Source organism: Novosphingobium album (ex Liu et al. 2023) (genome assembly GCF_029076845.1).
Classification (GTDB): Bacteria; Pseudomonadota; Alphaproteobacteria; order Sphingomonadales; family Sphingomonadaceae; genus Novosphingobium.
Genome location: NZ_JARESE010000070.1, coordinates 1 through 55,106, shown reverse-complemented (window position 1 = coordinate 55,106; position 55,106 = coordinate 1). Strand labels below are relative to the sequence as shown.

56 protein-coding genes (1 of these 56 running past the window's edge) are annotated in these 55,106 nt (G+C 68.7%); 28 read left to right on the top strand and 28 right to left on the bottom strand.

The features are described 5' to 3' along the window. Positions 1 to 187, bottom strand: partial view of a hypothetical protein gene (locus PYV00_RS20010; protein ID WP_275230086.1) — the 5' portion only. The gene continues 275 nt to the left of window position 1, outside the view; the window shows 187 of its 462 coding nt (coding positions 1-187); it begins with the start codon at positions 185 to 187; its stop codon lies beyond the left edge, outside the window. Positions 188 to 325: 138 nt separating this feature from the next. Between PYV00_RS20010 and PYV00_RS20005 the strand changes: the two genes are divergently transcribed. The 3 genes from PYV00_RS20005 to PYV00_RS19995 are packed head-to-tail and all read left to right on the top strand — an operon-like array spanning position 326 to position 2,653. Next, positions 326 to 1,345, top strand: coding sequence for an NAD(P)H-dependent flavin oxidoreductase (locus tag PYV00_RS20005; RefSeq protein WP_275230085.1), 1,020 nt, complete (start codon positions 326 to 328; stop codon positions 1,343 to 1,345). Between the two features lie 11 nt (positions 1,346 to 1,356). Then, complete coding sequence (purU, locus tag PYV00_RS20000) at positions 1,357 to 2,211, top strand: formyltetrahydrofolate deformylase (protein ID WP_275230084.1); 855 nt, start codon at positions 1,357 to 1,359, stop codon at positions 2,209 to 2,211. A gap of 43 nt (positions 2,212 to 2,254) precedes the next feature. Then, the gene (locus PYV00_RS19995; protein WP_275230083.1) at positions 2,255 to 2,653 is read left to right on the top strand and encodes a VOC family protein; all 399 of its coding nucleotides are present in this window, start codon (positions 2,255 to 2,257) and stop codon (positions 2,651 to 2,653) included. On the opposite strand, the gene PYV00_RS19990 is transcribed toward PYV00_RS19995, so the two are convergent. Next, positions 2,634 to 3,152: a beta-lactamase hydrolase domain-containing protein gene (locus PYV00_RS19990; protein WP_275230082.1), complete on the bottom strand. Its 519-nt coding sequence runs from the start codon at positions 3,150 to 3,152 to the stop codon at positions 2,634 to 2,636. The two genes, PYV00_RS19995 and PYV00_RS19990, sit on opposite strands and share 20 nt — an antisense overlap. A gap of 96 nt (positions 3,153 to 3,248) precedes the next feature. On the opposite strand from PYV00_RS19990, the gene PYV00_RS19985 reads away from it, so the two are divergent. The 4 genes from PYV00_RS19985 (at position 3,249) to PYV00_RS19970 (ending at position 7,516) form a co-directional block, all read left to right on the top strand. Further along, positions 3,249 to 4,118, top strand: a complete 870-nt coding sequence (locus PYV00_RS19985; RefSeq protein ID WP_275230081.1) for a dienelactone hydrolase family protein — start codon at positions 3,249 to 3,251, stop codon at positions 4,116 to 4,118. Between the two features lie 163 nt (positions 4,119 to 4,281). Then, on the top strand, positions 4,282 to 5,262 hold the full coding sequence (locus tag PYV00_RS19980) for an SPFH domain-containing protein (protein WP_275230080.1): 981 nt from the start codon (positions 4,282 to 4,284) through the stop codon (positions 5,260 to 5,262). Beyond that, a complete protein-coding gene (locus PYV00_RS19975; RefSeq protein ID WP_275230079.1) occupies positions 5,262 to 5,708 on the top strand; it encodes an NfeD family protein in 447 nt (148 codons plus the stop codon). Before PYV00_RS19980 ends, PYV00_RS19975 begins: the two co-directional genes overlap by 1 nt. 50 nt (positions 5,709 to 5,758) lie before the next feature. Then, positions 5,759 to 7,516 (top strand): tetratricopeptide repeat protein, encoded by a 1,758-nt coding sequence (locus PYV00_RS19970; protein WP_275230078.1) that lies wholly within the window; start codon positions 5,759 to 5,761, stop codon positions 7,514 to 7,516. Positions 7,517 to 7,540: 24 nt separating this feature from the next. Here the strand turns inward: PYV00_RS19970 and PYV00_RS19965 are convergent, their stop codons facing one another. Beyond that, on the bottom strand, positions 7,541 to 8,539 hold the full coding sequence (locus PYV00_RS19965) for a CorA family divalent cation transporter (RefSeq protein ID WP_275230077.1): 999 nt from the start codon (positions 8,537 to 8,539) through the stop codon (positions 7,541 to 7,543). A 180-nt stretch (positions 8,540 to 8,719) separates the two neighbouring features. Here PYV00_RS19965 and msrB point away from each other — a divergent pair, with 180 nt between their 5' ends. After that, positions 8,720 to 9,121, top strand: a complete 402-nt coding sequence (gene msrB, locus PYV00_RS19960; protein ID WP_275230076.1) for a peptide-methionine (R)-S-oxide reductase MsrB — start codon at positions 8,720 to 8,722, stop codon at positions 9,119 to 9,121. Positions 9,122 to 9,300: 179 nt separating this feature from the next. Then, entirely contained in the window at positions 9,301 to 11,538 is a 2,238-nt protein-coding gene (locus PYV00_RS19955; protein ID WP_275230075.1) for a transglycosylase domain-containing protein, read from the top strand. Between the two features lie 150 nt (positions 11,539 to 11,688). Here PYV00_RS19955 and PYV00_RS19950 read toward each other — a convergent pair whose 3' ends face one another. Next, the gene (locus PYV00_RS19950; RefSeq protein ID WP_275230171.1) at positions 11,689 to 13,197 is read right to left on the bottom strand and encodes a YifB family Mg chelatase-like AAA ATPase; all 1,509 of its coding nucleotides are present in this window, start codon (positions 13,195 to 13,197) and stop codon (positions 11,689 to 11,691) included. 155 nt (positions 13,198 to 13,352) lie between these two features. Here PYV00_RS19950 and PYV00_RS19945 point away from each other — a divergent pair, with 155 nt between their 5' ends. The 8 genes from PYV00_RS19945 (at position 13,353) to PYV00_RS19910 (ending at position 19,852) form a co-directional block, all read left to right on the top strand. After that, positions 13,353 to 14,072 carry an alpha/beta hydrolase gene (locus tag PYV00_RS19945; RefSeq protein WP_275230074.1) on the top strand — a complete coding sequence of 240 codons (720 nt, stop codon included), beginning with the start codon at positions 13,353 to 13,355 and terminating at the stop codon, positions 14,070 to 14,072. 163 nt (positions 14,073 to 14,235) lie between these two features. Next, the gene (gene rpmH, locus PYV00_RS19940; protein WP_007012267.1) at positions 14,236 to 14,370 is read left to right on the top strand and encodes a 50S ribosomal protein L34; all 135 of its coding nucleotides are present in this window, start codon (positions 14,236 to 14,238) and stop codon (positions 14,368 to 14,370) included. A gap of 165 nt (positions 14,371 to 14,535) precedes the next feature. Next, positions 14,536 to 14,907, top strand: coding sequence for a ribonuclease P protein component (gene rnpA / locus PYV00_RS19935; protein WP_275230073.1), 372 nt, complete (start codon positions 14,536 to 14,538; stop codon positions 14,905 to 14,907). 1 nt (position 14,908) lies between these two features. Continuing rightward, entirely contained in the window at positions 14,909 to 15,121 is a 213-nt protein-coding gene (gene yidD, locus PYV00_RS19930; protein ID WP_275230072.1) for a membrane protein insertion efficiency factor YidD, read from the top strand. 46 nt (positions 15,122 to 15,167) lie between these two features. Beyond that, on the top strand, positions 15,168 to 16,946 hold the full coding sequence (yidC, locus tag PYV00_RS19925; protein WP_275230071.1) for a membrane protein insertase YidC: 1,779 nt from the start codon (positions 15,168 to 15,170) through the stop codon (positions 16,944 to 16,946). Further along, complete coding sequence (gene yihA, locus PYV00_RS19920) at positions 16,943 to 17,584, top strand: ribosome biogenesis GTP-binding protein YihA/YsxC (protein ID WP_275230070.1); 642 nt, start codon at positions 16,943 to 16,945, stop codon at positions 17,582 to 17,584. The genes yidC and yihA overlap by 4 nt, the downstream gene beginning before the upstream one ends. Positions 17,585 to 17,704: 120 nt before the next feature. Beyond that, positions 17,705 to 18,835, top strand: a complete 1,131-nt coding sequence (locus PYV00_RS19915; RefSeq protein WP_275230069.1) for a DUF47 family protein — start codon at positions 17,705 to 17,707, stop codon at positions 18,833 to 18,835. Positions 18,836 to 18,850: 15 nt separating this feature from the next. Continuing rightward, entirely contained in the window at positions 18,851 to 19,852 is a 1,002-nt protein-coding gene (locus PYV00_RS19910) for an inorganic phosphate transporter (RefSeq protein ID WP_275230068.1), read from the top strand. Positions 19,853 to 19,908: 56 nt separating this feature from the next. On the opposite strand, the gene PYV00_RS19905 is transcribed toward PYV00_RS19910, so the two are convergent. Next, a complete protein-coding gene (locus PYV00_RS19905; protein WP_275230067.1) occupies positions 19,909 to 20,325 on the bottom strand; it encodes a DUF2141 domain-containing protein in 417 nt (138 codons plus the stop codon). Positions 20,326 to 20,446: 121 nt separating this feature from the next. On the opposite strand from PYV00_RS19905, the gene PYV00_RS19900 reads away from it, so the two are divergent. Then, a complete protein-coding gene (locus tag PYV00_RS19900; protein WP_275230066.1) occupies positions 20,447 to 21,115 on the top strand; it encodes a glutathione S-transferase family protein in 669 nt (222 codons plus the stop codon). After that, a complete protein-coding gene (locus tag PYV00_RS19895) occupies positions 21,115 to 21,960 on the top strand; it encodes a S1/P1 nuclease (protein WP_275230065.1) in 846 nt (281 codons plus the stop codon). Before PYV00_RS19900 ends, PYV00_RS19895 begins: the two co-directional genes overlap by 1 nt. Positions 21,961 to 21,986: 26 nt before the next feature. On the opposite strand, the gene PYV00_RS19890 is transcribed toward PYV00_RS19895, so the two are convergent. Further along, positions 21,987 to 22,466, bottom strand: coding sequence for a cupin domain-containing protein (locus tag PYV00_RS19890; protein ID WP_275230064.1), 480 nt, complete (start codon positions 22,464 to 22,466; stop codon positions 21,987 to 21,989). 55 nt (positions 22,467 to 22,521) lie between these two features. Between PYV00_RS19890 and dapE the strand changes: the two genes are divergently transcribed. After that, on the top strand, positions 22,522 to 23,664 hold the full coding sequence (gene dapE / locus PYV00_RS19885) for a succinyl-diaminopimelate desuccinylase (RefSeq protein WP_275230063.1): 1,143 nt from the start codon (positions 22,522 to 22,524) through the stop codon (positions 23,662 to 23,664). 105 nt (positions 23,665 to 23,769) lie between these two features. Beyond that, a complete protein-coding gene (locus tag PYV00_RS19880) occupies positions 23,770 to 25,095 on the top strand; it encodes a dicarboxylate/amino acid:cation symporter (protein WP_275230062.1) in 1,326 nt (441 codons plus the stop codon). Positions 25,096 to 25,125: 30 nt separating this feature from the next. Here the strand turns inward: PYV00_RS19880 and PYV00_RS19875 are convergent, their stop codons facing one another. Genes PYV00_RS19875 through dapB form a run of 3 tightly spaced genes read right to left on the bottom strand, consistent with a single transcriptional unit; the run spans position 25,126 to position 26,944 of the window. Beyond that, entirely contained in the window at positions 25,126 to 25,518 is a 393-nt protein-coding gene (locus PYV00_RS19875) for a hypothetical protein (RefSeq protein WP_275230061.1), read from the bottom strand. A gap of 14 nt (positions 25,519 to 25,532) precedes the next feature. Then, positions 25,533 to 26,219, bottom strand: coding sequence for an endonuclease III (nth, locus tag PYV00_RS19870; RefSeq protein ID WP_275230060.1), 687 nt, complete (start codon positions 26,217 to 26,219; stop codon positions 25,533 to 25,535). Next, the gene (dapB, locus tag PYV00_RS19865) at positions 26,216 to 26,944 is read right to left on the bottom strand and encodes a 4-hydroxy-tetrahydrodipicolinate reductase (protein ID WP_275230059.1); all 729 of its coding nucleotides are present in this window, start codon (positions 26,942 to 26,944) and stop codon (positions 26,216 to 26,218) included. Before dapB ends, nth begins: the two co-directional genes overlap by 4 nt. A gap of 35 nt (positions 26,945 to 26,979) precedes the next feature. Here dapB and PYV00_RS19860 point away from each other — a divergent pair, with 35 nt between their 5' ends. After that, on the top strand, positions 26,980 to 27,681 hold the full coding sequence (locus tag PYV00_RS19860; protein WP_275230058.1) for an NAD-dependent deacylase: 702 nt from the start codon (positions 26,980 to 26,982) through the stop codon (positions 27,679 to 27,681). Positions 27,682 to 27,865: 184 nt separating this feature from the next. Here the strand turns inward: PYV00_RS19860 and PYV00_RS19855 are convergent, their stop codons facing one another. The 6 genes from PYV00_RS19855 to mutM form a co-directional block, all read right to left on the bottom strand. Next, a complete protein-coding gene (locus tag PYV00_RS19855) occupies positions 27,866 to 28,639 on the bottom strand; it encodes a HesA/MoeB/ThiF family protein (protein WP_275230057.1) in 774 nt (257 codons plus the stop codon). Positions 28,640 to 28,652: 13 nt separating this feature from the next. Then, a complete protein-coding gene (locus PYV00_RS19850; protein ID WP_275230056.1) occupies positions 28,653 to 29,072 on the bottom strand; it encodes a DUF983 domain-containing protein in 420 nt (139 codons plus the stop codon). 90 nt (positions 29,073 to 29,162) lie between these two features. Beyond that, entirely contained in the window at positions 29,163 to 30,011 is an 849-nt protein-coding gene (locus tag PYV00_RS19845; protein ID WP_275230055.1) for a GGDEF domain-containing protein, read from the bottom strand. Between the two features lie 258 nt (positions 30,012 to 30,269). Then, positions 30,270 to 31,700 (bottom strand): chromosomal replication initiator protein DnaA, encoded by a 1,431-nt coding sequence (gene dnaA / locus PYV00_RS19840; RefSeq protein WP_275230054.1) that lies wholly within the window; start codon positions 31,698 to 31,700, stop codon positions 30,270 to 30,272. Between the two features lie 511 nt (positions 31,701 to 32,211). Beyond that, complete coding sequence (rpsT, locus tag PYV00_RS19835; protein WP_275230053.1) at positions 32,212 to 32,472, bottom strand: 30S ribosomal protein S20; 261 nt, start codon at positions 32,470 to 32,472, stop codon at positions 32,212 to 32,214. 147 nt (positions 32,473 to 32,619) lie between these two features. Further along, a complete protein-coding gene (mutM, locus tag PYV00_RS19830) occupies positions 32,620 to 33,432 on the bottom strand; it encodes a bifunctional DNA-formamidopyrimidine glycosylase/DNA-(apurinic or apyrimidinic site) lyase (protein ID WP_275230052.1) in 813 nt (270 codons plus the stop codon). Positions 33,433 to 33,531: 99 nt separating this feature from the next. Here mutM and PYV00_RS19825 point away from each other — a divergent pair, with 99 nt between their 5' ends. From PYV00_RS19825 to dut, 6 genes are read left to right on the top strand one after another with little or no spacing between them, the layout of a single operon-like run. Next, positions 33,532 to 34,476, top strand: coding sequence for a DMT family transporter (locus PYV00_RS19825; RefSeq protein WP_275230051.1), 945 nt, complete (start codon positions 33,532 to 33,534; stop codon positions 34,474 to 34,476). Next, positions 34,473 to 35,204: a class I SAM-dependent methyltransferase gene (locus PYV00_RS19820; protein WP_275230050.1), complete on the top strand. Its 732-nt coding sequence runs from the start codon at positions 34,473 to 34,475 to the stop codon at positions 35,202 to 35,204. Before PYV00_RS19825 ends, PYV00_RS19820 begins: the two co-directional genes overlap by 4 nt. A 55-nt stretch (positions 35,205 to 35,259) precedes the next feature. Then, positions 35,260 to 36,813 (top strand): 2-polyprenylphenol 6-hydroxylase, encoded by a 1,554-nt coding sequence (gene ubiB, locus PYV00_RS19815; protein WP_275230049.1) that lies wholly within the window; start codon positions 35,260 to 35,262, stop codon positions 36,811 to 36,813. Next, the gene (locus PYV00_RS19810) at positions 36,780 to 37,973 is read left to right on the top strand and encodes a hypothetical protein (RefSeq protein WP_275230048.1); all 1,194 of its coding nucleotides are present in this window, start codon (positions 36,780 to 36,782) and stop codon (positions 37,971 to 37,973) included. Before ubiB ends, PYV00_RS19810 begins: the two co-directional genes overlap by 34 nt. A 38-nt stretch (positions 37,974 to 38,011) precedes the next feature. Beyond that, a complete protein-coding gene (locus PYV00_RS19805) occupies positions 38,012 to 39,571 on the top strand; it encodes a bifunctional phosphopantothenoylcysteine decarboxylase/phosphopantothenate synthase (RefSeq protein ID WP_275230047.1) in 1,560 nt (519 codons plus the stop codon). Beyond that, positions 39,555 to 40,025 carry a dUTP diphosphatase gene (gene dut, locus PYV00_RS19800; RefSeq protein ID WP_275230046.1) on the top strand — a complete coding sequence of 157 codons (471 nt, stop codon included), beginning with the start codon at positions 39,555 to 39,557 and terminating at the stop codon, positions 40,023 to 40,025. The genes PYV00_RS19805 and dut overlap by 17 nt, the downstream gene beginning before the upstream one ends. 5 nt (positions 40,026 to 40,030) lie before the next feature. On the opposite strand, the gene PYV00_RS19795 is transcribed toward dut, so the two are convergent. From PYV00_RS19795 to PYV00_RS19735, 13 genes are all read right to left on the bottom strand, one after another. After that, positions 40,031 to 40,519 carry a HEAT repeat domain-containing protein gene (locus tag PYV00_RS19795; RefSeq protein ID WP_275230045.1) on the bottom strand — a complete coding sequence of 163 codons (489 nt, stop codon included), beginning with the start codon at positions 40,517 to 40,519 and terminating at the stop codon, positions 40,031 to 40,033. A 60-nt stretch (positions 40,520 to 40,579) separates the two neighbouring features. After that, on the bottom strand, positions 40,580 to 42,889 hold the full coding sequence (locus tag PYV00_RS19790) for a TonB-dependent receptor domain-containing protein (RefSeq protein ID WP_275230044.1): 2,310 nt from the start codon (positions 42,887 to 42,889) through the stop codon (positions 40,580 to 40,582). After that, entirely contained in the window at positions 42,852 to 43,814 is a 963-nt protein-coding gene (locus PYV00_RS19785) for a FecR family protein (protein WP_275230043.1), read from the bottom strand. Before PYV00_RS19785 ends, PYV00_RS19790 begins: the two co-directional genes overlap by 38 nt. Continuing rightward, positions 43,811 to 44,428: an RNA polymerase sigma factor gene (locus PYV00_RS19780; protein WP_275230042.1), complete on the bottom strand. Its 618-nt coding sequence runs from the start codon at positions 44,426 to 44,428 to the stop codon at positions 43,811 to 43,813. The genes PYV00_RS19785 and PYV00_RS19780 overlap by 4 nt, the downstream gene beginning before the upstream one ends. Positions 44,429 to 44,450: 22 nt before the next feature. Further along, positions 44,451 to 45,065, bottom strand: a complete 615-nt coding sequence (locus tag PYV00_RS19775) for a class I SAM-dependent methyltransferase (protein WP_275230041.1) — start codon at positions 45,063 to 45,065, stop codon at positions 44,451 to 44,453. Positions 45,066 to 45,078: 13 nt separating this feature from the next. Then, positions 45,079 to 45,723 (bottom strand): tetratricopeptide repeat protein, encoded by a 645-nt coding sequence (locus tag PYV00_RS19770; protein ID WP_275230040.1) that lies wholly within the window; start codon positions 45,721 to 45,723, stop codon positions 45,079 to 45,081. 21 nt (positions 45,724 to 45,744) lie between these two features. Next, a complete protein-coding gene (locus PYV00_RS19765) occupies positions 45,745 to 46,515 on the bottom strand; it encodes an SDR family NAD(P)-dependent oxidoreductase (protein ID WP_275230039.1) in 771 nt (256 codons plus the stop codon). Continuing rightward, a complete protein-coding gene (locus tag PYV00_RS19760; protein WP_275230038.1) occupies positions 46,502 to 48,565 on the bottom strand; it encodes an AMP-binding protein in 2,064 nt (687 codons plus the stop codon). The genes PYV00_RS19765 and PYV00_RS19760 overlap by 14 nt, the downstream gene beginning before the upstream one ends. Beyond that, a complete protein-coding gene (locus PYV00_RS19755; protein WP_275230037.1) occupies positions 48,562 to 49,110 on the bottom strand; it encodes a thermostable hemolysin in 549 nt (182 codons plus the stop codon). The genes PYV00_RS19760 and PYV00_RS19755 overlap by 4 nt, the downstream gene beginning before the upstream one ends. A gap of 141 nt (positions 49,111 to 49,251) precedes the next feature. After that, on the bottom strand, positions 49,252 to 51,135 hold the full coding sequence (locus PYV00_RS19750; protein WP_275230036.1) for an AMP-binding protein: 1,884 nt from the start codon (positions 51,133 to 51,135) through the stop codon (positions 49,252 to 49,254). Positions 51,136 to 51,145: 10 nt separating this feature from the next. After that, complete coding sequence (locus tag PYV00_RS19745; protein WP_275230035.1) at positions 51,146 to 51,661, bottom strand: GNAT family N-acetyltransferase; 516 nt, start codon at positions 51,659 to 51,661, stop codon at positions 51,146 to 51,148. Between the two features lie 95 nt (positions 51,662 to 51,756). Further along, complete coding sequence (locus PYV00_RS19740; RefSeq protein ID WP_275230034.1) at positions 51,757 to 53,424, bottom strand: MFS transporter; 1,668 nt, start codon at positions 53,422 to 53,424, stop codon at positions 51,757 to 51,759. Positions 53,425 to 53,449: 25 nt separating this feature from the next. Further along, positions 53,450 to 54,859: a DcaP family trimeric outer membrane transporter gene (locus PYV00_RS19735; protein ID WP_275230033.1), complete on the bottom strand. Its 1,410-nt coding sequence runs from the start codon at positions 54,857 to 54,859 to the stop codon at positions 53,450 to 53,452. Between the last annotated feature and the right edge of the window lie 247 nt (positions 54,860 to 55,106).

Sequence of the window (55,106 nt, the reverse complement as noted above, 5' to 3'; positions counted from 1 at the left end):
GGGTCTCGTCCGCGTGGGCCGGCAACGCGCGCGGCGCGGGCGATCCCACGCGTGCCGGATCGCCGGGGTCGGTCGGCAGGAAGGCCCCGAAGCCCAGCCCGGCCACCGTCGCGAACGTGCCGGCGGCAAATCCCATCAGCAGGGCGGGCCCTTGCGTGGCGGCCTTGCCCGGTTGGCTCTCGCTCATCACCCACGGCTCCCGCAGCCGATGGTCGCCGCTATCGGGCGGCGACACCCCCGTTTCGCGCCCCAGCCAATCCCTTGCCCGCGACGTGCGCCCATCCTAAGGCGCACAGGCCGGTTTGGGCAAGGGTATGGAGCATTGATGGCCGAATTCAGGAAAACCTCCGCGCTGATGGCGCGCGGAACCGAGTTTCTCGGCAGCGAGTACGCGATCCTGTGCGGCGCGATGTCCTGGGTTTCGGAACGCAACCTGGTCTCGGCGATCAGCAATGCCGGCGGCTTCGGCGTGATCGCCTGCGGCGCGATGACGCCCGAACTGCTTGATGCCGAGATCGCCGGGACGCAGGCGCTGACCGGCAAGCCCTTCGGCGTGAACCTGATCACCATGCACCCGCAACTGTTCGATCTGATTGCGGTTTGCGCCCGGCACCAGGTCAGCCACGTCGTGCTGGCCGGCGGCATTCCGCCCAAGGGCAGCGTCGAGGCGATCAAGGCTTCGGGCGCCAGGGTGATCTGCTTCGCGCCCACGCTGGCGCTGGGCAAGAAGCTGCTGCGCTCGGGTGCGGACGCGCTGGTGATCGAGGGGATGGAGGCGGGGGGGCACATCGGCCCGGTCTCCACTTCGGTGCTGGCGCAGGAAATCCTGCCCGAACTGGCGGCGGACCATCTCGTGTTCGTGGCCGGCGGCATCGGCCGGGGCGAGGCGATCGCCGGCTATCTGGAAATGGGCGCGGCCGGCGTGCAGCTGGGCACGCGGTTTGCCTGCGCCGCCGAATCGATTGCCCATGCCGATTTCAAGAAGGCCTTCTTCCGCGCCTCGGCGCGCGATGCCGTCGCTTCGGTGCAAGTCGATCCGCGCCTGCCGGTGATCCCGGTGCGCGCGCTGAAGAACAAGGGCACCGAGGAGTTCACCGCCAAGCAGATCGAGGTGGCCAAGCTGCTCGATGCGGGCGAGGTGGACATGGGCGAGGCGCAGCTTCGGATCGAGCATTTCTGGGCAGGCGCGTTGCGCCGCGCGGTGATCGAGGGCGATGTCGAGAGCGGCTCGGTCATGGCCGGCCAGTCGGTCGGCATGGTGACGCGCGAGGAGCCTGTGGCCGATATCATCGCCGCGCTGATGGCCGAGGCCGAGGCCGCGCTCTCACAGCGCGTCGCGGCCTGAGGGGACGCGTCATGGCCGAACCGCTGATCCTGGCCTTTTCCTGCGCCGATCGTCCCGGCATCGTCGCGCGCGTCACCGGCTATCTCGCGCAGGCGGGCTGCAACATCATCGAGGCGCAGCAGTTCAACGACCTGGCCGAGAACAAGTTCTTCATGCGCGTCGCCTTCGATCCGCGCGTCACCGACCGCGAGGAAATCCGCGAGGGCTTCGGCCCGATCGCGCACGAATACGGCATGGCCTGGTCGATGCTGCGGCGCGACCGGCCGCGCCGGGTGCTGGTGCTGGTATCGAAGTTCGACCATTGCCTGGCGGACCTGCTTTATCGCCAGCGCATCGGCGAGATGGCGATGGACGTGGTCGGCGTGGTATCCAACCATCCGCGCGACGCGGTCAACACCCTGCTGATCGGCGACATCCCGTTCCACCACTTGCCGGTGACGAAGGAGACCAAGGCCGCGCAGGAAGCCCAGGTCCGCGCCATCGTGGAGGAATCCCGGGCCGAGCTGGTCGTGCTGGCGCGCTACATGCAGATCCTCTCGGATGAGATGGCGTCGTTCCTTTCGGGCCGCTGCATCAATATCCACCACTCGTTCCTGCCCGGCTTCAAGGGGGCCAAGCCGTATCACCAGGCGCACGCGCGCGGGGTGAAGATGATCGGCGCGACGGCGCACTACGTCACCGCCGATCTCGACGAGGGGCCGATCATCCATCAGGATGTCGAAGCGATCACGCACGCCGATTCGCCCGAGGAACTGGTCCGCAAGGGCCGCGACATCGAACGGCGCGTGCTGGCCGAGGCGGTGCGGCTGCACCTGGAGGACCGCGTCCTGCTCAACGGGACGAGGACGGTCGTGTTCAGGAGCTGAGCGGCGCCCGAAAAAGGGCGCAAAGCCCACGGGAGACAAGCGGATGAAGGTCGAAGGGCTCAACCACGTCAATATCGTCGCCGGGGATCTCGATCGGACGGTCGCATTCTACGAGACGGTCCTGGGCATGAAGGCCGAGACGATCCCCAACATGCCGGCCGGCTTCGACGGGCGGTGGATCTGTGACGAAGGCGGCCTGCCGATCATCCACGTGCAGAAGCACAACCCGCTACGCCACGGCGCGCTGGGCGCGCGCGATGGCACCACCGGCGCGATCGACCATGTCGCGCTCGCCTGTTCGGACTTTGCCGGGATGGTGCGCCGCTGCGCGGAACTGGGCGTGCCGCACCGGGTCAACGATCGCCAGTTCGGCACGCTGCGCCAGGTCTTCGTCACCGATCCCGACAACGTGGTGCTGGAACTCAACTTCGCGGGCGATTGAGCGCGGGCGCGGCCGCCGCGATGAACGCGGCCCAGGCCGGCGCGTCCTTGTGCGTGCTCGTTCCGGGCGACCAATGCCGTTCCATCAGCGCGCGCGCCTCGTCCTCGGCCATGCCGCGAGCCTCGCGGTGATAGCGGTAGAGAAAGGCCGAGACGCGCCAGTTCATGATGCAGTGGACATGGACCACGGCATCGCCGGCCGCTTCCATCGCCGCGCGAAAGGCGGCGAAATGCGCTTCGTCCGGCGCATCGAACGGCACCGGGATCTGCGTATAGGCAATGCCCGCGCGCGCCATCAGCGCCGCCTCGCCCACCAGGGCGCCGGGCGAATCGTCCAGCGCCAGGTTGATCGCGCGCTCCACCCCGATCGCGGCGAGCCGGGCGACGTCGCTTTCCTTCAGCCGGCCCGAGGTGGTCAGCCGCGCGTCGATCCGTTGCCAGCAGGCGATGTCTTCCGGGTCGGGGTCTTCCAGGTCGGGGTCTTCCGGGTCGGGGCCCATGCGCGAAATTCCTTCGAGCGTGCGAACCAAACGCTGGCCGCGCGGTTTTCCCTTCGCTAACCCCGTAAGCGGACAAGGCAAGACCGGAGGACGCCGATGTGTGACGACTTCACCGAGAGTGCCGAGGCGGCGGCGCTGGCGCGCATGGGTCTGAGCCGGCGCGAATTCGCCGCGCTGGGCGCCAGCGCGGCGCTGGCCGGCTGCGCGCGCATGGGATCGGGCGATGCCGGCGAACTGCGCGAACGCACGGTGGAGATCACCACCGCCGATGGCGTGGCCGATGCCTTCTTCGTCCACCCGGCGAAAGGCGCGCATCCGGGCATCATCATGTGGCCGGATATCGCGGGCCTGCGCGAAGCCTTCAAGGTGATGGCGCGCAAGCTCGCGGCCGAGGGGCACGCGGTGCTGGTGGTCAACCAGTACTATCGCGGCGGACCGGCGCCGGTGATGCAGAGCTTTTCCGAATACCGCACGCCCGAAGGTCAGGCGAAGATCGCCCCGCTGCGCGAAGCCCTGACGCCCGAGGCGATCACGCGCGATGCCAGGGCCTTCGTCGCTTTCCTCGATGGCGACCGGGCGGTGGACGCGAAACGCAGGATCGGCAGCAACGGCTATTGCATGGGCGGGCCGTTCACCGTGCGCACGGCCGCGGCGGTGCCCGGCCGGGTCGGCGCGGCGGCCTCGCTCCACGGGGCCGGGCTCGTCACTCCGGCGCCCGACAGCCCGCACCGCATGCTGGCCGCCACCGGGGCATCCTATCTGTTCGCCATCGCCCGCAACGATGACGCGCGCGATCCCGCATCGAAGGACGAATTGCGCAAGGCCGCCGATGGCGCCGGCCGCCCCGCCGAGATCGAGGTCTATCCCGCCGACCATGGCTGGTGCGTGCCGGATTCGCCTTCGTGGGATCCCGTCGCGGCGGACAAGGCGTGGCAGCGCATGGTGGCCCTGTTCGAAAAGCTCTGAGCGTGTGGCGCAATGCATGCAAACGCGCCTTTCCAGACCGCTTTGCCGTCACTGCTTGGTCACGGATCGCCGCATTGCCTGAAATCCTTGGGCGCCTGAGCGGATTCGCTTGCCCCCCGCCCCCCGGACGCTAGAATTTCCGGCACGTTGGAGGAGTGGATTGATGGGCGGATTTCTGATTGCGCTGGTCGCCGTCGTCGTCGTGTTCCTGATGATGGGCGTGCGCGTCGTCCGGCAGGGCTATGTCTACACGATCGAGCGGCTGGGCAAGTATTCGCTGGCGGCAACGCCGGGCCTGCACCTCATCATCCCGTTCGTCGACCGGGTCGGCCAGAAGGTCAACATGATGGAGCAGGTACTCGACATTCCGGGGCAGGAGATCATCACCAAGGACAATGCCATGGTCGGCGTGGACGCGGTGGTGTTCTTCCAGGTGCTGGACGCGGGCAAGGCGGCCTATGAGGTTTCCAGCCTGTTCAACGCGATCATGGCGCTGACCACCACCAACCTGCGCACGGTGATGGGCTCGATGGACTTGGACGAGACATTGTCGAAGCGTGACGAGATCAACGCCAAGCTGCTCTCGGTGATCGACCATGCGACTTCGCCCTGGGGGGTGAAGATCACCCGCATCGAGATCAAGGACATCCGCCCGCCGCTCGACATCTCGAACGCGATGGCCCGGCAGATGAAGGCCGAGCGCGAGAAGCGCGCCCAGATCCTGGAAGCCGAAGGTATGCGCGCGTCCGAGATCCTGCGCGCCGAGGGTGAGAAGCAGGGCCAGATCCTCCAGGCCGAGGGCCGGCGCGAAGCCGCCTTCCGCGATGCCGAGGCGCGCGAGCGCGAGGCCGAGGCGGAGGCGCGCGCCACCCAGATGGTCAGCCAGGCGATCGCCGAATCGGGCAGCCAGGCGATCAACTACTTCATCGCGCAGAAATATACCGAGGCGGTGGCCGCCTTCGCCACTTCGCCCAATGCCAAGACCATCCTGTTCCCGGTCGAGGCGACGCAACTGATCGGCACGCTGGGCGGCATCGGCGAGCTTGCCAAGGAAGCGCTGGGCGGACCGTCCAGCCCGCCCCCGGCCCCGCCGCGCCGCGCGCCGCAGCCCGGCGTGCCGCCGACGGCACCCGGAGGCCAGTGATGGACAGCCTGTTCGATCTGCAGCCGCATTACGCATGGCTGGCGATCGGGCTGGTGCTGGCGGTCGCCGAAATGGCGATTCCCGGCGTCTTCCTGATCTGGATGGCCGGTGCGGCGCTGATAACCGGGCTCCTTTCGTGGTTCGTGCCGATCCCGTTGCCGTTGCAGATCGTGATGTTCGCCGTGCTTTCGATCATCGCCGTGTTCACCGGCCGGCGCTTCCTGCGCGATCACCCGGTCGTTTCCGCCGATCCCAAGATGAACCAGCGGGGCGAGCGCGTGGTGGGCGAGATGGTCGTCGTCACGCAGGCGATCGAAGGGGGATCGGGCCGCGTGCGGCTGGGCGACAGCGAATGGCTGGCCAAAGGCGCCGATGCCGTGCCCGGTACGCGGCTGCGCGTCGCGGGGCACGATGGCGTGGTGCTGATGGTGGAGCCGGTCGCCTGAGACCGGCGGCGGCCTTGCGGCAAAGCGCGGCGGGCAAGCCGCATCGTGCCGTGACACCCGCTCCTGCACGAACGCTGCTGCGCCGCTCCTCCCGGGCCCGCGGCCTGGTCGCGGCCTTGTGCCTGTGGCTGATCGCACCGGCGGCCCTGGCGGCGGACTTGCCCGCCCGGCAGGCGGGCGGGCCCGAGATCGTGGTCGAGGGATCGACCGAGAAGAAAAGCGCCTGGAAACGGGCGGAAACCGAGCATGTCGTGGTCTTCAGCGATGGCGGCGAAGCCGAGCTGCGGCGTGTCGCCATCGATCTTGAAGCGCTCTATCGCCTCATGTCGCGGCTCTATCGGCAGGGCCAGACCGCCGACGATACCGCCAAGCTGCAAGTGACGCTGTTCGATTCGACGGAATTCTTCACCCAGATGGGTCTTCGCAACCTGCGGTCGGCCGAAGGGCCTTACGCGACCTCGTTCGTGGGCCAGCGCTATTATGACCCGCGCGAGGGCGGCGATGTGCTGGCCGCCTCGCGCAGCGACCAGATCGTCAATCTCAATACGGTGATCGCCCGCTCGCGCGATTGTGAAGACCAGCTGGCGATGGGGGCGCTCACCTGCTTTCCCTATCCCAATCATCCCCCGATCGTCAGGACCTGGCAAGGCGTGCTCTATTCCGCCTTCGCGCAGCATTTCATCCTGACCTATGTGCCGGCGGCCTATCCGCGCTGGTATCTCGATGGCATCGGCGCGCTGTTCTCCACCTTTGCGGTGCGATCCGACGGATCGGCCGATTATGCGCGTCCGCCGATCGGCTACAAGGAGGCGTTCCGCTCCTACGGCGATCTCAGGGTGGGCGATGTCCTGACCGGGCGGTATCTGGAGAATCCGCCCCCGCAGATGCGCTGGACGCCTTATCATGCGTGGTTGCTGGCGCATTACTTCCTCTACGCCGACCTGAAGCCCGAGCGGCGCGATCAGTTCGCGCGCTATATGGCGGCGGTCCGCCAGGGCACGCCGCTGGCGGAGGCGGCCGCCGTCTTTGGCGACATGCGCAAGCTGCAGCGCGAAATCGCCTCCTATGCCGCGAGGCCGCTGGCCTATGCCCGCACCAAGCGGCCGCAAGGGCCCGGCGACGAGCCGGAGATCACCCCGCTTTCGTTCAGCGACGCGGCGATGATCGCCGCCCGGATCGAGATCGGCACGCGGCTTGCCCCCGCCGCTGCCTCGGCGAGCCCGGCCGGAACCATGCCGGCGGGCGAGACACGCGATCGCGCGCAGTGGCTGGCCCAGGTGCGCGAAAAGGCGGCGCAGTTCCCGCGCGATGGCGCCGCGGTCCTGTTCGCGGCCGAGGCCGAATGCCGCGCCGGCAATCCGCGCGAATGCCTTGCCCTTGCCGAAAGCGTGCTGGCCGGATCGCCGGACAACGTGGAGGCGCTGGCCTGGAAAGGCATGGCCCTGACCGATGCGGCCATCGCTGGCCCGGCGGCGAACCGTCCGCAGGCGCTGGCCGCCGCGCGCCAGACGATCGAGCGGGCCATCGCGCTTGACGGCGATGCGCCGCTGCCCCTGATCGCCTATTTCCAGAGCTTCGCCAAAGCCGGCGAGCCCGTGCCGGAACAGGCGATGCTGGGCATGGCGAAAGTGGCGCGCCAGGTTCCGGCCGCGCCCGCGCCCCGGCTCTATCTGGGCGCGGAGCTGGTCCGGCAGGGCCGGGGCGATCTGGCGCGCCAGGTGCTTGGTCCGGTGCTGCACGGCGGCTATGATTCGCCGGAGAAGGACGCCGCGCGGGCTCTGTTCGCGCCCGCCCGCCCGAGAGGCTGATGCAGCCGCGCAAGCGCGTCGAACCTACCGGAAGAAGCCCTGGCTCTTCAGGAACAGGTATGTCGCCCCCGCCGCGCCGATGGCGATCAGCGTCGCCCCCAGCGTGCCGAAATGGCCGGTAAGGGGCAAGCCGCCCGTGTTCATGCCGAAGATGCCCGTCACCAGCGTGGAAGGCAGCATCAGCGCGGTCATCACCGAAAGCAGGAACAGGTTCTGGTTGATCTTCTGGTTCTGCTGGTGATCCAGCTCGTCGCGCAGCAGGCGCAACTGGTTGGTCACGCTCAGCGTGTCGCCATCGACGCCTTGCACGCGCTGGGCCAGCTTTTCGGCGGTGGGCAGCATCTCGTGCGGCAGGTCATGGTCCAACTCCAGCCGGTGGAGCACGCCGTGGGTGCCTTCCAGCATCCGGTGAAGTTGGGCCAGCCGGCGGCGGATTTCCAGCAGGCGGCGGCCGCTGGGCACATGCCGCTCGTCGATCAGCGCGTCTTCGGCCGCCTGCACTTCGGCGGAAAGGCTGGCGATGACGCGGCCGATGTTCTCAAGGATCGCGCTGACGATCAGGTCCAGCGCGCGGGCCGGGCCGTCCACCGTGTCGATGGCGTCCAGCCGCCGCCGGGTGATATCGGCCGAGCCGATCGGGTGCACCCGCGCCGAAACGATCAGCGTCGGCGTCAGCGCCACGCGCAGCGCGCCCACCCGGCCGGTATCGCGCACGTCGAAATCACGCTCGAAATCGTGGAGCACGCAGGCCACCGTCTTGCGTTCGACCAGCGCGCGCTGGTGCGAATCCTGCGACAGCAGCACTTCGCGCGCGCCCTGCGGCAACTCGGGCGTGGTTTCGATCCACAGCCGGGTGCCGTGATCGGCAAGGTTGAGATGCAGCCAGCGCAGGAAGCCGCGATGCGGGCTGTTGCAGTTTTCCACGTCGCGCCGTTCGCCGGGCGCGAAGTCTATGCCCCAGATCAGGCCCGGGCCGGTCGCCGGCACGCTTGCGCCGCCGCCGGCCATCCTCTCGTCAGTCATGCCCATGCGCGTGGCTCTCGCGATGCCCCAGGCGGGCATCCTAGCAGAACCGGATCGGCCTTGCACCGCCTTGCGCGCAGCGGCCGCGCAGGCCGGCAAGGCGCTGCCCGCTTGCCTGCCGCGCGGCGCGTGCCCATATTCGCCATCGCCCCCATTCCGCCGCCGCGAGGAGACCCACGGATGACCGAAAAGCTTGACCTGACCGATGCCGAATGGCGCGATAAGCTCAACCCCGAACAGTACCACATCCTGCGCGAAGCCGGGACCGAGCGGGCCTTCACCGGCAAGTACGAGAAGAACAAGCAGGCCGGCATGTACTTTTGCGCCGGCTGCGGCACGCCGCTGTTCTCGTCAGACACCAAGTACAATTCGGGCTCGGGCTGGCCGAGCTATACCGCCCCGGTCGAGCCGGGCGCGGTGGACGAGCATCGCGACGCCACCCATGGCATGGTCCGCACCGAAGTGCGCTGCGCCACCTGCGAAGGGCACCTGGGCCATGTCTTCCCCGATGGCCCTGGCCCCACGGGCCTGCGCTATTGCATCAATTCGGCCGCGCTCGATTTCGCGCCGAAGGAGGATTGAGCAAGCCGGCCGCGAGATTCCGGCCGTTGCCGGGGCGTGGCTCCGGCCCTTTCCGCCAGCGATCGGAAAAGGCTCGGGGAAATCGTCCCGGCTTCGTTAAGCGCGGGTTACAATTCGCCAATGCAGGGCGTAGATAGCAACCGGATCGAGTTGTCCGTCACAGGGGTGCGTACCTAGGAATGCCATCCAATTCCGGCCGGCGCCGCGCAGGGGCGGACCGTTCCCCCGAACCGCGCAGGAAGCCGTTCTGGCGCCGCGCGCTCCGCGCCATTTTCGTGTGGGGCTTCGCGCTGGCGCTGCTGGGCGCGATCTTCCTGGGCAGCGCGGTCTACATGACGGCGCGCGAGTTGCCCACTTTCGCCGATCTCAAGAGCAGCCAGAACGGGCAGATGATCGTCGTGCGCGCGCGCGACGGGACGGAACTGGTCTCGCTCGGGCCCAGCTATGGGCGCTGGATGCCTTATGGCCAGATCCCGCAAGTGATGAAGGACGCGATGGTCTCGGTGGAGGACCGGCGCTTTCGCCAGCACTTCGGCGTGGACCCGATCGGCATGGTGCGATCGGTCATGGTGCGGGTCGAGACCGGACGGTGGAAGCAGGGCGGATCGACCATCACCCAGCAGCTTGCCCGCACCATCTTCCTCAACAACAACCGCACGTTCGGCCGCAAGGTGCGCGAAGGCGTGCTGGCGCTGGCGCTCGAAAGCAAGTTCAGCAAGGACCAGATCCTGGAGCTTTATCTGAACAAGGTCTATTTCGGCGGCGGCGCCTATGGCATCGACGCGGCCAGCCGCAAGTTCTTCGGCCATCCCGCCGCCGGGCTGTCCACGCCCGAGGCGGCGATCATCGCCGGGCTGGTCAAGGCGCCGTCGAACTATTCGCCCACCGCCGACGTCAAGGCCGCGATCGCGCGGGGCGAGGTGGTGCTGGGGGTCATGGCCGAAAATGGCGTGATCGACCCGTCCGAGGCGGCCGCGATCGACTTGTCGACCGTGAAGATCGCCAAGGAAGGCAACCAGAACTCGGTACGCTACTTCACCGACTGGGCACTGCCGCAGCTTGACCTGCTGCTGCCCGAAACCAGCGAGCCGCTGGAAGTGTGGACCACGCTGGACGTGGGGATGCAGCAGACGGCGACATCGGCGGTGAAGGCCAACGTGCCCGGCGGGGCGCAAGGCGCGCTCGTCAGCATGGATCGCGACGGGGCGGTGCTGGCGATGGTGGGCGGCACCGATTACGTCAATTCCAACTACAACCGCGCGACCAACGCGGTGCGCCAGCCCGGTTCGGCCTGGAAGCTGTTCGTCTATCTTGCCGCGCTGGAAGCCGGCTACAAGCCCGACGACAAGGTGCATGACGAGCCGGTGACGATCGAGGGCTGGAGCCCGCACAATTCGGGCGGCACTTTCGCCGGCGAGATCGACGTGCGATCGGCCTTCGCCTATTCGAAGAACACCGTCGCGGCGAGCCTGGGCAACGAAGTGGGCTTCGGCACGGTGGCTGCCATGGCCCGCCGCTTCGGCATCACCACGCCGATCACCACAGTACCCTCGATGGTGCTGGGCACTTCCGATGTCCGGCTGATCGACATGACGCGCGCTTTCGCGGCGGTTTCGGCGGGCGGCACCTCGATCGAGCCTTACGGCATCGTCAAGGTGGAGACGACCGGCGGCAAGCTGCTCTACCAGCACCGCAGTACGCGCGGGCAAGTGCTGGTGCCCCCGCATGTCGCGGCCGGGATCACCGACCTGCTGCAATCGGCGGTGGCCATCGGCACCGGCCGCGCGGCGCAGATCGGCCGTCCGGTCGCGGGCAAGACGGGCACCACCACTTCGAACAAGGACGGCTGGTTCCTGGGCTTTTCCAGCGGCATCACCACCGGCGTGTGGATGGGGCGCGACGATGCCAAGGCCGTGCCCGGCCTGCAGGGCGGACGCGCGCCGGCGCAGGCCTTCGCCGCGTTCATGCGTTATGCGGTCAAGAACCGGCCGGTGGAGAAGTTCGATACCGAACTCAAGCTGCCCGAATGGCAGCTCGAACCCGACGACGAATACATGATGGGCAATCCCGACGACTATTACTACGTCGATGAGAACGGCAACATGATCGAGCCGGGCACCGCCGATGGCGCCGCGCGCACCGGCCCCGCATCGGGCCCGCCGCGCTATGAGGACGGCAGCGAGGGGCCGGGCACCGCCGGCGCGCCGCCGCCCGCCGCCAGCGAGGATTTCCTCGACCGCGCGACCGGCCGGGGCAACCAGCCCGATCCCGGCCTGCGCGCCGCGCCGCGCCCAGGGACGGCCGGCCCCGCATCCGGCCAGCGCCCTCCGACCGTGACTCGCCCGCCGACCGTCACGCGCGGGCAGGCCGCGCCGGTGGCGAGCCGGCCTTCGGCCGCCGCGGGCGCGCCGAACTAGGACCGATCGACATTCAGCCCTGACGGCCTGCAAATGGCGATTTTCCGTGCTTCCGGTGCTCACGTACTGTTAGTACGCTGCGCTCCGGGTCACGAAAAACCCCCATTTTCGGCACGCCATCTTTTGAATGGCGATCGGTCCTAGAGCCGCTCAGGCGCGGGGCGGCTGGCGGCGATAGCTCAGGGCCTCGGCGACGTGGATGCGGCCGACGGTCTCCACGCCGGCCAGATCGGCGATGGTGCGCGCCACGCGCAGCATCCGGGTATAGCCGCGCGCCGATAGCCGCAGGGCCTCGGCCGCCTGCATCAGCAGCTTGCGGCCGGCGTCGTCGGGCGTGGCGTGGGCCTGGAGCAAGTCGCCATCGAGTTCGGCATTGGTGCGCAGGCGGGTTCCGGCCAGCCGCGCGGTCTGGATCGCGCGCGCCGCGCGCACCCGCGCGGCGACTTCGGCCGAGCCTTCGGTCGGCGGGGGCAAGGCCAGGTCGGCGGCGCTGACCGGATCGACCTCGACATGCAGGTCGATCCGGTCGAGCAGCGGGCCGGAGACCTTGCTCTGGTAATCGGCGGCGCAGCGGGGCGCGCGGCTGCAAGCCAGCGCCGGATCGCCCAGATGGCCGCAGCGGCACGGGTTCATCGCCGCGACGAGCTGGACGCGGGCCGGATACGTGACATGGGCATTGGCCCGCGCCACCGTGACTTCGCCGGTTTCCAGCGGCTGGCGCAGCGAATCGAGCACCGCGCGCTGGAATTCGGGCAGCTCGTCAAGGAATAGCACGCCCAGGTGCGCCAGCGAGACCTCGCCCGGCCGCACTTTCAGGCCCCCGCCCGTGAGCGCCGCCATCGAGGCCGAATGGTGCGGCGCGCGGTAAGGCCGCGCGCGGCTGATCCGGCCATCGACCAGCGTGCCGGCGACCGAGGCGACCATCGACACTTCCAGCGCCTCGGCCGGCGTCAGTTCGGGCAGCACGCCAGGCAGGCAACTGGCCAGCAGCGACTTGCCCGCGCCGGGCGGGCCGATCATCAGCAGGTTGTGCGCGCCCGCCGCCGCGATCTCCAGCGCGCGCCGGGCGGTTTCCTGCCCTTTCACTTGCTTGAGGTCCGGCCCGCGCTCGGGCGGATCGGCCCGGCCCGGCTCGGGCACGGGCAGCACTTGCGTGCCTTTCAGGTGATTGAGCAGGCTGACCAGGTTGGGCGCGGCCAGCACCGGCACGCCATCGGCCCAGCGCGCTTCCGATCCTTGCGCGGCCGGGCAGATCAGCCCCTTGTCGCAAGCGCTGGCGTGAAGCGCGGCCAGCAGCACGCCGGGCGAGGGGATCACCCGCCCGTCCAGCGCCAGCTCGCCCACCGCGACGAAATCGGCGAGCTGCTCGGCATCGCAGACGCCCATCGCGGCCAGCAGCGCCAGCGCGATCGGCAAGTCGTAGTGCGACCCTTCCTTGGGCAGATCGGCGGGCGAAAGGTTGATCGTGATGCGCTTGGGCGGCAGCGCCAGCCCCATCGCGGTGAGCGCGGCGCTCACGCGCTGGCGGCTTTCGCCCACCGCCTTGTCGGGCAGGCCGACCAGCGCGAAGGCGGGCAGGCCCGGCGCGATCTGGCACTGCACCTCGACGCTGCGCGCCTCAAGCCCAAGATAGGCCACTGTCGATACCAGCGCGACCACGTTCGCCCCTTCCATGCTGCCGGGGCTCGCGCCGCGCCCCATTCTGCCAGCGATCCATGGTCGATAGCCGGGCGCCTTCGCGGAATCTATCCAAAATGGAGGGTTAACCCTTTCCCTAATCCCTCCGGTAAACCCGCCCGCGCATTGTCTGGGCCATGCGCTCGCCCGTCGTCTTCCTCGCGATGATCGCTGCTCTTGCCGCAAGCCCCCTGGCGGCGCGGGAAGCGGTGCGGGAAGTCGCCGTCATGACCGCCGATCCTGACGGCCCGGGCAGTGAGCGCTTCCTCGGGGACAGAGCCCCTGTCCCCGAGGCCCCCATTCCGCAGGGCGCCCTCATTCCACAAGGGATTGCCCGATACGGCCCGTTCCGCGTGCTCGATGCCGGCCATGCCGCGCTGGTCGACGTCACCGACAGCGCCTCGCCCGCCCGGTTCGCGGCGATGCTGCGCGATTTTCCCGGCATCGGCGAAATCGCCATGATCGATTGCCCCGGCACCGAGGACGATCTGGCGAACCTGACGATCGGCCGGATGATTCGCGCCAGGGGCCTGGCCACGCGCGTGCCGGCGGGCGGATCGGTGCGATCGGGCGCGGTGGAGCTGTTCCTCGCCGGCGCGCGCCGTTATGCCGAGCCGGGCGCCGAATTCGCCGTCCATGCCTGGATGGACGATACCGGCCACGAGGCGAGCGACTATGCCGAAAGCGATCCGGCCAATGCCAAGTACCTCGCCTATTACCGCCAGATGGGCATGAGCCCGATCGAGGCGCGCGCCTTTTACGCCATGACCAATTCGGCGCCGTTCGCATCGGCCCGCTGGTTCGGCGCGGGCGTGATGGCGATGTGGGTGCGGCTGGACGATCGGCCGGCGGGGTAAGGCGCCGTTCCGAAGCTCCCGCGAGGGGTGGGCGCGCCATCCGCGCCTTGACTCGGCGCCCCGCCTCCAGTAACGGCCCGGTCCTGATGAGCGGTCGCTCCTTTGCGGGCGGCCCTTTTTGTTCGCGCCGCGTGGCGCATGTGATGAATTTCGAGGACTTGCCATGAAGCGCACATTCCAGCCCAGCCGCCTTGTCCGCGCCCGCCGTCACGGCTTTCGCGCCCGCATGGCGACGGTCGGTGGCCGCAAGGTGCTGCGCGCCCGTCGCGCGCGCGGCCGCAAGAAGCTGTCTGCCTGATTCGGCGTCTGATCGGGGCTGACCGGCAGGTCGGCCCTCACGCCCCGGCACCGGCCCGCTTCCCCACCCGGACACCCTTTGGTCTATCCCGACCGGGTGGCTGGATGGGGAAGCGGGCCGGTGGCGCTTCCGGCGATCCGACCTATCCTGTATCGAGCCGTCACCATGTCGCCGAATATCAGGACACTCACGCGCCGGGCCGATTTTCTGGCCGCCAACCGGGGCTTGCGTATCGCGCGTCCCGGTTTCGTGTTGCTGGCCAACGCGAATGGCGGGCAGGGGCAGCGTTTCGGCATCACCGTGACCAAGAAGATCGGCAATGCCGTGGTGCGCAACCGCATGAAGCGCCGCTTCCGCGCGCTGATCCGCGAGATCCTGCCGCTCCACGGCCTGGCCGATACCGATCATGTCCTGATCGGCCGCGAGAACGGGATCGAGCGCGATTTCGCCGCGCTGCGCGCCGAACTGGTCGCCGCGCTGACGCGCGCGCGCGATGGCAAGGGCGATCCGCCGCGCCGGCCGCGGGCAAGGCGCTGAGATGGTGAAGCGGCTCTTGATCCTGGTCGCGCGGGGCTGGCAGCTCGGCCCTTCGCGCGTGCTGCCGCCCAGTTGCCGCTACATGCCCTCATGCTCGCAGTACGCGATCGAGGCGCTGGAAAAGCACGGTGCGATTAAGGGTGGCTGGCTCGCGCTCAAGCGTATATTGCGCTGCCATCCTTGGGGGGGACATGGCTATGACCCCGTGCCTTGATGCGGCCCCTGCGCTGCTAGTGACGATACTGCATTAGGAAACCTTCGTGGACAACCAGCGCAACATCCTCCTCGCGGTCTTGCTGACCGCGCTCGTGCTTTTCGGCTGGGACTACGGGGTCGGCTACTTCTACCCCCAGAGCAAGCAGGCGCGGCCCGTCGCCGAGCAGCAGCAGCGCGAGATCGCCGCCAGCGCCGGCAAGCCGACGCGCGAGGGCGGCCTGCGCGACGCGGCCGACATCGCGCTGGAACGGCAGGACCTCAAGACGGCGCTGGCCTCTCCGGGCCGCGTGCCGATCGCCGCGCCGGGCCTGTCGGGCTCGATCAACTTGCGCGGCGCGCTGCTCGACGATCTGGTGCTCAATCGCCACCGCGAGACGGTGGAGAAGGATTCCGGGCCCGTGCGGATCTATTCGCCGGCCGGCACGCCCGCGCAGGAATTCGCGCAGTTCGGCTGGGTTGGCGAGGGCGCCGACGCGCCCGATGCCAATACGCTGTGGACCGCGCCCGCCGGCGCGAAGCTGACCCCGCGCACGCCGGTGACGCTGACCTGGCAGAACGGCAAGGGGCAGACTTTCGCGCTGACGTTCGCGATCGACGAGGACTATCTGATCACCGTCAGGCAGGCGGTCGCCAATCGCGGCGGCGGCGCGGTGGCGGTGCAGCCTTTCGGCCTGATCAACCGCACCAGCCAGACCGCCAGCGTCGATACCTGGAACGTCCACGCCGGCCCGATCGGCGCGTTCGACGGTTCGGTCTCGTTCGGCCCCAACTATAGCGACCTCGTCGATGACGGCGTGCTGGCCGAACCGGGCAAGGCCGACTGGGTGGGCTTTACCGATGTCTACTGGATGAGCGCGCTGGCCCCGGTGGGCGCCAAGGCGCAAGGCACGTTCCGCTCGCTGGGCAACAGCCTGTTCCGCGCCGACCTCGTCTATGACAAGGCGATCGTCCAGCCGGGCCAGCAACTGGCCCGCACCACCAAGCTGTTCGCCGGCGCCAAGGAGCACGAAGTGCTCGATCGCTACGAGGACGGCGGCATCGCCAAGTTCGGCCTCTCGATCGACTGGGGCTGGTTCCGCTGGTTCGAAAAGCCGATCTTCTGGGTGCTGATCTCGCTGTTCAAGCTGGTCGGCAACTTCGGCGTGGCGATCATCCTGCTGACCGTGATCGTGCGCGGCATCATGTTCCCGGTGGCCCAGCGCGGCTTTGCCAGCATGGCGGCGATGCGCGCGGTGCAGCCCAAGATGAAGGCCATCCAGGAGCGCTACAAGGACGACAAGCAGAAGCAGCAGCAGGAGATCATGAAGCTCTACAAGGACGAGGGCGTCAATCCGCTCTCGGGCTGCCTGCCGATGGTGCTTCAGATACCGGTGTTCTTCGCGCTCTACAAGACGCTGATCCTGGCGATCGAGATGCGCCACCAGCCTTTCGTGCTGTGGATCAAGGACTTGTCCGCACCCGATCCGCTGCACCTGCTGAACCTGTTCGGCCTGCTGCCGTTCACCCCGCCCAGCTTCCTGGCGATCGGCGTGCTGGCGCTCCTGCTGGGCATCACCATGTTCCTGCAGTTCCGCCTGAACCCGGCGCAGATGGACCCGGTGCAGCAGCAGATGTTCATGATCATGCCATGGTTCATGATGTTCATCATGGCGCCTTTCGCCGCGGGCCTGCTGATCTACTGGATCACCTCCAACATCCTGACCATCGCGCAGCAGAAATACCTCTATTCGCGCCATCCCCAGCTCAAGGCGCAGGCCGACAAGGACGAGGCGGACAAGCGGCGCGCGGCCGAGCGGGACAAATCCGCCAAGGGCAAGGCGTGAGCGAGGATACCGCCGACATCGCGGAGCGCGCGCGCAAGCTGTTTTCCGGCCCGGTCGAATTCCTCAAGAGCGCGCCGACGCTCCAGTTCCTGCCGGACGCGCAAGTGCCCGAGATCGCGTTCTGCGGGCGTTCGAACGTCGGCAAGTCGTCGCTGCTCAACGCGCTGGTCGGCCGCAAGGCGATCGCGCGCACCTCGGTCACGCCAGGGCGCACGCAGGAGCTGAACTTCTTCGACGTGGGCGATCCGCTGCTGTTCCGCCTGGTCGACATGCCGGGCTATGGCTTTGCCAAGGCGCCGCCCGCCGTGGTGGAGAAATGGCGCCGGCTGATCCGCGATTTCCTGCGCGGCCGGGTGGTGCTCAAGCGCACGCTGCTGCTGGTCGACAGCCGCCACGGGATCAAGCCGGTCGATGCCGAGATGATGAAGATGCTCGATGAGGCGGCGGTCGGCTACCGCGTGGTGCTGACCAAGGCGGACAAGATCAAGGCGAGCGAGCTGGAGCAGGTCATCGCCGAAACCTTGGCCGAAGCGCGCAAGCATTCGGCCGCCTTCCCCGAAGTGCATGTGACCTCGTCGGAAAAGGGCATGGGCATCGCCGAACTGCGCGCGGCGGTGCTGGCCGACGCCGAGACCTGAAGCGCCGCCAGCGGCTGCTGGCAAGGGAATGCGCGGAAATCCAAATTGTGACAATTGCATGACGAACGGGCATGAACTAGGGGCGCGGTCGGTCACCCGCAGGACCAGAAAGTCAGAGAGTTGCGCCAGATCGCCGTCCTCCCCTATCGGACCGAAACCGCGGCCGTGGATGCGCCGATCCAGATCCTGCTGATCACTTCGCGCGGCACCGGCCGCTGGGTGATTCCCAAAGGCAAGCCGATGAACGGGCTGCCGCCGCACGCGGCCGCCGCGCGCGAGGCCGAAGAGGAAGCGGGCGTACTCGGCGCGGCCTGCCCCACGCCGCTCGGCTCGTTCCGCTATCGCAAGCGCCGGTCATCGGGCGCCTCGGTCTGGACCGACGTGGACGTGTTCCCCTTCGCCGTCACCGAGGAACTGGAAGCCTGGGAGGAGGAGCACCAGCGCGAGCGTCGCTGGTTCACGCTGGCCGAGGCGGCACGATCGGTGGACGAGGAAGACCTGCGCGCGCTCATCCGCACATTCGGCGCGCGCGAGTTCCGCGCTGCCGCCCAATCGACCCGCATCATCAAGGCGGTCGCTCACAAGACGGGAATCAATGCCATGTTCGCCTGGTTTCAGAAGCTGCTGCCGCAGCAGGCCCACTTCTTCGACCTGTTCGAGCAGCAGGCGGCCACGCTGGTCGCCGGAGCCGATGCCCTGGCGCGGCTGCTCCAGGGTGGCCCGGCGCGCTCGCAGCACGTCAAGGAGATCGAGGAGCGCGAGCATGATGCCGACGACATCACCCGCGAAGTGCTGCAAAGCGTGCGGCGCACGTTCCTGACCCCGTTCGACCGGGCGGCGATCACCAGCCTGATTACCACGATGGACGATGCCATCGACGAGATGCAGCAGGCGGCGGGCGCCGTGGACCTCTACGATATCACCGAGTTCGAGCCCGAGATGCGCGACATGGCCGCGATCATCGTCGATGCCGCGCGGCTGACGGCCGAAGCGGTGCCGCTGCTGCGCAAGATCGCCGACAACGGCGCGCGCCTGCACGAGTTGACCGAGCGTCTGGTGCGCATGGAAGGCCATGCGGATGAGATCCACGCCGCCGGCCTCAAACGGCTCTATCGCGAGACGGCGCGCAAGGAGCGCGAGCCGCTGCACTTCATCGTGCGGCAGGAGATGTTCAAGCGCCTGGAGCGCGTGGTCGATCGGTTCGAGGATCTCGCCAACGAGATCGACGGTCTGGTCATCGATCACGCCTGATCCGGCTGCCGCCCGATGGACCACACCATTTCGCTGCCGCTGCTCGTCGGCCTTGTCGCGCTGGCGCTGGCGTTCGATTTCCTCAACGGCCTGCACGATGCCGCCAACGCGATCGCCACGGTGGTCGCCACCCGGCTGCTGTCGCCGGTCTTCGCCGTCATGTTCGCCGCGCTGGGCAATTTCGTGGCTTACTGGTTCGTCGGCCTCCACGTCGCCGAGACGGTGGGCAAGGGCATCATCGACAAGGACGCGGTGACGCCGGCGGTCGTGTTCGGGGCGCTGGTCGGCGCGATGTTCTGGAATGTCGTCACCTGGCTCAAGGGCATCCCCTCGTCATCCAGCCACGCGCTGATCGGCGGCCTGCTCGGCGCCGGCATGGCGGCCGCGGGCCCCGGCGTGATCGAGGCGGACGGGACGGTGAAGACCGTGGTTGCCATCTTCGCCTCGCCGCTGATCGGTTTCGTCATCGCCATGCTGCTGATGCTGGCGACGAGCTGGCTGTTCCAGGGCGCCACCACGCGCCGGACCAACGGCCTGTTCCGGTCCCTGCACCTGCTGTCCTCGGCGGCCTATTCGATCAGCCACGGCGGCAACGACGCGCAGAAGACGATGGGGATCATCGCGGTGCTGCTTTATTCCACCGGGCACTTGCAAGGCGAATTCCATGTGCCCGAATGGGTGGTGATCGCGTGCTATGTGTCGATCGCCCTGGGCACGATGTCGGGCGGCTGGAAGATCATCCGCACGATGGGCAACAAGCTGACCAAGCTCAACCATCACTCTGGCTTCTGCGCTTCGAGTGCGGGCTCGGTGGTGGTCTTCGGGGCGAGCGCGCTGGGCATCCCGGTCTCCACGACCCATGCGATCACGGGCGCGGTGGTCGGCACCGGCGCGGCACGGCGGGCAAGCGCGGTGCGCTGGAGCGTTGCCAGCCGCGTGATCGTCGCCTGGTTCATCACCATCCCGGCGAGCGGCGTGGTGGGCGCGCTGTTCTATCTGCTCACCCGTTTGTTCTGAGGGTCTGTCTGGAAATGCGCGAAAGAGCGCATTTCCAGACAGACCCTCAGCGGGCCTCAGGGAATCTTGCGCACGGTCACGACGATGCGTTGCGGCGCGGCACCATGGACGAAGGCGGCGTCGGCGAATTTGGGGCGGGCGAACTTCACGCGCACGTCGTTGGAAAAGCCGACCAGTTCCAGCGGCATCCCGACGAAGTTGCGATCGGCCTTGCCGTTGCCGTTGGCGTCCCAATAGGCCTGCGCCGCATAGCGGCCCGGCGGCACGCCGGGAACCGTCACCACGGTCGTGCCGGCGCTGGCCATGGCTTCGGCCGACCAGGGGCAATCCTCGCGCGTGAACTGCTTTTCCGGGCAGATATCGACATGGACGCGGCCTTTGGCGGCGGCGATGCCGGCGACCGCGACACTGACCGGCGCGCCCGGCGGCGTCGCGGCGATCAGCAGGGGCAGGGCCAGGACAAGTGCGCGCATCGCGACGATATGATCTGTCCTGGATCGTAAGTCGAGCGCGCATTTGCGCGCGCCTCGCCGGTCGACAGGGCAACCGCGAGCCATTAGGGCTTGAGGCGAGGCAGCGACGGACCAGGGCTCTATGAAGCTGATTATCGGCAACAAGAACTATTCGAGCTGGTCCTTGCGCGCCTGGCTCGCGGCGAAGCAATCGGGCCTGGCTTTCGAGGAGCTGACCGTGCCGATCTATGGCGAGGACTGGGAGCAGCGCAAGCGCAGCTCCGATGAACTCGCGCCGTCATCGGGCAAGGTGCCGATCCTGTGGGATGGCGATGCCGTGGTGTGGGACAGTCTGGCGATCATCGAATACCTGGCCGACAAGGTGGGGCGCGACCGTTTCTGGCCCAAGGCGGACGAGGCGCGCGCGATGGCGCGGTCGATGGTCGCCGAAATGCATTCCAGCTATCTGCCGCTGCGCCGCACGTGCCCGATGAACATCCGCGCCCGCGTGGAAGGCGTGGCGATCGATGGCGAGGTGCGCGCCGACGTGGTGCGCATTCTCCAGCTCTGGGCCGAGGCGCGGGCGCGCTTCGGCAAGGGAGGGCCGTTCCTGTTCGGCACCTTCTGCGCGGCGGACGTGATCTATGCGCCGGTGGTCTCGCGCTTCCTCACTTATGGCATCGCCGTGCCCGGCTTCGCGCAAGTCTATATGCAGGCGGTGTGGGAGCACGAATGGATGCAGGCGTGGATCGCCGCCGCTAGTGCCGAGGACTGGGTGATCGAGCAGTTCGAAACGCCGGTGATCGGCTGATGCGCCGGCTGCTGATCCTGCTCGCCGCGCTGGCGGGCCTTTGCGGCCAGCCGGCTTTCGCCTGGGGCGAATATGGCCACCGCACCGTGGCCGCGATCGCCATGGCCAATATCTCGCCGGCCACGCGCGCGCGCATTCGCACGCTGCTGCGCGCCGAACCGCAGCTTGGCACGCCGGACTGCCCGGTCCGCAGCCTGGAGGATGCCGCGGTCTGGCCCGATTGCCTGCGCGGCGAATCGTGGCGCTGGGCCTATACGTTCCCCTGGCATTACCAAAACGAGCCGGTCTGCGCCGATTTCGACATCAAGCGCAATTGCGCCAACGGCAATTGCGTGACCCCGCAGATCGAGCGCAATCGTCGCATCCTGGCCACACCCGGCCTGCCGGTGGGTGAGCGGCTGATGGCGCTGGCCTTCCTCGCGCATTTCGTGGGCGATGTGCACCAGCCGCTCCATGTCGGCGAGAACGAGGATCTGGGCGGCAACAAGGTGGGGGCAAGCTATGGCATCGCGCCGGGGCGCAATCTCCATGCGATCTGGGACGGCGCGCTGGCCGAACGCGCGATCTCCTCGGCCGAGCCGCCGCTGGCGCGGCGCTATTCGCCGGCCGAGCGCGCCGAGCTTGCCACCGGCACGATCGAGGACTGGGCGCGCGAAAGCTGGCAGATGTCGCGCGATTTCCTCTATCCCACGGCGTTCGGCGGCAAGGTGCCGTGCGGCGACAGGAACCCGGCCGCGATCGTCTGGACCGATGAGGCGATCACGGCGGCGCTGCCGCTGATCGACCGGCGGATGGAGCAGGCGGGCCTGCGCCTGGCCCGGATGCTCGACGAAACGCTGGGCTGATCGCCGGTCGGCGCCAGATCCTGACGCTAGCGCAGCCGCCGCGTGGGATAGGGCGTGCCGTCCCTGCGGAAATAGCCCTCGCCGGTGAAGGTCATGTCGATATCCGCATAGCCGCCGGTGCCATTGCGATTGCCGGCGCTGATCGCGACGAATACGCAATCGGCATCGCTTTCGTTCACCAGATGGTGCCCGCGGCGCACGCCCTTGGGCCAGGCGCAGACATCGCCCGCGCGCAGCACCGTGCGCCCGTCGTGATCCTCGCCCGCATCCTCGATCAGCACCGCCTCGCCCGCGAGCATGATCAGCAGCTCGTCCTCGTCGTTATGCCAGTGCCGCTGCGAGGACCACGCGCCGGGCTTCAGCGTCACATGGCTGGCGCCCATCTCGCCCAGCCCGCTCGCCGGGGCGAGCCGCTTGTACCAGCGCCCGGCGACCGCCTGGTCGAACGGCGCGGGATAGCCGGTGGCATTGGCGGAAGGGATGGCATCGAGGTCCAGCTTGGGCATGGGCGTACTCCGGCTTGTGCCGTCGGGGCATAAGCCATATGCCGCATGGTTGGAAATGACCAACGCCCTGTTCGCCACCCAAAGCGTCGCCGAAATGGCCGAGGCGCTGATCGCCTGCCCCAGCGTGACGCCCGCCGCCGGGCTGGTGTTCGATTGCCTTGAGCGCCAGCTTGCGCCGCTTGGCTTTGCCGTCACGCGCTTTACCGCCGGCGGGCCGCCCGACGGGCCGGTGGAGAACCTCTTCGCGATCCGCCACGGGCCGGCCGGCACTCGCCACTTCGCGTTCGCCGGCCACGTCGATGTCGTCCCGCCGGGCGAGGGGTGGACCACGGCGCCTTTCGCGCCCGAACGGCGCGGCGACTTGCTCTATGGGCGCGGCGCGGTGGACATGAAGGGCGCGATCGCGGCGATGGTGGCGGCGGCGCGCGACCTGCCCGCCAGCGCCGGCACGGTCAGCTTCGTCATCACCGGGGACGAGGAAGGGCCGGCCCGCTTCGGCACGCTCGCGCTGATCGAGCACATGCGCGCGGTGGGCGCGATCCCCGATCTGTGCCTGGTGGGGGAGCCCACCTCGGTCGCGCGGCTGGGCGATACGATCAAGATCGGCCGGCGCGGCTCGGTCAATGTCTGGCTGGAGGTAGAGGGCGTGCAGGGCCACGTCGCCTATCCGCATCTGGCCGACAATCCGATCACGCGGCTGGTGGCGATGCTGGGTGAACTGGATGCGCTGGCGCTCGATGACGGGACCGACTGGTTCCAGCCCTCGAACCTGGAGATCACCGATCTGACGGTCGGCAATCCGGCGACCAACGTGATTCCGGCGCGGGCCAGCGCGCGCATCTCGATCCGCTTCAATGACCTGCACACCGGGGCGATCCTGTCGGACCGCGTGGCGGACATCGCCGCGCGCCATGGCGGCAGCGCGCGCGCGGTGATCTCGGGCGAGGCGTTCCTGACGCCGCCCGGCACCTTTTCGGACATCGTCTCCGCCGCGATCGCGGCCGAGACCGGCACGCGGCCCGAGCTTTCGACCAGCGGCGGCACGTCCGACGCGCGCTTCCTCAAGGACCTGTCGCCCGTGATCGAGTTCGGCCTGTCGAACGCGACGATGCACAAGCGCGACGAGGCAGTGGCGCTGGCCGATCTCGAAACGCTCGCGCGGATCTATCGCCGCATCGCCGAGGCGGCGCTGGCATAGCCTGACCGGAGCGGCACCGGGCTCTGGACAAAGCCGCCCGCGATTGCGAGCCTGCGCGCTGGCCGGCCGCCGCACCGTGGCATCAAGCGATAAGGAACCCCGCGCATGAACGACGCAGTCGGAAAGGCGCGGCGGATATCGCCGCCAGGCCCGCCGGGCACCGCCGGCCTGCAATGGCGCATCCTGGCCGGGTTCGTCGCCGGACTGGCCGCGGGCATCCTGGCCTATTCCTTCGCGCGCGACGCGGCGTGGGTGGCGGCCGTGGTGAAATACGTCACCGGGCCGCTGGGCCAGATGTTCCTGCGGCTGCTGTTCATGCTGGTGATCCCGCTGCTGGTTTCCGCGCTGGTGGTGGGCGTTGCCGAAATGGTCGAGATCCGCGCGCTCCGCCGCGTCGGCATCGCCACGCTGGTCTATACAGTGATCGTCTCGGGCATCGCGGTCGCGCTCTCGATCACGCTGGTGGACGTGCTGCGCCCCGGCGACGGGATCGACCGGGTGGTGGCGCGCGAGCTGCTGGTCAAGGGCGGGGCCAACGCGGCCGGCATCGTCCGTTCATCGGCTGACGCCAAAAGCGGGGTCGACGCCGTGCTGGGCCTGGTTCCGTCCAACATCATCGCCGCGATGAGCGAGAACGACGTGCTGGCGGTGATGGTCTTCGCGCTGTTCTTCGGCATCGGCCTGCTTCTGGTGCAGACCCCGCATACGCGCACGCTGAAGGATGCGATGGAAGGCGTGTTCGAAGTCTCGATGCGGCTGATCGGCATTGTCGTGCGCCTCGCGCCGCTGGCGATCTTCTGCTTCATGTTCAATCTGGCCGCGCAGTTCGGCTGGGATCTGCTGGCCAAGCTGGCGGCCTATGTCGGCGTGGTGCTGCTGGCGCTGGGCCTGCAGATGTTCGGCGTCTATCCCGCGCTGCTGGCCTTCGTCGCGGGCAAGAGCCCGATCGCCTTCTTTCGCCAGACGCGCGAGGCCAGCCTGATGGCCTTTTCCACCGCCAGTTCCAACGCGACATTGCCCACCGCGCTGCGCGTCGCCGATGCCGAGCTGAAGCTGCCCTCGCGCGTCGCCCGCTTCGTGCTGACGATCGGCGCCACCGCCAACCAGAACGGCACCGCCATGTTCGAAGGCGTGACCGTGCTGTTCCTGGCCCAGTTCTTCGGCGTGGAGCTGGATCTGGGCCAGCAGGTCTTCGTCATGCTGATCTGCATCCTGGCCGGGGTGGGCACCGCCGGCGTGCCCGCCGGATCGCTGCCGGTGGTGGCGCTGATCCTGGGCGGGGTGGGCGTGCCGCCCGAGGGGATCGGCCTGATCCTGGGCGTGGACCGCCTGCTCGACATGTGCCGCACCACGCTCAACGTGATCGGCGATCTGGTCGCGGCGACGGTGATCTCGGCGATCACCGCCGAAGCGCCGGTGACGCTGCACTGAAGGCGCCGGCCGGCGCCGGGAGGAGCCGCGCTATTTCGCCAGCTTCACCGGCACGAACTTGCCCAGCCCGCAGCCCGCGCCGCGCTGGAGCGAGCCGCCGGTGCGTTGCAGCACATAGATGATGTCGGTGCCGCAAAGCTGGCTGAGCGAGGTTTCATAGGTGAAGGCGCTTTCCGCGCGCAGGCCGGGGCAGCGATTGGGCAGCGTGTTGCGCCATGCCTTCTGGCCCGCGCCGAGGAAATCGATCGTCCAGTCGTCGCGCACTTGCGTGGAGGAAAAGCTGGCTAGCGGCAGGCAATCCTGCGCGGCGCCGATCACTTCGGCGGCGGGCGAGGGCGGCGGCGGCTCGGCCGGGCCGGCCTTGCCGCAGGCGGCCAGCGCGAGCGGCGCGAGAGTGAGTGCGAAGGTACGGCGAATGTCCATGGTATCCTCCTCGATTATGCTTGTGCGTCCGGCCCCATGTCCTTCTTCTTAGCGGACTTCGCGCCGCGTTCCATGACCTTCGCCTTGTAGCCGCACAGATCGACCACCGGGCAGCGCCAGCATTCGGGCGTGCGCGCCTTGCAGATATAGCGGCCGTGCAGGATCAGCCAGTGGTGCGCGCCCACGCGGAACGGGCCGGGCACGTTCTTTTCCAGGCCCTTCTCGACGGCCAGCGGCGTCTTGCCCCTGGCCAGCCCGGTGCGGTTGCAGACGCGGAAGATATGCGTGTCGACCGCGAAGGTTTCCGCCCCGTGCGCGCCGTTCAGCACGACATTGGCGGTCTTGCGGCCCACGCCGGGCAGCGCGGTGAGCGCGTCGCGATCGGCCGGCACCTGCCCGCCATGCTCGCGCTCCAGGATTTCGGACAGCGCGATCACGTTCTTCGCCTTGGCATTGAACAGGCCGATCGTCTTGATGTGCTGCTTCAGCCCATCCTCGCCCAGCGCGATCATCTGCGCCGGCGTCTTCACCTCGCGAAACAGCGCCCGCGTCGCCTTGTTGACGCCCACGTCGGTCGATTGCGCGGAAAGCACCACCGCGACCAGAAGCTGGTAATCGTTGCCGTATTCCAGCTCGGTCTGCGGATCGGGATTGGCCTCGGCCAGCCGGTGGAAGAATTCGAAGATCTGGTCTTTCTTCAAAGCCCCAGTACCTCGGGCATCGTATAGCGCCCGGCGGGCCTGCCGATCAGCCACTGGCAGGCGCGCACGGCCCCCCTGGCGAAGATCGCGCGGTTTTCCGCATGGTGCGAAAGGGCGATGCGCTCGTTATCGGCAAGGAACAGCACGGTATGGTCGCCCGCCACCGTGCCGCCGCGCAGGCTGGCAAAGCCGATCGTGCCCACGCTGCGCTTGCCGGTGATGCCGTCGCGCCCGCGCTCGCTGGCATCGGCCAGCCGGATGCCGCGTCCGGCCGCCGCCGCTTCGCCCAGCAGGAGCGCGGTGCCCGAAGGCGCGTCCACTTTCATGCGGTGATGCGTCTCGACGATCTCGATATCCCAGTCCTCGCCCAGCCGGCTCGCGGCCTCGCGCACCAGATGCGCCAGCAGCGTGACGCCCAGCGAGGTATTGCCGGTCTGGAGCACGGGGATCGTCTCGGCCGCGTGATCGATCAGGAAATGGTGGCGCTCCTCCAGCCCGGTGGTGCCGATCACGATCGGCACGCCCACCGTGATCGCCGCGTCGAGATTGCCTTCCAGCGCGCCGGGCGAGGAGAAATCGACCAGCACGTCGCACTGGCCCGCGATCGTGGCGGCGTCGCCATCCTTGTCGATGCCGCCCGCCAGCGTCTCGCCGGCATCGGTGATGGCCGCCGCGATCGCCTGCCCCATGCGCCCGGCGCTGCCGATGATTCCGATTCTGGCCATTGAATATTCCCTTCTGGCCGTGTCTCATGGCCGGGATGGCCTCTATCCGCAATATCGTCATCCTCACCGGCGCGGGCGTCAGCGCCGAGAGCGGGATCGACACGTTCCGCGATGGCGGCGGCTTGTGGGAACGGCACCGGGTGGAGGACGTGGCGACGCCCGAGGCTTTCGCGCGCGACCCCGAACTGGTGCTGCGCTTCTACGACATGCGGCGCGAGGCGATCCAGACCAGGCAGCCCAACGCGGCCCACGCGGCGCTGGCCCGGCTGGACGCGGCATGGCCGGGCGAGCTGCTGATCGTCACCCAGAACGTGGACGACCTGCACGAGCGCGCCGGAGCGAACCGCGTGCTGCACATGCATGGCGAGCACCTCAATGCCTGGTGCACCGCCTGCGACGCGCGCTCGCCCTGGCGCGGGCCGCTGATCGCGCGGCCGGCCTGCCCCGAATGCGGGGAACGCGCGCTCAGGCCCGACATCGTCTGGTTCGGCGAGATGCCCTATCGGATGGATGAGATCTTCGCCGCGCTGCGCGAGGCTGACCTGTTCGTCTCGATCGGCACGTCGGGCGCGGTCTATCCCGCCGCCGGCTTCGTGCGCAACGCGCGCGACCTTGGCGCCAGGACGCTGGAACTCAATCTGGAGCCGAGCCAGGGCACGCTCTGGTTCGACGAGGCGCGCCATGGCCCGGCCACCGAACTGGTGCCGGCCTGGGTGGAGGAAATGCTGGCGGGTTGAGAGCTTGTTTGGAAATGCGCGGAAGAGTGCATTTCAAGGCGGCACCAGCCCGCGCCCCCACCCGGCCTCCCACAGAGTACCATTCCGATGGGAGGCCGGGTGGGGGCGCGGGCTGGTGCCGCCATGCGCCGAAAGGCGCATCAGCAAACCGACTCCCGGCAATCACCTCACGCCGTCGCGCGAATCAATCCCGCCCGGAGCATCCCTTGCATCCGGGGTCTTTGGCGATGGTCAGCGTGCGCATGGCGGGGCCCAGCCCCTCCACCACATGGAGCTTGCCGAATTGCGGTTCGCCCAGCGCGGCGTGGCCTTGCAGCAGGACGCGAATCGCCTGCATCGCGGCGAAGGCGCCGACCATGCCTGCCATCGCGCCCAGCACGCCATCGGCGGCGCACGTGTCGCAATCGTCGGCATCGAAGGCATCGCCCACGAAGCAGCGGTAGCAGGGCTGGCCGGGCAAGTGTCCAGCGAAATTCGCCACTTGGCCCTGGAACCGGCCCAGTGCCGCGCTGGTCAGCGGAATGCCGAGTTTTACGCAGGAATCTGACACCGCCAGCCGAGTCGCGAAGTTGTCACAGCCGTCCAGTACGAGGCTCGCGCCGGAGAGGACTCGCGCGGCATTTTCGATCCCCACTCGCCCGACCACCGCGTCCACCTTGAGGCCAAGATCAAACCGCCGCACCCACTCGGCCGCCGATTCCGCCTTGGGCTTGCCGATTTCCGACGGCGCAAAAATGGTCTGACGTTGAAGATTGCTGATGTCGACCACGTCGCTGTCGATCAGCGTCAGCCGGCCTATGCCGGCTGCGGCGAGGTATTGCAGCGCCGGGCTGCCGATCCCGCCGCAGCCGACCAGCATCACATGCGCGTCGGCCAGCGCGACTTGTCCCGCGCCGCCCACTTCGGGCAGCACGATGTGCCGCGCGAATCGCTCAAGCCGATCGGGTGCCAGTGCCATGGCGCGCGATCGCTCAGGCGTGCCCGGCGCTTGCCGGTGGCCGTTCCTTGACGAAGCCGTTGAGGCCGTGCCACCACTGCGCCGCGATCACGCCGCCCTTGGCCGGCTGGAGCAGCCCCAGCATCATCACGAGGGCCAGCGGCACGATCAGCGCGACCATCGCTGCCGGGCCCAGATCGAAATCGAGCGAGAGCATGATGATCAGCGGGGCCAGCACGTGCCCGGTCAGCAGGATGGCGATATAGGCGGGGAAATCATCGGCCCGCTGGTGCGTCCAGTCCTGCCGGCAGGTGGGGCAGGAATCGACCGATTTCAGCCACTTGCGAAATAGCCGGGCCTCGCCGCAGCGCGGGCACCGGCCCATCACGCCGCGCTGGGCCGCTTGCCAGAAGGTGGCGGGAAGCGTGACGGATGAAGGCGGGGCGGTAGTCATGCGCGCCGCTTAGACTACCCGGACGGCGGGGGGAAGACAATCGGCCCGCGCGGTCGATCGGCTTGTCGCCCTCTCAGTTCGCCGCCCCCCTCAGCTCGCCGCCTCGACGCGGTTGCGGCCCTCGTACTGGGCGATGTGCAGCGCCGCGTCCGCGCGGCTGATCGCCGCGCCGATCAGCACCTGATCGCGCACCGGGGCCAGCCCGCAGGAGAACGTGACGGGGCTGTTGCCCACGAAAAGCGGATCGGTCTGCGTGACCGAAACCCGCAGGCGTTCCATGATCGCGCGGGCATCTTCCAGCGTGGTGTGGATCAGCAGCACCGCGAATTGCGTGCTTGCCCAGCGTGCCGAAACATCGGTGCGGCGCGTGCCCATGGCGAGTCGCCCGGCAAAGGCGCGCAGCAGGCTGTCGCCCGTCATGTCGCCGTAAGTCTCCAGAATCGCTTCGAAATGGTCGATCTCTATCAGCGCCAGGACGGCGTTGTATTCGCCGGTCAGCACACGGGCGGCATCGATGAAGAAGCCCCGGCGATTGCGCAGGCCCGTCAGATCGTCGCGCTCGTCCGCGGTGGATAGCTGCCCGGCCTCGCCATCGGCCTGGTTCGCCGCGATAGCCACGCCGCGAAACAGGCGGCCGACCACGTCCTCGCCGCCCACCGGGATGGCGCCGACGCGTTTGCCGTCCTGGATGGACTGGAGCATCGCGGCCGCGCGGGCCACCGGCGAAAGCAAACCCAGGATCGTCGCAAGGGCCAGGCCCGCGCCAAGCAGCGTCGCCAGCGCGAGCACGCCCAGGATCGCGGCGTTCCAGGTGCCTGTCGCGGCCTGATAGGCCAGGCAAGCGATCAGCGGCAGCGCCGTGGCGGCAAGGCAGACGAAAGCGATCCTGCGCTCAAGACTGCGCGGGAACAGGAAGCGGGTCGCCTGATAGAATCGCATGGGGCTCAGGCCTTCGGAATGACGGGAGCCCGGCACAAGCGACGAACTCGTAAAGTGCGAGTCTTTCCTTTGAACCTTACCCAAAGATTAACGGTGCGATGAGGCGAAGCATCCATGCGAAGAACCGATCGGCGAGGACTTTGGCGGGCTTCGCGCCGGGCCCCTGCGGAAGATAACCCCCCGAAATGGCACCCGAAACGGCGCGGGCGGGGCCTGCCGGAGCAGACCCCGCCCGCAAGGCGCGCCGTGGCGTGCGGATCAGCTTTCGAGCTGGCGCAGCAAGCTGCGCACATCGCCGTCCATATCGGCATCGCGCGTGCGCAGTTCCTCGATCAGCCGCACCGCGTGGATCACGGTGGAATGGTCGCGGCCGCCGAACTTGCGGCCGATTTCCGGGTAGCTGCGCGGCGTCAGCACCTTGGCGAGGTACATCGCCACCTGGCGCGGGCGCACCACCGCGCGGGCGCGGCGCTTGGAGCTCATCTCGGTCCGGTCGATCCGGTAGAACTGGCAGACCGTGCGCTGGATCTCGTCGATGGTGATCCGGCGGCGATTGGCCGAAAGGATATCGGTAAGCTGCTCCTCGGCAAGCTGGAGCGAGACCTGCTGGCTGGTGAGCTGCGCATAGGCGATCACCTTGTTCAGCCCGCCCACCAGCTCGCGCACGTTCCGGTTGATCGTGCGGGCGAGGAATTCGATGACATCGGCCGGCACGTCGATCGCCGGGAAGCGCTGCAGGCGATTTTCCAGGATCGAGCGGCGCAGCTCGATATCGGCGGGCATGATATCGGCGACCAGCCCCATCGACAGGCGCGAGAGCAGGCGCGGCTCGACCCCGTCGAGCGCCTGCGGCGCGCGATCGGCGGCGAAGACCAGCCGCTTGCCTTCGGCCAGCAGCGCGTCGATCGTATAAAGCAGCTCTTCCTGCGCCGATGCCTTGCCGATGATGAACTGGATATCGTCCACCAGCAGCAGGTCGAAGCCGCGCAGCCGCGACTTGAACTCGATCATCTGGTTCTGGCGCAGCGCCTGGACGAATTCGACCATGAAGCGCTCGGCCGAGCAGTAGAAGATCCGCGCGTTCGGATGGTGCGCCAGATAGGCGTGGCCGATCGCGTGGAGCAGGTGCGTCTTGCCCTGGCCGGTCGCGGCCTTGAGATAGAGCGGCGAGAACTGCGGCGCTTCCACCGCCGACATGCGCTGCGCCGCGTTCCACGCCAGCACGTTGCTGGTGCCGGTGACGAACGTGGCGAAAGTCTGCGAGGCATCGATGCCGATGCTGCCCTGGCCGAGCGAGGCGAAGGCATTGCCTTCCAGCGCCGCGCCCAGCGGATCGCCGGCGCCGTGCACCGAATCGTTGGCCGGGCGGCTCGGCTTGCCGCCGTTGCCCAGCCGCAGCTCGGGAAGCTGGCGGCGCCCCGGATTGACCAGGATGCGTACGTGGCGCACGTCGGGCCGGGCGATCTTCCACGCGAGCGAGAGCCGGTCCGCGAAACGATCCGCTACCCAGTTGGCCGAGAACTCGGTCGGCAGGTAGAGATCGAGCGTGCCCGTCTCGTTGCAGAAATTGCCCGGCTGGATCGGCTTGATCCACTGGCTGTGCGCCTGCTGGCCAAGATCCTTGCGCAGCCCCTGACTGATATCAGCCCAATCCGCGGCGAGATTCAGGGCTTCCTGGTCCTCTTCCATTGCTATTCGTTCAGCTTTCGTTTTCCGACCCGCGCTCGGGGCACGATAACCCGCAGAAGAACCCGTCACCTGGTCCCACTCCCTCGTTCGAATCCACGCCAGTCACCACTCGGAAATGTCGGGAAATTCGCACATAACTTCGCCCCCACCGCAAATCGCGTTTGCGACGTCGATCTTACGTGCTTATCGTGTTTACCCCGGCCGATTCCGCAATGGCCAAGTGCCCTTTTAGGAACCTCTCGCTGGCAGGCGCAAGACGGCCATCCCCAAAATATAAAAATTATGACGGTTGACTCGTACAAAGCCCGCGTAAAACCTTAACAAAAATATATGTGTTTGAATAACAAGCGATTTTGCGCCGCAGCATGGCGAATCGCTCTGTTTTCCTACAGTTTTGTGAAACGCCCCGCGCAGTGCGGCGGAGACAAAAAAACAGCCGGGGATTCGCTCCCCGGCTCTGTTCTCTGTTCGTGCCCTCGGGACTTGTCCGAGGGTGCGCTTGATTCGCGAATCAGAGCGACGCGACGCGCTTGGTCAGCCGCGAAAGCTTGCGCGAAGCGGTGTTCTTGTGCAGCACGCCGCGCGCCACGCCGCGCGCCAGCTCGGGCTGGGCGGCCTTGAGGGCTTCGGCGGCGGCGGACTTGTCACCGCCGGCGATCGCCGCTTCGACCTTCTTCACGAACGTGCGGATGCGGCTCATGCGATTGGTATTGATCTCGGCGCGACGATCGTTGCGACGGATGCGCTTGCGGGCTTGCGGCGTATTGGCCATGAAACTCTTTGACCTCTGTTCTCTAGTCGGGCCGCCAGGCGGCCTGTCGTGCTCGAATTGCTGTCATGGCGAGTGGACTCGCCGGAAAGCGCGGCCCTTAACGGCAGTCCCGCGATCCGTCAAGCGAACGCGGGCCCCGCGCCGCGCCTATTTCTGGCATTTCGGGCACCAGAAGGTGCTGCGCCCGCCTTGCGCGAAGCGTGCCACGGTGCCGCCGCAGGCGCAAGGATCGCCCTCGCGGCCATAGACTTGCCAGGAACTGGCGAAATAGCCCAGCTCGCCCGAAGGCTGCGCATAATCGCGGATGGTCGATCCGCCGGCCGCGATCGATTCGGCCAGCACGGCGCGGATCGCCGGGACCAGCCGGGCCAGCGCGGCAGGCGCGATCCGCCCCGCTTCCCGGTCGGGCCGGATGCGCGCGCGGTGCAGCGCTTCGCAGACGTAGATGTTGCCCAGTCCCGCGACTATCCGCTGATCGAGCAGCAGCGGCTTCACCGGCGCGAACCGCCCCGCGAAAGTGCGCTGGAGGTGCCGGGGCGTCAGCGCCTCGCCCAGCGGCTCGGGCCCCATCGTGGCGAACGGGCCCCATTGTTCGAGCCCCCCGGTATCGACGAGATCGACCGAGCCGAAGCGGCGCGCGTCGTTGAGCGCCAGGACATGGCCCGATCCGGTCTCGATCACGAGATGATCGTGCTTTTCGATCCGTTCGGGCTCGATTCGCCAGCGGCCGGACATACCCAGGTGAAACACCATGGTCCGGTCCCGGTCGGTATGGATCAGGCCGTATTTCGCGCGCCGCCCCATCGCGGTGACGCGCGCGCCGGTGAGTTCCTGCACCAGCCCCGGCGGGAACGGACGGCGCAAGTCCGGCCGGTTGACCGCGACGCGCGCGATCCGCTCTCCTTCCAGATAGCGCGCCAGGCCGCGCACGGTGGTTTCGACTTCGGGAAGCTCGGGCATCGTGCGCGTGCAGTAATGCGCCGGCGGCCCGCTGTCATCGCCTGACCGCGCATCGTTTCGCCCTCGCCAATCGCGGGCCGGGGCCATATGGCGCGAGCGATGGAGCGTGACAGGAACTATTGGCTGGCCTTCGCCCTGCTCGGGCTCGTCATGCTGATGTGGGCGGGCAATTCGATCGTCGGGCGCGCGGTGCGCCACGATATCCCGCCTTTCGCGCTCGCTTTCGGGCGCTGGGCGCTGGCGCTGCTGATCCTTCTGCCTTTCGCGGTGAGGCCGGTGTGGCGGGACCGGGCGGCGCTGCTCCGCGGATGGAAGCCGGTGCTGCTGCTCGGGCTGCTGGGCGTCGCCTCGTTCAATTCCTTCCTCTACGCCGGCCTGCGCTACACCACGGCGACCAATGCCCTGCTGCTGCAGGCGGCGATTCCCGCACTGGTCGTGCTGTTCGAGGCGCTGCTGTTCCGCGTGCGGCCGGGCACCGGGCAAACGATCGCGGTCGGCTGCTCGGTCACCGGGGTGCTGGTGATTGTTTTCGAAGGCGATCCCGCCTCGGTCCTGCGGCTGCGCTTCGGCACCGGGGACGTGCTGATCCTGGCCGCGGTCGTCGTCTGGTCGCTCTACACCGTGCTGCTGCGGCTGCGCCCGGCGGTCTCGCCGGTCAGCTTCGTGGCGGTGACGTTCGCGATCGGCGCGGTGGCGGTGGCGCCGCTGGCGCTGTGGGAATGGCGCGCGGGCGAGCGGATCGTCTGGACCGCGACCAGCCTGGCCGCTTTCGCCTATGTCGCGGTGCTGGCCGCGCTGGCGGCCTATTTCATCTACAACTGGGCGGCCGCGACGATCGGCGCCGCGCGCGCCGGGCAGGCGATCACGCTGATGCCGCTGTTCGGCGCGCTGCTTTCCGCCCTGCTGCTGGGCGAGCGGCTGTTGGCCTATCACCTGGCGGGCATGGCACTGATCCTGGCCGGGATCGTGATCGGCGCGCTTGCGCGCCGGGAACGAGACACGGCTGGCGCCTCGCCCGGCGCGGCGCTAGAGGACGGGCCATGAACGATACGGTTTCCTTCGGTTACGAAGAAGTCAGCCCCGAGGAAAAGACCGAGCGCGTCGGCGCCGTCTTCTCCAGTGTCGCGCGCAAGTACGACGTGATGAACGATGCCATGTCGGCGGGGATGCACCGTCTGTGGAAGGATCGCTTCGTGCGCCGGGTGAAGCCACGCGACGGCGAGGCGATTCTCGACATGGCCGGCGGCACTGGCGACATCGCTTTTCGCATGGCGGCGCACGGCGCCTCGGTCACGGTGTCGGACATCAACCAGGACATGCTCGACGTCGGCATCGAGCGCGCGATGGAGCGGGGGATCGACGGCCTGGTCTGGTCGCGCCAGAACGCCGAGGCGCTGACCTTTCCCGATCGCTTCTTCGATGCCTATACGATCGCGTTCGGCATCCGCAACGTGACCCGGATCGACCTTGCGCTGGCCGAGGCGTTCCGCGTGCTCAGGTTCGGCGGGCGCTTCTTCTGCCTCGAATTCTCGACCACCGAATGGCCGGGCTTCAAGGAAGCCTATGACGCCTATTCGCACAAGCTGGTGCCCAGGCTGGGCAAGGCCATTGCCGGCGATGCCGAGAGCTATCGCTACCTGATCGAATCGATCCGCCGCTTCCCGCCGATGCCCGAGTTCGAGGCGATGATTCGCGCGGCCGGCTTCCGGCACTCCCGGGTCGAGCCGATCCTGGGTGGCCTTGTGGCGATCCATTCGGGCTGGAAGGTTTGAACGTGCGGCAGGCGTGGGTCGGTGCCGCATTCCGGCGTGAGGCTGGCAAGCGGCCATGACACGGCCGACTACGCATATCCTGCGCCTGCTCCAGTGGGGGCGGGTGCTGGCCCGGCATGGCGCGCTGCGCGGGATCGAGCGCGATCGCAATGCGCCGCCCGCGGTCAAGCGGCTGTGCCGCATCGCCCGCTTCGGCACGCGCCAGCCCGATGAGCCGGACTATGCCGGGGCATTCCAGGCGATCGGCCCGGCGGCGATCAAGCTGGGGCAGGCGCTGGCGACGCGCCCCGATCTGGTCGGCGAAGCGCCCGCGCGCAACTTGCTGAGCCTGCAGGACAGCCTGCCGCCCGTGCCCTTCGCGCTGATCCGCGCCGAGATCGAGCGTAGCTTCGGCTGCCCGCTTTCCGCGCTGTTCGCCTCGATCGAGGAGGCGCCGGTCGGCGCCGCCTCGATCGCGCAAGTCCACCGCGCGGTGACGACCGATGGCCGCACGGTCGCGGTCAAGGTGCTGCGCCCGCAGATCCGCGAGAAATTCTCGCGCGATGTCGAGACCTATGAATGGGCCGCCGCCCATCTGGAAGCCACTGGCGGGGAAGCGGCGCGGCTGCGCCCGCGCGCGGTGATCGCCAATCTCAAGCGCTGGACCTTGCGCGAACTCGATCTGCGGCGCGAAGCGGCCTCCGCCTCAGAGCTGGCCGAGGCGATGAAAGGCGCGGTGGGCTACCGCGTGCCCGAGATCGACTGGGACCGGACCAGCGGCAGCGTGCTGACGCTGGAATGGGTCGACGGCATCAAGATGAGCGATCTGGCCGGGCTGAAGGCGGCCGGGCACGATCTGCCCGCGCTGGCGCGCAAGCTGGTGCTCACTTTCCTGGGCCAGGCGATCTCGGCCGGGTTCTTCCACGCCGACATGCACCAGGGCAATCTCTTCGTGGAGCCCGACGGCACGATCGTCGCGATCGATTTCGGCATCATGGGGCGGATCGACCGCCAGGCGCGGCTCTGGCTGGCCGAGATCCTCTATGGCCTGACCACCGGCAATTACCGGCGCGTCGCCGAAATCCACTTCGAGGCGCAATACGTGCCGGCGCACCACACCGTCGAGGAATTCGCCACGGCCCTGCGCGCGGTGGGCGAGCCGATGCGCGGCAAGCCGGTGAGCGAGCTTTCGGTGGGCCAGATGCTCGACGGGCTGTTCGCCATCACGCGCGATTTCGACATGCAGGTCCAGCCGCATCTGCTGCTGCTGCAAAAGACCATGGTGATGGTCGAGGGGCTGGCCACCGCGCTCGATCCGGGGATCAACATGTGGGACGTATCCAGCCCCTTCGTGCGCAGCTGGATACGCGACGAGCTGGGGCCCGAGGCGGCGCTGGCGGACCGCCTGCGCGACGATTTCGGCACGCTGCTGCGGCTGCCCGCGCTGGTGCGCCGGATCGAGGAGAAATTCCCGCCCAAGGGCGGCGCGCCCGAGCAGGCGCCGCTGCCGCAAGTGGACCTGATCTGGGATCGGAAACGCCAAATTAACCATTGGCCCGGCTATATCCTGGCACTTCTGGCCGGGGGACTTGCGACATGGGCGGCAATGGCGGCGGGGCTGCTGGGATAGTCGCCGGGGGCACGCCGGCTCCGGCCGATCCCGCGTCCCCGCGCGCCGCGCCCGCGTGGGATCGCTTCGCCGGGGTTTCCCCGCTGGCCGCCCGCCTGATCCTCGCGCTGCTGGCGATCTGCCTGGCCGCCGCCGCGCTGGTGCCGATCGGCACGGGCCGGCCGGAGCCCGCCACGCGATCGTTCGCCGAGAACCTGGCCGCGCGCGAGGGCGTGCAGCGTCCGCGCGACGATGATCTGGCGCTCTATGACCGCGCGGTCGAGCGATTGCGCCGGGGCGAGCATTATTACGACTTCATCGTCGAGGAACAGCGCGCGGCCGGCTTTCCGGTGCGGCCCGGCGTGGCGGTGCGGCTGCCGACGCTGGCCTGGATCAACGCCGCGCTGCCCGTGCCCGCGCAAGTCGCGCTGGCGCTTGCCCTGATGGCGGCGACGCTGATCGCCTGGTGGCGCCGGCTGGGCGAGGAGCCGGGCGGGCGCCGGCACCGCCTGCTGGCGATGGCGCTGCTGTTCGTCGGCGTCTCGCTGGGCGCGAACCGCTATTTCTTCCAGCTTCACGAATTGTGGTCGGGCATGTTGCTGGCGCTCGCCTTCGGGCTGCATCGCCCCGGCAAGTGGGGCGCGGCGCTGGCGGTGGCGGCGCTGGCGCTGGCGATCCGCGAGCACGCGCTGCCTTTCGTGCTGCTGATGGCGGCAATGGCCGGCTGGCGGCGCGACGCCAAGGAATGCGCGGCCTGGAGCGCGCTGGCGCTTGCCTTCCTTGCCCTGTTCGCGGCGCACTTGTCGCTGGTGGCCGGCCATGTCCTGCCGGGTGATCGCGCCGGGCAGGGCTGGCTCATGCTGCGCGGCCTGTCCGGCTGGCTGTCCAACGTCGTGCTGTCCAGCAACCTACGGCTGCTGCCGCACTGGCTGGCGGGGCCGGCGGTGGTGCTGATGATGGCCGGATCCGCCGGCTGGCGCTCGCCCGCCGGGCTGTTCGCCAGCCTGCTTTACGCCGGTTATGGCCTGCTGTTCATGATCGCGGGGCGGGGCGACAATTACTACTGGGGCGCGATGGTGGCGCCCGCGATGTTCGTGGGGCTGGCCTTTGCGCCCACCGCGCTCGGCTCGCTGTGGCGGGCGGGGTGGCGGCCGGCTTTGCCGCCGGTGAACGCAAAGTAATTGCGCCTCCTCTCCCGGTGTTGCAAAACGCCGCTGCAATGAAGGGTCCGCGCATTCTCCTGGTCGTAGGTGGTGGCATCGCCGCCTACAAAGCGTGTGAACTCGTCCGCACCATCCGCAAGGAAGGCGGCGAGGTGACTTGCGTGCTGACCGAGGGCGGATCGCACTTCGTCACGCCGATGGCATTGGCCGCCTTGTCAGAAAACCCCGTCTACACCACGTTGTGGGACCTCAAGAACGAGGTCGAGATGGGCCATATCCAGCTTTCGCGCCAGGCCGATCTGGTGGTGGTCTGCCCGGCGACGGCGGACCTGCTGGCCAAGATGGCCGCCGGCATCGCCGACGATCTGGCGACGACGATGCTGCTCGCCACCGACAAGCCGGTGATGGCCGTGCCGGCGATGAACGTGCGCATGTGGCAGCACGCCGCGACGATGCGCAACGTGCAGACGTTGCGCGATGCCGGGGTGGACGTGATGGAGCCCGATGAAGGCGCGATGGCCTGCGGCGAATATGGCCCCGGCCGCTTGCCCGAGCCGGTGGCGGTGTGGCAGCGCATCGCCTGGGCGCTGGGGCTGGACCCGGTGGAGGTCGCGCCGCTGCCGGGCAGCGCGGCGGCCTTGCCCGAGCCCGAGGTGATCCACCGCCAGCCCGAATTCGACGGGCCCGAGCCGGCCGAGCACGAAGGGCTGAGCGGCCTGTCGCATTCGATGATCGCGCGCGGGCTGCAGAAGGCCAGGCAGGCGATCAGCTTTACCGGGCTGGTGCACCCGCACGAGGACAGGCAGGTCGCCGAGCCGCCGCCGGCCCCGCCCGTGGCCGACGCGCCGGCCGGCCCGCTGCTTTCGCCCAAGGGCACGGCGCACGGCGCGCCGCCCACCGATCCGCAAGCGCTCAACCAGCCGGGCGATCCCCTGGCCGGCCAGCCCGATTTCGAAGGCGAGCCGGCGCATCGTCCGCTGTTCGGCAAGCATGTGCTGATCACCGCCGGGCCCACCTGGGAACCGATCGACCCGGTGCGCTACATCGCCAATCGGTCCTCGGGCAAGCAGGGCTTCGCCATTGCCGCCGCCGCCGCCGCCGCCGGAGCGCGCGTCACCCTGGTCGCCGGGCCGGTGCATCTGGAAACCCCGCCGGGGGTGGACCGGATCGACGTGGAAAGCGCGCGGGAGATGGCCGAGGCGGTGAAGCGCTCGCTCCCCGCAGATATCGCGGTTATGGTCGCCGCCGTCGCCGACTGGCGCACCGCGACTTTCGCCAGCGAGAAGATCAAGAAACGCGGCTCGGCGCCGCCCGCGCTGCTGCTGACCGAGAACCCCGATATCCTGGCCATGGTCGCCGGCAGCCCGGACCGGCCGCCATTGCTGATCGGCTTCGCCGCCGAGACCGAGCATGTGGTCGAGCACGCCCGGGAAAAGCGCAAGCGCAAGGGCGCGGACTGGATCATCGCCAACGACGTTTCGGGCGATGTGATGGGCGGCGATGCCAATGCCGTGCATATCGTCACGGCCAAGGATGTCGTCAGCCTGCCCGAAATGCCAAAGGAGGACGTGGCCCGGATTCTCGTCGAAAGGTTTGCCGATGCACTCGCACGATAGCGTTCCCGTCCCGGTCAAGCGCCTGCCGCATTTCGAAGGGCTGGAACTGCCCGCCTATGCCACGGACGGCGCGGCCGGCATGGACGTGCTCGCGGCCGAGGACGTGACGCTGGCGCCCGGCGCGCGCCATGCGGTGGCCACGGGGCTGGCGGTGGCGATTCCCCATGGTTTCGAGATCCAGGTGCGGCCGCGTTCGGGGCTGGCGCTCAAGCACGGCATCTCGGTGCCCAATGCGCCGGGGACGATCGATTCGGACTATCGCGGCGAAGTGAAGGTGATCCTCATCAACCACGGCGCCGAGCCTTTCGATGTCCGGCGCGGCGATCGCATCGCGCAACTCGTGCTTGCCCCGGTCACGCGCGCGAACTGGCTGAAGATCGATGAGCTGGACGAAACCGCGCGCGGCGAAGGCGGCTTCGGATCGACCGGCGGCGTGTTCGCGCTGGGGAGCTGATCGCTTCAGGACGCCGGCGAAGCGGCCCGGGCGGCCCGTTCGCAGGCTTCGAGCGCGGCGCACGCGGCATCGTCGATCAAGGCATTGCCCGAAGGTGCGATGAATTCGCGCAGCAACTCCACCAGCGAGGCATCGGCGACCAGCGCGGCTGCCGCGAACACCGGCACGCTGGCCCGGTCACGCGCCAGCTCGCGCCGCAGCAGCGGCAGGGCCAGCGCCGGATCGCGCATGGCCAGCCCGTGGATCGCCTCTGCCCGCACATCATCGCAGGCGTCCTCGGCCGCCGCCAGCAGCGCGGCGCGCACTTCGGGCGTATCCGCCTCATGCTGGGCCAGGAAGAAGGTCGCCCAGTCGCGATTCACCGGGTCGGCATTGCGCGTCATGGCGATCAGCCGGGCGAAATTGGCCGCGGCCAGGCTGTTGCCGTCCAGCGGCGCGATCTCGCGGATCACCGCCTTCAGGAAATCGGACGAAGGTTCGTAAGGCTGCGCCATGGTCAGGCGCTAGATAAGGGCGGGCGAGGCAAAGAATAAGATGGCCGCGCGGGCGTGGAATCAGAACGCGAGCGCAAGCGACAGCGTTGCCGTGAACGGCTGCTGCGGCGTGAACTGGGCCATGGTGCGGTAACGCAGCGAATTGCCGAAGGCGAAAGTGTTGCCCCGCCCGCCCAGCAGGTTGCGCGCGGTGATCGCCATGTCCAGCGCGCCCAGCGCGGCGTGCGCCTCGAATTCGCTTTCGAACACTTTGCCCATCGGCCGGTCGAGCGCGGGATCGAAGCTCATCCGCGCGGGGCCGATATAGTTCAGGCGCGCTCTGGCCCAGGCATCCACGCCGCCCAGCGTGAAATCGCGGCGCAGCGCGGCGCGGAAGGTGTAATCTGGCACCACGGGCAAGTGGCTGTCGTCCAGTTCATAGCCCAGGTCGTTGCGCGTCAGCTTCGCGCTGGTCACGTCCGCGCCCGCTTCCAGCCGCCAGCCCGCGCCGATCGACACTTCGGCCGAGGCTTCCGCGCCGAAGATGCGGCCGTTCCCGGCATTGCCGGTCTCGATCAGGCCATCCTCGCGCAGCAGGTCGGACTGGATGTTCTCCCACCAGGTGTACCACACGCCCAGCTCGATCCGGCCGCCGCCGGAAAGGCGCTGGCGCCAGCCCGCCTCGATCGTCGCCAGTTCATCGCCCTTCAGCGTTTCGATCGTGCCGCCCGGCGCGATGTCCGATCCGCCCTGGCGGAAGGCCGAGCCATAGCGCAAGTAGAGCAGACGGTGCGGATCGGGCTGCCAGGCGATCGCCGCGCTGGGGGTCAGCCCGCTCTTGTGCCGTTCGCGCGCGACGTCGCCGGCCACCAGCCGCCGCCGTTCGCGCAGCGCCGCGCGGAACAGCCGCCCGCCCGCCTCGATCGAGAGCCGGCCGGTCAGCGGCAGCGTCAGGTCGGCATAGGCGGCGGTGTCGAAGGCGGTGCGCCGGTCGCTGTCGATCGCCAGTCCGGCGCCACCCGCGCCGGTCAGCGTCATGTCGATCGCCTGCCGCGCGGCCAGATGCGAAAAGCCGAGCAGCCAGCCCAGCCGGCCCGCCTCGCCACGCAGGCGCAATTCGCTGTCCCACACGCGGTAGTTGCGGCTGTCCGCCAGCAGGCGCGGATCGGCCAGGTCAAAGCCGGCCGCGCCGATCGTGGCATCAAGCGTGTCGCCCACTTCGTGCCAGGTCATCGCGCTGGCCAGCAGCACGCTGATGCCGCCGATCGCGCCGGTCAGCCGCCCGGCCAGATGGCGCAAGTCGTTGTCGTGCGGCTCGGGCGCCTGCGCCGGGCGGGTGCGGGCATGGGGCGCGTAGACATAGCGGCTGTCGCGCGAATTGAGCCATTGGGCAAAGCCGGTAAGGTCCGCCCGCCAGCCGCCGCCGGCCTCGATGCCGACCATGGCCCGCGCGCCGGCCACGCGCGTGGAATTGCTGTCCCGGCGCGCGCCGGTATCGATCCAGCCGGGTTCGAGCGCGGTGTAGCCGACCAGCCGCAGGCCCACGCTGTCGCCCGCTAGTGGCAGGTTGGCGATCGCCGAGCCGGAATAGCCCGCGCCCCCGCGCGCGACCACGCTGGCCGCGCCCGAGATGGCAAGGCTCGTCTCGCCCGGCTGCGCGGGCCGGGCGACGAGGTGATAGACACCGCCCAGCGCGCCCGTGCCGTAAAGCGAGCCTTGCGGCCCCTTGAGCACTTCGATCCGCTCGATATCGACCAGCCGCACATCGGGATCGGGCGCGGCATAAGTCAGCCGCGCTTCGTCGAGCACCACCGCGACGGTGGACTGGCTCTCGCCGTTGAACGGGCTGTCGGCCACGCCGCGCAGGAACATGCGGTTGCGCCCCGGCCCCAGCGAAGTGAGCGAAAGGCCTTCCAGTTCATCGGCGATCGTCGCGGTGCCGGCGGCGGGATCGCGCGACTGGTCCGCGTCCAGCCCGACGACCGAGACCGCCATGGGCAAGGCCAGCAGGTCCAGCGCGCGCTTGGTGCCGGTGACGACGATCGGCTCGGGTGGCGGTGGTGGCGGTGGGGCGGGCGCGGGTTCGGCGCGCGCGGGCGGCGCGGGCGAGGGCGGCGCGCGTTCGATCCGCCAGGCCGTCTCGCCCACTTGCCGCGCGCGATAGCCCGTGCCCGCCAGAAGCCGCGTCAGCGCCTCGCCCACGCTCATCTCGCCGCGCACCAGGCGGGAGCGCAGGCGCGGCAAGGCGCCTTCGGTGCCGATCGAGACGCGGGCCTCGCGCGAAAGCTCGGCGATGGCGTCGGGCAGGCTGGCGGCGGAAATGTCGATACGCGCCGGGCGCGCCTCGCGCGCGTCAGCGTTCGCGCCGCTCCAGGCGATAGCCGCCGCCATCGCGGCGCAAATCGAGCCCCATGACCTGGGAAAGATCGCGCAGTGCCGCATCGCCATTGCCGAGGATCAAAGTCCCTGAAAAACGCCGGCCGGCAAGCTCGTCCGGCACCTTGACTGTGACGCCGGCATAACGGGCGAGGTCGGCGGCGACCAGCGACAATGGCGCCGAATCGTAGGAAAGCCGGCCCGCGTGCCACGCGCCGACATCTTCGCTGCGCACGGCGGCGACCGTGGCGGTGCCGGCCTTGCCATCGAACAGCAGCGCCTTGCCGGCATCGAGCCGCACGGGCGCGGCCAGCGCGTCCGAGCCGACCTCGACGCGCCCTTCGCCCACTTCCACGCGCACGCGCGCGCCATCGGCGCGGACATCGAACCGGGTGCCGATATCGCTGATGCGCACGTCTCCGGCTGCGATTTCCAGCTGGCGATCAGGATCGTGGCGGATATCGAACAGCGCCCCGCCGTTCAGCGCCATCCGGTCCTGCGCGCGGCCTGCGACGCGCAGTTCGCTGCGCGGCGCGAGCAGCACGCTCGATCCGTCGTCCAGGGTGATCCGCTGCGCGCTGGCGGTGGTCTGGTAGACCTCGGGCGAGGGGGTCATGACTTGCGGCAGGAGCAGCGCGGCGGCGAGCGAGGCGGCGATCGCCGCGCCGGCCCAGCGCCGCCATCCGGCGATCGCGGGCCGGACGATGGTTTCGCGGGCGTCGTCCGCGTGCCCGATCTCCACTCGAACGGCCGCCGGCGTGATCGCATGGCGATGTTCGATCAGCAGGGCATCGCCCAGCGCCACCTGGTCATAGGCGGCGCGGTGGCGCGGATCGGCCTCCAGCCAGCGGGTGAAGCCGTCCCAGTCCATCGCATCGTCGTCGCTGGCGATGTGCCAGGCGGCGGCTTGCGTCAGGATATCGTCGTCGAGCCGGTTCATGTTCCCTGTTCCATCCGCGGGTCTCCTCCGCGCTTCTCACCCTGTCCCTGAGACGCCGTGGCGGCAAACCATCCACAGTCGGCCAGCGAATCGCGCAGCTTCTTCATCGCCAGCGCCAGGTGCTTTTCCACGCCGCTCCGGCTGATGCCCATGATCCGCGCGATATCGGCCTGGCCATGGCCTTCCAGCCGATAGAGCCGCAAGGCGCGCTGCGCGCCCTCGGGCAGATCGGCGATGGCGCGTTCGAGCAGCGCAGCCTCCTGCTTGCGGGCCAGCGCTTCGTCTGCCGGCTCGGCCGGATCGGGCCGTTCCTCGGGCGCGAGGGCGCCGCCGCCTTCGGCTTCCAGCCAGCCGCGATCGCGCCGCATCGCCCGCTGGCGGCCGCGCGCCTGATCGAGCACCAGATTGTTGGCCATGCGGAAAAGATAGGCCCGCCCGTTGGCGATCGGCCCGGTCTGCTGCGTCGTCGCCTTGATCCACAGCTCCTGCACCAGATCCTCCGCCTCGTCCCGGGCGCCGCAGCGGGCGACCAGGAAACGCAGCAATTCGGCCCGGTGCCGCTCGAACAGCAGCGCCAGACCCGCCGATTCCCGATGCTCGTCCTTCGGCTCCATGCTCCCGCCCGTGTCCGCCGTGTCAGCGCCGGGCAAGGGCCAGCAGCCCTCCGACCTTGCGCGTCACACGCACGTCATGCACCGCCACGGCGTCGAGCGCAAACCCGGCCGAGACCAGCGCTGCCACCAGTTCGGACCGATCATAGAGGCGGTGATAGCCTTCGCGGACCAGCGGCCAGCCTTCCATCGACCGGCGATCGGAAACATAGGCGCAAAGCCGCCCGCCGGGCTTGAGCACGCGATGGATGCTGCGCAGCATTCCCTGGTCCGGCCTGCAAAAATACAGCACGTTGAGCGCCAGCACGGCGTCGAATGTCGCGTCGGCGAAAGGCAGGGCTTCCAGCGGCGCGAGCACGCAGGCGGCCCGCGTGCCCAGCTTGCGCCGCGCCTCTTCGAGCATGGTGGCGGAGATATCGGCGCCGGTCATGCTGCAGTCCGCGCGGCGCAGCATTTCGGCCATGGCCGCGCCGGTGCCGCAGCCGGCATCGAGGATCGCCTCGCCCGGTGCGGGCGCGATCAGGTCCACCGCCAGCCGCAGGGGCTTGCGGTTGGCGATGTCCATGGCCTTGCCCAGCCATCGCCCGGCCGATCCGGTCGGCCGGGCGAGCTGGCGGGCCAGTGCGCGCGAAAACACCATGGGCCGATCGGGGTCAGCCGGCCTTGGCGAGCAGCGCGTGGACCTCGCGGCGGCGGCCGGCGTCCCACACCGGGCGGCTGGCATCGTGCGGGGCCTTCAGCGCCTTTTGCAGATAGCTTTTGGCGCCGGCCTTGTCGCCCTGGGCCAGCAGGTAATCGCCATAGAAGTAGTTGGCGTCGAGCCCGTTGGGATCGAGCGCCAGCGCCTGCTTCAGCAGCTTCTTGGCCCGGTCGGTATCGCCCCAGCCCAGCGGCGAGCCCGGCACCTTGTAGTAAAGCACGCCCAGACTCATCGCCACGCCGCCATTGGCCGCGCGCGGATCGAGCGCATAGGCCCTGGTCAGGATGTCGCGCGCGCGCGTGGCCAGGCTCAGCTTGTGGAAGATGTTGGCCCGGTTGGCCTGCTCGCTGGTGACGATGCCTTGCCACAGCAGCGGCTCGGCCTTGCCGGGATAGCGGGCGACCACGGTGGCGGCCTGCCGCGCGAGCTGGTCGAGCGCCTTGGTCTGGGTGCTCGAACCCTTGACCTCATAGGCGATGTGGGCCCAGCCGTCGTTGACCACGCGCACGTCGTCGGACATCGCGGCGAAGGCGGCGGAAGGCAGGGCGGCGGCCAGCACGGCAGCCATGGCGGGGGCAAGCGCGAAACGCAGTTTCATCGGGTAGTCCTTTCGTCTGGTTCAGCAGAATTCGGCGCGGGCCCGCCGGATCTGCGAAGCCAGGCCGTTGTCGATCAGCCTGGGGGATACGGCGTTGAGTGCCGCGTAGAGGCGCTCCATGGCGCCGATGTTCACCGTCTCGCGGCGCGCGACGATGGCCTCGACGATCCGGCGGGCGACCCATTCGGGCTCGTCGGCCTTCATGCCCGTGATATCGAGGAAGCGGTTGACCTGCGCATTGTTGAACGGCGTGCGCGCCGCGCGCGGGTTGATATGGGTGACGGTAACGCCCGTGCCCAGAAATTCGCGCCGCAGGCCCTGGCTCAGCGCGGCAAGGCCGGCCTTGCTGCTCGAATAGGCGGCGAACCAGGGATAGGGGATCGCGCCCAGCACCGAGCCGATGTTGACGATCTGCCCCGATCCGCGCCGCCGCATCGGCCCCGCCACCGCTTGCGCCAGCACGGCCGGAACGGTGAGGTTGATGTGATAGCACAGCGCCAGCGCTTCCACCGGCTGGCTCTCGTGCAGGCCGAAGCGCATGATCCCGGCGATGTTGACCAGGATGTCGGGCGTGTCATCGGCCAGCCGCCGGGCCAGCGCGGCCAGGCTGGCATCGTCGGACAAGTCGGTGACGATGCTGGCATCGCATTGGCCGCATTCGGCGCGGTCGATGCCGATGATCCGGGCGCCGCGTTCGCGCAGCATCCGCGCCACCGGCGCGCCGATGCCGCCGGCCGCGCCGGTGATGGCGATCGTGCGGCCCTCAAGAGGCTGGCGTTCAGGCGAGCGCATGGGCTTGCTCCATGGCTATGCCGGCGAAGACCTTGCCGAACAGGGCGAACATCTCGCGCGCCATGGCGGTGATCGCGGCGCGGTCGTCCGGGTCGGGCAGGCCGTTCACCAGGTCGGCGAAAAAGCGCATGTGCTCCTGGTCGAGCGCGCCGTGCGAGGTGAGGTAGGTGAACGCTTCGGCCGGCAGGCCCAGGTTCTTCGCCACCGCCGCCGCGCCGCGCTGCGCCAATGCGACGCTGACGCTTTCGAGCACATAGACCATGCCGAAGAACGCGGCCGGATTGCCCGCGCGGATGCGGCCATAGGCATGATCGATCATGGCGCGGGTGGCCGGCGCGGGGGCGCTCAGCCGCACGCTGGCGGCATCGCCGCCGGCCGCCGCGATATCGGCCAGGATCCATTCGTCGTGCCCGGTCTCCTCGGCGATATAGTCGTCGAGCGCGGCGACAAGCTCGGGCCGGTGGGCCAGCCGCGCGCGCGCGGCCTGCATCAGCGGCACGGTGTGGCGCACATGATGCCAGGCCTGCGCCAGATAGCGCAGATACATCTCGCGGCTGATCGCGCCGGCCAGCCCGGCCTGCACTTGCGGAATCGCCAGGAAGGCCATGCGCGCGCGCGTGGTCGCCGCTTCCAGCTCGGTGAAGAACGCGGGTTCGCGATCAAGCCAGGCGGCGGTGATCGCTTCGCGGCGCAAGCGGCCATTGCCGGTGAGCAGGCCGTTGGCCGGGGTGAAATGCGCCACTTCGCGCCAGCGGGCGATGCGGGCATAGGCCGGCAGGCAGGCGTTCGCGGCGGCGACGGCGGCGGCCAGATCGGCATCGGTGCGCGCGGGCGCGATCAGCGCTTCGGGCGCGGGCAGGCCGTCACCATGGACCATGGCCTGCGCGATCCCGTCCTGCGCCAGCAGCGCCGCCTCGACCCATTCGGGCGAGACATTGCGGCCGAAGCTGGTGACGATGAGGTTGGACTTGCGCCCTTCGATCCACAGCCGGCCGGATTCGTCGATGCGGCCGATGTCGCCGGTCGCCAGCGGGCCGTGCCCGCGCGGCTCGTCGAGCGTGCCCAGGTATAGCGGGCCTTCCAGCAGGATCTCGCCATCAGGGGCGATGCGGGCGCGCATGTGGCCCAGCGGGCGCCCGGCCGAACCCGGCGCATCGCCGCTCGCGTCTTCCAGCGAGACGACCGAGCCGCACTCGGTCAGCCCATAGCCTTGCCGCACCGGCAGCCCCAGCGCGCGGGCGCGCGCCAGCAGCGGGGGGGGAACCCGCGCGCCGCCGACCGCGACGAGGCTGAGCAGCGGCAGGCGCAGGCCGGTTTCTTCCATCACCCGCACCAGCCCGGCGAGATATTCGGGCACCAGGATCAGCGAGGTGATCCGCCATGCGGCGATGCCCCGCGTCATGCGCGCGAAATCGGGGCGGAAGGGATCGGCCAGGCCGGCTTCGGCCTGCGGCGGGCAGACATAAGTGCCGCCGGCCAGCATGGTCGCGAAGAAGCCGGCCACGGTTTCCAGCAGGATGCCCGGCGGCAGCAGCGCCAGATGCCGCCCGGCATGTTGCGCGCCCACCGCCTCCACCACCGATCGCGCCACGCCCAGCATGTGGCTGGCCGAAAGGCACACGCCCTTGGGGGTGCCGGTCGATCCCGAAGTGAAGGTGATCCGCGCCGTCCCGCGCGGCAGCGGGGACGACGCGGATCTTCCCGTCGCGAGGCATGGGACCGCGCCCGCGCCGGAAACCATCATCGCGTGATGGCACTGCTCGGGCGTGAAGAACGCCGGCAGCGAAAGGACCGGGATGCCGGCATGGAGCAGCGCCAGTTCGAGCACCGCCGAAGCCAGGCCGTGGTCCATGCGGATCACCACTGGCGTGCCGGCGCTCTCCGGGTCGCCGTGTTGACCCCCGTGTTGACAGCGCATCGCCGCCGCCTTGGTCTCGACCAGCGGGACCAGCGCGGCATAAGTCACGGGCGCTTCGCCGATCGGGTCGATCGCGATGCTTTCGGGCCGGCTGGCGGCGTGGGCGCGCAGCGCCTGCAGCATCGCGCTCATGCCGCCGCGCTCCGCTGGCGGCGCGCGAGGAAGGCGGTGATGGCCGCCTGCCCCGCGGCGATCACGCCGGCGCAGACTTGCGGATCGGTCTCGTAATAGCGGCCCCAGGCAGCGGCATTGGCGATCCGTTCGGGCCGGGCGGGGGCCAGCATGGTCAGCGGCACGCCGATCCGCGCGAACATGGCGCGCAGCGGCGCGGTCAGCGTGGCGACCGCGATCTCGCAATCGGTGCCCAGATCGTTCGCCGCCGCGCCCCACAGGCCGATCATGGCGAAGGCGTTGGCGGCCGCGAAATTGCCGATCTCGATCAGGCTCTCGCGCCGCACCGGCCGGCCGAGCGCCGCGCTCACGACCTGTTCGACCGGCGCGTCGAGATAGCATTCGAGCATCAGCCGCTCATGCCCGGCGCGGCGATAGCCGAGCGCGGCGCCCGCCGCTTCGGCGCCGTCGTGGCGCAGATAGCTGGCGTATCCCGGCGCGATCACCGCGCCATGCGATTCGCGAAACAGCCTGCGGATAAGAAGGGATTCAGCGCTTTCGGCCATGCCATGCTCCTCAAGTCTCGGGAGCAGGACGTCACCGGCGGGGCGCCTCCACAGTCGGGCGGCGAAAAAATCTATCGCGTCGCTGCAAAAAGGAAATCCTCCCCGTTTCCGGGGAGGATTTGCCTGGACAGCCGGGTGCGGTCAGACCGCCGGCGTCATCGCGACGATGTCGCGGATGCGATCGGGCACGGTGGCGTCCTCGATCGTCGGCGGCGTTTCGACCTCGTCATCGGCCATGATCTTGCGCAGCAGGTTGCGCAGGATCTTGCCCGAGCGGGTCTTGGGCAGCTGCGGCACGATATAGGCGGTCTTGAGCGCGGCGACCGCGCCCAGTTCGGAACGGACGGCGGCGATGACCCGGCCGGCCAGCGTCGCGTCGTTCTCCGCGCCCGCGCGCGGTACCACGAAGGCGATGGGGATCATCCCTTTCAGCGCATCGTCCGCGCCGATCACCGCGCATTCGGCCACGCCGTCCTGCTGGGCGACGATCTGTTCCATCTGCCCGGTCGAGAGGCGGTGGCCGGCGACATTGATGATGTCATCGGTGCGGCCCATGATGTTGAGGAAGCCGTCCGCATCGAAATGGCCGGCATCGCCCGTCTCGTAATAGCCGGGAAAGCCCGTGAAGTTCTTCTCGTAGCCGGCGGGATTGTTCCACAGCGTGCGGAACGCGCCCGGCGGCAGCGGCGCCTTGATCGCCACCGACCCGCTCTCGCCATCGGGCACCGGCTTGCCATCGTCGCCCAGCATGACGAACTGGTAGCCCGGCACCGGAAAGCCCGCGCTGCCGCCCTTGCGGCGCAAGTCGCCCAGGGCATAGCAGGTGGCGATCGCCGGCCAGCCCAGCTCGGTCTGCCACCAGTGGTCGATCACCGGCAGGCCGGACTTGGCCTCCAGCCAGTCGATCGTGCCCGGATCGGCGCGCTCGCCGGCCAGGAAGATGACCTTGAGATCGCCCGTGCCGATCTCGGCCAGGAACTTGGCGTCGGGATCCTCCTTGCGGATCGCGCGGATGGCGGTGGGCGCGGTGAAGAAGGCTTTCACCTTGTGGCGATCGATCACGCGCCAGAACGTGCCCGGATCGGGCGTGCCCACCGGCTTGCCCTCGAACAGCACGGTGGTGGCGCCAACCAGCAGCGGAGCATAGACGATGTAGCTGTGGCCCACGACCCAGCCCACGTCGGATGCGGCCCAGAACGGATCGCCCGCGCCGATGCCGTAGATATTGGCCATCGTCCAGGCGAGCGCGACGGCGTGGCCGCCATTGTCGCGCACCACGCCCTTGGGCACCCCGGTCGTGCCCGAGGTGTAGAGGATATAGAGCGGATCGCTGGCGCCAACCTCGGCGCATTCGGGCGCGGGATCGTCCGAAGTGACATAGCGCAGCTGCGCCCAGTCCAGATCGCGCGGCCCGGTCAGTTCGGCGGCGAGCTGCTCGCGCTGCAGCACGACGACGCGATCGACCTGGTGCCTGGCGATGGCGAGCGCTTCGTCGACCAGCGGCTTGTAGGCGATCGTGCGCTTGCCCTCGATGCCGCAGGAGGCGGTGAGCACGAGCCGGGGCGTCGCATCGTCGATCCGCTTGGCCAGTTCGTGCGCGGCGAAGCCACCGAACACCACCGAATGGATCGCGCCCAGCCGGGCGCAGGCCAGCATGGCGAAGACCGTTTCGGGCACCATCGGCATGTAGAGCACCACCCGATCGCCCTTGGTGACGCCCAGCGCCCCCAGCATCGCGGCGACCCGGCCCACTTCCTCCAGAAGCTGCGCATAGCTGAAGGCCCGCACGGTGCCGGTGACGGGGCTGTCATAGACCAGCGCCGTCACCTCGCCGCGCCCGGCCGCGACATGCCGGTCGATCGCGTTGTGGCAGGTGTTGAGCGTGCCACCGGCAAACCAGCCTTGCGCGGCATCGTATGCCCGCGTGGGCGGCACGATCCAGTCTATCGCCCGGGCCGCCTGGCCCCAGAAGGCTTCGGGATCGTCGATGCTGGCTTGCCAGGCCCGGCGGTAGGCTTCGCTCATGGTCGTGTTCTCACTTGAAGGTCCGCGAAAGGATAACCAGCGTGGGATCGTCCTCGAAAGGTTCGGGCGTGAAGCCCTTGTCCCGTTCCACTTCGATCGCGGCGTGATTCTCACGGCTTTCGATGGAGATCGCGCGCCGCGCGCCGCGCTTCTGCGCCTCGCCCGCCAGCATGTCGAGCATGGCCCAGCCGATGCCTTCGCCCTTGCGGGTGTTGCACACCGAAACCGCGATCTCGGCGGTATCGAGCGCCTTGTCGCAGGCGAGCAGGCCCGAGGCGACCAGTTCGCCGTTCGCCTTGTCGAACGCGAGATAGCTTTCGGAATGGAAATGGTCGGCCTGGACCAGCGGCTTGAGCTGTTCGTGGCCGACATGCTCGGCCGCGGTGAAGAAGCGGAAGCGGCGATCCTCGTCACTCACCCGATCGAAGAAGGCGGCGAGTTGGGCTTCATCCGCCTCGGTCGCCGGGCGGACGTCGAGCTCTATTCCCGAACGCGTCGTGAGCGAGATGGGGTGGGTAACCGTCATTGGAATTCTCCGTGTCGGAAGGCTGCCAGCAGGTAGGCCCGATCACGTCGCCGCGCCTTGATCGAGCGCAAGGCGCGGCGACGTTTCCCGGGGGATCAGTCGTCGATGTTACGGCGGAACGTTTCCGGCAGGAAGATGAGTCCGATCACCACCGTCGCCGCCGCGATGACCACCGGATACCACAGGCCGTAATAGATGTCGCCGGTCGCCGCGACCATGGCGAAAGCCGTGGTCGGCAGGAAGCCGCCGAACCAGCCGTTGCCCAGGTGATAGGGCAGCGACATAGAGGTGTAGCGGATCTTGCTGGGGAACAGTTCCACCAGCATCGCCGCGATCGGGCCATAGACCATCGTCACCAGCAGGACGAGGTAGAACAGGATGGCCACGACCATGGGCTTGTCCATCTGCTCGGGATCGGCGGCGGCGGGATAGCCGGCCTCGGTCAGCGCGGCCTTGATCTCGTCCTGATAGGCGGTGATCGCGGCGGCGCGGTCCGCCCCTTGCAGCTCGGCCGGATTGGGCGCGGCAATCGCCTTGCCGCCGATCGAGATCGAAGCGATCGTGCCGGCGGGCGCGGCGACATTGGCATAGTTGATGCCGCTCTTGGCCAGGAAGGCCTTGGCGATATCGCAGCTTGAGCTGTCGAACTTGTTCTTGCCGATCGGGTCGAACTGGAACGAGCATTCGCCTTCATGCGCCGTCACCAGCACCGGCGCGTCGCGGGTGGCGTGCGACAAGGCCGGATTGGCCGCCTCGCTCAGCGTGTGGAAGGCGGGGAAATAAGTCAGCGCCGCCAGCGCGCAGCCGCCCAGGATGATGTACTTGCGCCCGATCCGGTCGGACAGCCAGCCGAAGAACACGAAGAACGGCGTGCCCAGCGCCAGCGCGATGGCGATCAGCGTGTTGGTGGTCGCGCCGTCCACCTTGAGGATCTTCTCGAGGTAGAACATCGCGTAGAACTGGCCCGCGTACCAGACCACCGCCTGCCCCGCGACCGCGCCGAACAGCGCGATGAGCACGAACTTCAGGTTGCCCCAGCGCGCGAAAGCCTCGGTCAGCGGGGCCTTGGAGGTCGTGCCCTCGTCCTTCATCTTCTGGTAGACCGGGCTCTCGTTGAGCTGCATCCGAATCCACATCGAGACCGCCAGCAGCACCGACGAGATCAGGAACGGCAGGCGCCAGCCCCAGCCGGCGAACGTGTCCTCGCCCATCGCGGTGCGGAAGCCCAGCACCACCAGCAGCGCGGCGAACAGGCCGAACGTCGCGGTGATCTGGATGAAGCTGGTGTAAAGGCCGCGCCGGTTGTTCGGCGCGTGCTCGGCCACGAACGTCGCCGCGCCGCCGTATTCGCCGCCCAGCGCAAGGCCCTGGATGATGCGCAGCAGCACCAGGATGATCGGCGAGGCAATGCCGATCGTCTCGTAGCCGGGCAGCAGGCCGACCGCGAAAGTGGATAGGCCCATCAGGCCCATGGTCACGAGGAAGGTGTTCTTGCGGCCGACCAGATCGCCGATCCGGCCGAACACCAGCGCGCCGAAGGGCCGCACCGCGAAGCCGGCGGCAAAGGCGCCCAGGGCCAGGATGAAGCCCGTGGTCTCGTTCACCCCCGCGAAGAAGACTTTCGAGATGAAAGTGGCAAGCAGCCCATAGAGGTAGAAGTCATACCATTCGAATACCGTGCCAAGCGAGGACGCGGTGATGACGAGCTTTTCATCGTGCGTTGCCTGGTGGTGCTTCGGCAAGGCGTCATAAGTCGTTGCCATTGCTCACTCTCCCATCGTGATTGGTTCAGAAACTGTATTTCGCGGCGAATTCGAGCCGATCGAGATTGCCTTGCGCCCCGCCGACCACGCGACGGTCGCCGTGCCGGTATTCCAGCCCCAGATCGACGTTCTTGACCGGCGAGTAGAACACGTTCGCCGCCCCGCTCCACGCGCGCTTGTTGAAGCCGGCGAGGCTGGCGAGCGACAGGCTGCTGGCATAGTCGACCGTCTGGTAGCTGCCCATCAGGTTGACCCGCACTTGCGGCGCGACGGCGACGCGCAGCGCGGCGAGCGCGGCGAAGATGTTGACATCGCCCAGCTCGCCGGTGGCGGGCACCAGCACCGCGTCGGGCGCGAAGTTCAGGCCGACATAGCGGCCGATGTTGCGCCCGTAAGTCACCATCGCGCGCAAGTCGCTGGACTTGCCTTCATTGAGGAACAGCTTGCCCGCTGCGCTGACGCCCCAGCCGAAACTATCGGCCGAGACGCCAGCGTTTTCCACCCGGACCTGACGGGCAAGGCCGGCGAGGGAGGCTTCTCCGGCCTTGCCGGTCCAGGCGAGACGAGCGGCGAGATCGGGCAGTCGATCATCGCCGTTCTCGACCAGAGCGGGAGATCCGGCGACCGCGGTTCCCGACTCGGGTTCTTCCGCCGCGATATGCAGCGTCATGCCTTGGCCCACTGGCGCGCTGTAGCGGATCAGGGGCTGGCGGATGAACACGGTGCCCTCGGTCGCGCCGACGAAGTCGGTGCTTTCGGGCAGCGCGCCGGTGTACTGGAACGTCGTCCAGTCCTGCCCGAAGGTCCAGCGGTCCAGCTGGACATAGGCGCGCCGCAAGGCCAGGTTGTAGCCGTTGGTGGTGCGCTGCGAGCCTTGCGTGCCGGCCGATGTCTGGAAGTCCACTTCCAGGTAGCCCTTCACCGCGTGGCCGGCCAGGCTGCTGTCCAGATTGAGCCAGAAGCGCGATTGCTTGGCGTTGAAATCCTGTACGTGGCTGGCCGGGCCGCCCGCCGTCGGGATCGATTGCGGCAGGTAGAAGTCGCGGCCCAGCGAATTGGTTGCCACTTCGCCATCGCTGAAGTGGCTGCTGGTCGCGGTCAGCTTGATGAAGCCGCCCAGCTTGACCGTGGTGTTGCCCACGCGGAACCCTTCGGCGGGGGCTTGCGGCTTGGCTTCGAGCGCGGCGATCTTGGCGTCCGTCGCGGCGTTTTGCGTGGCGTTCGCCGCGACGGCGGCGTTCGTGGCCGCGGTGCTGTCGGCCTGGGCGCTTTTCGCCGCGGCCAGATCGGCGCGCAATTGCATCATCTCGGCTTCGAGCCGTTCGAGCCGGGCTTCGAGTTCGGCTTCGCGTGAGGGGGCGGCCTGGGCGGCCTGCGGCGCGGCCAGTGCGCTGGCTGCCAGCAGTGCGCACAGATATGCCTTCCGGTGGTGCATGTCCTCTCCTTCCCTGGCCCGAGTTCGGTCCGGGTCCGGCGTGAACCATCGCCTTGCGCGGCGGTGGCGAACAGCCCGACCATGGTCGCACGTCTCCGACTTTGGTCTAGTGTCGTGGCGGCCGGTTTGCTGTGCTAGGGTCGGTTCAAACCCGGGCTCGCCGGATGAGAGCCCGCCAGGAGAGGAGAGCCGCGATGGCAGAAGCCGTATATCCCGTACCGTTGGAATGGTCGCGCGATGCGCTGAT

Excerpts from the sequence above, each read along its gene's own strand:
- PYV00_RS19975 (WP_275230079.1), top strand. The coding sequence starts at position 5,262 with ATGGACAGCCTGTTCGATCTGCAGCCGCATTACGCATGGCTGGCGATC.
- PYV00_RS19825 (WP_275230051.1), top strand. The coding sequence starts at position 33,532 with ATGGAGCGTGACAGGAACTATTGGCTGGCCTTCGCCCTGCTCGGGCTC.
- purU (WP_275230084.1), top strand. The coding sequence starts at position 1,357 with ATGGCCGAACCGCTGATCCTGGCCTTTTCCTGCGCCGATCGTCCCGGC.
- PYV00_RS19785 (WP_275230043.1), bottom strand. The coding sequence starts at position 43,814 with ATGAACCGGCTCGACGACGATATCCTGACGCAAGCCGCCGCCTGGCAC.
- msrB (WP_275230076.1), top strand. The coding sequence starts at position 8,720 with ATGACCGAAAAGCTTGACCTGACCGATGCCGAATGGCGCGATAAGCTC.
- PYV00_RS19905 (WP_275230067.1), bottom strand. The coding sequence starts at position 20,325 with ATGCGCGCACTTGTCCTGGCCCTGCCCCTGCTGATCGCCGCGACGCCG.
- PYV00_RS19805 (WP_275230047.1), top strand. The coding sequence starts at position 38,012 with ATGAAGGGTCCGCGCATTCTCCTGGTCGTAGGTGGTGGCATCGCCGCC.
- PYV00_RS19845 (WP_275230055.1), bottom strand. The coding sequence starts at position 30,011 with ATGCGATTCTATCAGGCGACCCGCTTCCTGTTCCCGCGCAGTCTTGAG.
- mutM (WP_275230052.1), bottom strand. The coding sequence starts at position 33,432 with ATGCCCGAGCTTCCCGAAGTCGAAACCACCGTGCGCGGCCTGGCGCGC.
- PYV00_RS19795 (WP_275230045.1), bottom strand. The coding sequence starts at position 40,519 with ATGGCGCAGCCTTACGAACCTTCGTCCGATTTCCTGAAGGCGGTGATC.
- PYV00_RS19855 (WP_275230057.1), bottom strand. The coding sequence starts at position 28,639 with ATGGCACTGGCACCCGATCGGCTTGAGCGATTCGCGCGGCACATCGTG.
- PYV00_RS19910 (WP_275230068.1), top strand. The coding sequence starts at position 18,851 with ATGGACCACACCATTTCGCTGCCGCTGCTCGTCGGCCTTGTCGCGCTG.
- PYV00_RS19880 (WP_275230062.1), top strand. The coding sequence starts at position 23,770 with ATGAACGACGCAGTCGGAAAGGCGCGGCGGATATCGCCGCCAGGCCCG.
- PYV00_RS19735 (WP_275230033.1), bottom strand. The coding sequence starts at position 54,859 with ATGCACCACCGGAAGGCATATCTGTGCGCACTGCTGGCAGCCAGCGCA.
- PYV00_RS19760 (WP_275230038.1), bottom strand. The coding sequence starts at position 48,565 with ATGAGCGCGATGCTGCAGGCGCTGCGCGCCCACGCCGCCAGCCGGCCC.
- PYV00_RS19740 (WP_275230034.1), bottom strand. The coding sequence starts at position 53,424 with ATGGCAACGACTTATGACGCCTTGCCGAAGCACCACCAGGCAACGCAC.
- PYV00_RS19860 (WP_275230058.1), top strand. The coding sequence starts at position 26,980 with ATGGCCTCTATCCGCAATATCGTCATCCTCACCGGCGCGGGCGTCAGC.
- rpsT (WP_275230053.1), bottom strand. The coding sequence starts at position 32,472 with ATGGCCAATACGCCGCAAGCCCGCAAGCGCATCCGTCGCAACGATCGT.
- ubiB (WP_275230049.1), top strand. The coding sequence starts at position 35,260 with ATGACACGGCCGACTACGCATATCCTGCGCCTGCTCCAGTGGGGGCGG.
- PYV00_RS19990 (WP_275230082.1), bottom strand. The coding sequence starts at position 3,152 with ATGGGCCCCGACCCGGAAGACCCCGACCTGGAAGACCCCGACCCGGAA.
- PYV00_RS19850 (WP_275230056.1), bottom strand. The coding sequence starts at position 29,072 with ATGACTACCGCCCCGCCTTCATCCGTCACGCTTCCCGCCACCTTCTGG.
- dut (WP_275230046.1), top strand. The coding sequence starts at position 39,555 with ATGCACTCGCACGATAGCGTTCCCGTCCCGGTCAAGCGCCTGCCGCAT.
- PYV00_RS19945 (WP_275230074.1), top strand. The coding sequence starts at position 13,353 with ATGCGCTCGCCCGTCGTCTTCCTCGCGATGATCGCTGCTCTTGCCGCA.
- dapE (WP_275230063.1), top strand. The coding sequence starts at position 22,522 with ATGACCAACGCCCTGTTCGCCACCCAAAGCGTCGCCGAAATGGCCGAG.
- PYV00_RS19750 (WP_275230036.1), bottom strand. The coding sequence starts at position 51,135 with ATGAGCGAAGCCTACCGCCGGGCCTGGCAAGCCAGCATCGACGATCCC.
- PYV00_RS19820 (WP_275230050.1), top strand. The coding sequence starts at position 34,473 with ATGAACGATACGGTTTCCTTCGGTTACGAAGAAGTCAGCCCCGAGGAA.
- PYV00_RS19955 (WP_275230075.1), top strand. The coding sequence starts at position 9,301 with ATGCCATCCAATTCCGGCCGGCGCCGCGCAGGGGCGGACCGTTCCCCC.
- PYV00_RS19995 (WP_275230083.1), top strand. The coding sequence starts at position 2,255 with ATGAAGGTCGAAGGGCTCAACCACGTCAATATCGTCGCCGGGGATCTC.
- PYV00_RS19985 (WP_275230081.1), top strand. The coding sequence starts at position 3,249 with ATGTGTGACGACTTCACCGAGAGTGCCGAGGCGGCGGCGCTGGCGCGC.
- PYV00_RS19755 (WP_275230037.1), bottom strand. The coding sequence starts at position 49,110 with ATGGCCGAAAGCGCTGAATCCCTTCTTATCCGCAGGCTGTTTCGCGAA.
- rpmH (WP_007012267.1), top strand. The coding sequence starts at position 14,236 with ATGAAGCGCACATTCCAGCCCAGCCGCCTTGTCCGCGCCCGCCGTCAC.
- PYV00_RS19895 (WP_275230065.1), top strand. The coding sequence starts at position 21,115 with ATGCGCCGGCTGCTGATCCTGCTCGCCGCGCTGGCGGGCCTTTGCGGC.
- PYV00_RS19745 (WP_275230035.1), bottom strand. The coding sequence starts at position 51,661 with ATGACGGTTACCCACCCCATCTCGCTCACGACGCGTTCGGGAATAGAG.
- PYV00_RS19890 (WP_275230064.1), bottom strand. The coding sequence starts at position 22,466 with ATGCCCAAGCTGGACCTCGATGCCATCCCTTCCGCCAATGCCACCGGC.
- PYV00_RS19765 (WP_275230039.1), bottom strand. The coding sequence starts at position 46,515 with ATGCGCTCGCCTGAACGCCAGCCTCTTGAGGGCCGCACGATCGCCATC.
- PYV00_RS19965 (WP_275230077.1), bottom strand. The coding sequence starts at position 8,539 with ATGACTGACGAGAGGATGGCCGGCGGCGGCGCAAGCGTGCCGGCGACC.
- yidD (WP_275230072.1), top strand. The coding sequence starts at position 14,909 with ATGGTGAAGCGGCTCTTGATCCTGGTCGCGCGGGGCTGGCAGCTCGGC.
- PYV00_RS19980 (WP_275230080.1), top strand. The coding sequence starts at position 4,282 with ATGGGCGGATTTCTGATTGCGCTGGTCGCCGTCGTCGTCGTGTTCCTG.
- PYV00_RS19900 (WP_275230066.1), top strand. The coding sequence starts at position 20,447 with ATGAAGCTGATTATCGGCAACAAGAACTATTCGAGCTGGTCCTTGCGC.
- PYV00_RS19875 (WP_275230061.1), bottom strand. The coding sequence starts at position 25,518 with ATGGACATTCGCCGTACCTTCGCACTCACTCTCGCGCCGCTCGCGCTG.
- PYV00_RS19790 (WP_275230044.1), bottom strand. The coding sequence starts at position 42,889 with ATGGCGGCGGCTATCGCCTGGAGCGGCGCGAACGCTGACGCGCGCGAG.
- PYV00_RS19775 (WP_275230041.1), bottom strand. The coding sequence starts at position 45,065 with ATGGTGTTTTCGCGCGCACTGGCCCGCCAGCTCGCCCGGCCGACCGGA.
- PYV00_RS19780 (WP_275230042.1), bottom strand. The coding sequence starts at position 44,428 with ATGGAGCCGAAGGACGAGCATCGGGAATCGGCGGGTCTGGCGCTGCTG.
- PYV00_RS19810 (WP_275230048.1), top strand. The coding sequence starts at position 36,780 with ATGGGCGGCAATGGCGGCGGGGCTGCTGGGATAGTCGCCGGGGGCACG.
- dnaA (WP_275230054.1), bottom strand. The coding sequence starts at position 31,700 with ATGGAAGAGGACCAGGAAGCCCTGAATCTCGCCGCGGATTGGGCTGAT.
- dapB (WP_275230059.1), bottom strand. The coding sequence starts at position 26,944 with ATGGCCAGAATCGGAATCATCGGCAGCGCCGGGCGCATGGGGCAGGCG.
- rnpA (WP_275230073.1), top strand. The coding sequence starts at position 14,536 with ATGTCGCCGAATATCAGGACACTCACGCGCCGGGCCGATTTTCTGGCC.
- PYV00_RS19770 (WP_275230040.1), bottom strand. The coding sequence starts at position 45,723 with ATGAAACTGCGTTTCGCGCTTGCCCCCGCCATGGCTGCCGTGCTGGCC.
- PYV00_RS20005 (WP_275230085.1), top strand. The coding sequence starts at position 326 with ATGGCCGAATTCAGGAAAACCTCCGCGCTGATGGCGCGCGGAACCGAG.